Source organism: Paenibacillus physcomitrellae (genome assembly GCF_002240225.1).
Lineage (GTDB): Bacteria > Bacillota > Bacilli > Paenibacillales > Paenibacillaceae > Fontibacillus > Fontibacillus physcomitrellae.
The window spans coordinates 4,565,850-4,622,927 of the sequence record NZ_CP022584.1 but is presented as its reverse complement, the minus strand read 5'-3'; the positions used below and the strand labels follow the sequence as shown (position 1 = coordinate 4,622,927).

The window sequence follows — 57,078 nt, the reverse complement described above, 5'->3', positions numbered from 1 at the left end:
GAAATTTGGGCGAGTCTCAAAAAGGCGTTTTTCGGTTACTTGCGCTCCCTCTTCATCATGGTATCCATAACCGCTTTTATTGTCCTCATCGGACTCCTGATCCTGCGGGTAGATTCAGCCTTCACCCTGGCCATCCTGATCGGCCTTGTGGACCTGCTCCCCTATCTCGGCGTCGGAACCATCATGGTGCCGTGGATCGTCTATCATTTTGCAGTCGGTGATCTGCGGCTTGGCATAGGCCTGCTGATTCTGTATGGGGTCATTACCATTGCCCGTCACCTGATCGAGCCTAAAGTCCTGGCCACCAGCGTTGGCTTGGATCCACTTCCAACTTTGGTAGGCATGTTTGTGGGCCTCAAGCTGTTCGGCGTGCTGGGGTTAATTATTGGTCCCGTTGTCTTTGTCGTCATTTCAGCGGTATACAAAACCGGAGTTTTGGGGGAACTGAGGAATTATATCATGAATGGGAGATTGCGATAAGCCGGACTCACTCTGGCCCAGCACTTTGTTAATAACAAGAGCCATGCTCCGATAAGGAACATGGCTCTTGTTATTTCCAGGTATCTTCTGATAAATCTAGGTCGTGTCTGAAAACTCATCATTGAGTCAATTTGAAAATGGCAGCAACGTGTACAAAAGCCAGGAATGACTTGGCTAACTTGTCGTAACGAGTAGCCACACGGCGAAAGTGTTTAATTTTATTGAAAAAGCACTCCACTAAGTGGCGTTCTTTGTAGCGATACCAATCGACTTTCCATGGGTTTTGACTATTCGTTTTAGGCGGAATGGTGTAGGATGCCTGCTTCGTTGTAATCCAATTCCGAAACGCTTCTGAGCCATAAGCTTTGTCGCCAAGAATATGACTTCCTGTAATATCAAGCTTCTGAAGTAAATCGATCGCTGGAACGGAATCGTAGACTTGACCACCCGTCAGAAGAAAAGCAAGGGGGTTTCCTAATCCATCGACGACAGTGTGAAGTTTGGTAGTCTTTCCGCCACGACTGACGCCGATGTGCTGATTCACTTCATGTCCTGTGGCGTTTTTTTAGCACCGGCACTATGTTGATGGGCTTTGACCGATGTAGAATCAATGCTCAAGTTTTCAAAGTCAGGTTCGACCTGAAGCGTTTGGAAGATCGCGACAAGCAGTCCGGTATCTCGCCACTTGCAGAAGCGACTGTAGACCGTTTTCCATGAACCATAGCGTTCCTCCGGTAGATCGCGCCAGGCAGCACCACTTCGAGCGATCCATAGAAACGCGTTAAACATGGTTCGTTCACCTAATTTTGACGGACGTCCTGTTTTGTAGGGGGGAAACATGTCTTTAATCTGTTCCCACTGTTCATCGCTTAATTCGTACCGTCTTTGAATCATGTATGACGCCCCATTCGTTTTCTCAAATCTTACCACATTATTTAGTTTTCAGACACATCCTAATCTTAGCGCCGGAAAAACGTAATGGTCCCGTTCTTCAACTTTCTCTCCACCCATTTCCGGATCGGGTAACGCAGCAGCGGCCGGGTTAATGGGAATACCAGCAGAAAGCCGATGATGTCCGTTACGAAACCAGGGATCAGCAGCAGGATACCGCCCCCAAAGACGCAGATTCCGTTCAGCACCAATTTCCCCGGCAGCTGTCCTCCATTTGCTTTCATTTTAGCATCTGCCATAATTTTGCGGCCTTCAAACTGCATCATCAGTCCGCCAATAATAGAAGTTGCAAGTGTAAGAAAAATGGTTTTGCCCAGTCCCAGCTGATCGCCGACATAGACGAAACCGTAAAATTCCACGATGGGTACAAGCAGTATCAGACCAAACAACCATTTTCGCATCACATTACTCCTAACCTCGAGCTGTTTAATTAAGGATAACCAATAAAAGCTATAATATCTGCCCTTTTAGAATATTGTACAGTTCAGGCAAGGTTTTATCCAGTCGAATAGGCTTTATTTCCTTGTTCACCCAGGCATGTGAGGAAGTGCCGGCGACCAGCAACTCTCCCGGACGTTCACGGTCAATCGGCCATTTCTTATCCAGATTGCTTAAACCGCTTCCTCCCTCCAGATCTCCCTGCCATCTGCGGACCTCATATTCAAAGTCCAGTCTGAGCGGACTAAAGCGGATGACACGGGTGAACACGGCAACAAGGTCATCGTACAAGGCGGGACGTTTGAACTGGATATTCAGATCAATAACCGGCAGCAGCACGCCATTCTCCTCCATAGACCTGTAAGTGAATCCGAACTGCCGGATAAATTCGGTTCTGCCCATTTCAAACCAATTCAAATAATTGGCATGGTACACAATCGCCATCTGATCGGTTTCCTGGTATCTGACACGCAGACTATGGGTGTACCAGCTGCTTAATGTAGTTTGTCCTGAGGATGCTTCCTTGTTCATTTCCCTCTCTCCCTTCAAAAATGGAAAAAGCAATGGTTCCGCGAGCGGATGGCCATTGCTTTCTCGTTCTTATCCCCTTATCGGGTATTCCTTATTTCTTGATTTGTCCAATTTTGATCAGGTTTGTGGAACCGGAACGGCCAAGTGGAATCCCTGCAGTAATCACTACCAGGTCGCCTTCTTTAACCAGACCGGAAGCCAGTCCGCCCTTCATAGCGTTATCAAACATAGCATCTGTAGAATCGGCAACCTCGCCTTTCACAGGCGTTACGCCCCAGGCCAAAGCCAAACGGCGCAAGGTTTGATCTTCGGTTGTTACCGCAACAATCGGCGCTTGTGGACGATATTTAGAGACCATACGTGCTGTATGACCTGTTTCAGTCGAAGTAATAATCGCTTTAGCGTTCAGATCCATAGCCGAGCTGGCAACCGCTTGGCTGATGGCTTCGGTTACAGTGCTTTGCTGAGCGTGGCTTTGCTTTTCGAAAATTTCACGATAAGCCAATGCGGATTCCGCTTTCTCAGCAATACGGGACATAGTCAATACGGATTCTACTGGATATTTACCAGCAGCCGTTTCACCGGACAACATGATCGCGTCTGTACCGTCGAAGATCGCGTTTGCCACGTCACTTGCTTCAGCGCGGGTTGGTCTTGGATTGCGCTGCATGGAATCAAGCATTTGAGTTGCCGTGATAACCGGTTTGCCTACACGGTTACATTTTTCAATCATCATTTTTTGAACCAGTGGCACATCTTCAGCCGGAATTTCCACGCCGAGGTCACCGCGGGCAACCATCAAACCGTCTGAAACTTCAAGAATTTCGTCGAGGTTCTCAACACCCTGCTGGTTTTCAATTTTGGAGATGATTTGAATATGGGATGCGTTATGCTTCTCAAGCAAAGCGCGGATTTCAAGTACGTCGCTTGCTTTACGCACAAAAGAAGCCGCGATGAAATCGATGTTCTGCTCAATACCAAACACGATATCATTCGCGTCTTTCTCAGTAATACCTGGCAAGGAAATCGCAACGCCTGGAACGTTAACGCCTTTTTTGCTCTTGATAGTACCGCCGTTTACGATACGGCATTTGATTTCGGTTCCTTGGATATCTACTACAGTCAAACCAATTAAACCATCGTCGATCAAGATCGTGGAACCCACTTCAACATCGTTAGGCAGATCTTTATAAGTAACGGAAATGCGGTTTTGGTCACCCAAAATTTCTTCCGTAGTTAATGTAACGAACTCGTCTTGAACCAGTTCGATCGGCTCAACAGCCAATTTTCCTGTACGGATTTCAGGACCTTTTGTATCCAGAAGGATAGCAACTGATTTGCCCAGCTCCTGGTTGGCTTGACGGATATTTTTGATCCGGTTGCCATGCTCTTCAAAATCTCCGTGGGAGAAATTGAGACGAGCTACGTTCATTCCAGCCATAATCAATTTCTTCGTGTTTTCCAATGATTCACTGGAAGGACCGATAGTACATACGATTTTCGTTTTACGCATTGGGTTTTCCTCCGTTTTTAGAAATCTCTCTTTATTCGTTATCCAACACACTTTTTCCAACTATTAAATCTACTACAAACTTGCCCGTTTGTATAGGAAATTTGTCATTGACTTCGCGATTTCCGCCTTATTCTCCGCCAGTTACGGCAGATTCGGACGGTTGATCGGAAATCTCTTCCAATTGCTGCTGAACAGCTTGTCTTTCGGCGAATTTACCAATTTTACGGAATTTGGCATAACGGTCATTCAATAGCTCGTCTTCGTCCAAAGCGGACAGCTCTTCAAGATGACGGACAAGCGCCTCTTTAATCACGGTTGCCGTCTCTTCGTATGAACGATGGGCGCCCCCGCGAGGTTCCGGCACGATCTCTTCAATCACTTCCATCTCCAGCAGGTCTTTGGCCGTTATTTTCATGGCTTCGGCCGCTTGATCCGCTTTAGAAGCATCCTTCCAAAGGATGGAGGCTGCGCCGTTAGGCGAAATAACGGAATAGATCGCATTTTCCAGCATCAGTACCCGGTTGCCGACCCCAAGTGCAAGCGCTCCACCGCTGCCGCCTTCGCCGATAACCACGCAAATAACCGGAACCCGAAGCAAAGCCATTTCTTTCAGGTTACGGGCGATGGCCTCCGACTGGCCGCGTTCTTCAGCTGTAATGCCGGGATAAGCGCCTTTGGTATCGATAAAAGTGATAATCGGCCGACCGAATTTATCGGCCTGCTGCATCAAACGAAGCGCTTTGCGGAAGCCCTCCGGATGCGGACTGCCAAAGAATCTGGCAATGTTATCCTTCGTGTCCTTGCCCCGCTGCTGTCCAAGCACGGTTACCGGAACGCCGCCAAGCTTGGCCAGCCCTCCGACAACGGCCAGATCATCGCCAAACAGCCTGTCCCCATGCAGCTCGATAAAGTCCGTAAAAATAAGCCCGATCAAATCGAGCGATGTAGGACGCTGATGATGCCGGGCCAGATGCATTTTCTGTGAAGGGGAGATATTGCTGTATACTTCCTCTTCAAGCTGGCGATAACGTTCCTCAAGCCTTGCAATCTCTTCGCTGAAGTCAATTCCTTTCTCAGCTCCGAACTGCTGCAGCTCTTCAATTTTCTTCCGCATTTCTACAAGCGGCGCTTCAAAAGGCATTTCACCCGCCAATTGCATTTCCTCCCTTCACACCATGCAAGTCAAGCAGCTTGGACAAGGTCGTTTTCAGCTCTTTGCGGTGGGTCACCAGGTCAAGCTGACCATGCTGCAGATTAAATTCAGCCGTTTGGAAGTCATCCGGCAGCTTCTGGCGAATCGTCTGTTCGATGACAATCCGGCCGGCAAATCCGAATACCGCTCCAGGCTCGGCGATAATAATATCCCCAAGCATAGCAAAGCTGGCGGATACGCCTCCCGTGGTTGGATCCGTAATCACCGAAATATAAAGACCTCCGCGTTCATGATAACGAGCCAGCGCCGCGCTGGTTTTGGCCATTTGCATCAGACTCAGAATACTTTCCTGCATCCGTGCTCCGCCCGATGTCGAGAAAATAATCAGCGGCAGATTGTTCTCGGTTGCCGCTTCGATCGCGCGGGTAATCTTCTCGCCGACTACAGAACCCATGCTGCCGGTAAAGAAATCGAAGCTCATCACGGCAAGCACAGCCGGATAACCGCCGATCAATCCCTGACCGGTAACAACCGCTTCGTTCAAACCGGATTTCAGCTTCTGCTGTTCCAGCTTGGAAGCATACCCCGGAAACTCCAAAGGATCCAGAGATTCCAGATTCTCATCAAACTCCATAAAGCTGTCTTCGTCCACCGTATAGCGGATGCGTTCCCATGCATTCAGGCGCATGTGATAACCGCAGGAAGAGCAGACCTTAAAGTTCTTCTCCAATTCCTTGCTGTATTGAATGCTGCCGCACTTCGGACATTTATTCATCAAACCTTCAGGAATTTCGCGTTTTGGACGTTCGCCGGCCTCTTCCGTACGGCCTTGTCCCAAACGTTCTGAAGGCACGGTCGCGTATTTTCTTTTCTTCTGAAACAAATCTTTGAACAAAAGCTACACCTCTTCAGCCGTTAATGTATTGGCCGCATCTTGCAGTTCATGCGATCCTCAAACGTTCATGTTACGGATGCAGAATCAAATTGAGCACTTCCTGCACTTCCTCAAGCTCGCCTGACGGAACCAATATTTCAAAATGCCCCTTAGACATATTCACTGGACGGACGTGAACCAGAAACCCTTCTTCCGAAAGCCTGTGTTTGATCATTTCTGCCAGCTTGGCAGTAGGAGCAATGTAAATAACCGTCCACATTATTGTTCGTGAAGCCCCCTTACAAACGTTCTGAACCCGAATAATAGAATTATGATAACATAATTTTCATTTTTCCCGCAACAAACTCACCCTTGGTCAAACGGGGCGGAGCAGGTCTGCTTCCAGTCCGGCGCCGCTATTCCAGCTCCGCTTTCCGCACATCGGAGAGCTCGCTCAGCAGCGCGATCAGTTGATCGGGAGGCATTTCTACCTTCCATTTGACCACAGCCTCGAGAGATAACCCGGTTTCCAATTTTTCCATCGAAAAAGTCGTCACCTGGATATGCTGCTCCTTAAGCTTATTCAACAAACGTTCCGCCGCACCTGCTTCATTTTGCAGAAGCACATGGATTTTTTCACTTCTCGGGGTAGCCAGACTCTTCCCTCCAAACCGGCTGTGCATCAGAACCTGGCCTACGAAAATAATTAGCGTCACTCCCAAGCCAATCCAATATAAACCGGCCCCGACCGCCATGCCGATGCCTGAGGTCGCCCAAATACCGGCCGCGGTGGTCAATCCTTTGATCGTCTGTTTCTGCATAAAAATCATCCCGGCTCCAAGGAAGCTTACGCCGCTTACCACGCCTGCCGCAATCCGTGAAGGATCGACCGACAAATTCTCCCATCCCACCTGATCCTGAAATCCGTATTTGGAAATGATCATCATTAAGGCAGCTCCGACCGCAACCACAAAATGGGTGCGCACCCCGGCTTCTTTCATTCGATTCTTGCGTTCATAACCGATGATCACTCCGCAAATTCCGGCCAGCAGCACTCTTAACAGCAGCTCATACTGCATCATATCTACACCATCCTCACCCTGAAACCGCCCTTTATTTCTCAAGCATAGGAACAACGAAAATGTCTATCGATGTGCCTTTTTTGTGAAGGCGAACTCGTTTCTGCTGCTATTTACCGGCAATATAAAATCGCCCGGGTCCTGAAAGTTATACTTGTTTCTATCTTAACAAAATCAGTGTCCTTTGTTGAGCTGCCGAGCCTGTCCATCAAAGCCGGCAGCAGCCGGGCGGGCTGAATCTGCATTCAGTCCCCGGCCTTGGATTAAATTCATCAGAGATACTGCTTGGCATTCTCGTTATTATGGGCAATACGTGCCGATGCCGCTGCGGCAATTCCTGCGACCAGATCGTCCAGAAAAACATGGATACTATCCGTTTGATCATTCAAAATCCCGATAATCCCCGGCTTTACCTTGTCCAAGTAACCAAGACTCGTCAAGCCGATCATACCAAACAGGCTGGTAATGCCAAGCGCCATCGTTTCGTCCACCCCGTACAGCGGTTCGTCGGCTTCAAGAATCGCCTGCAGCGGTTCGGGCAGCTGCCTCTTCTCCGCCAGCTCATCCAGTGCAATCCCCGTAAATAAGGTGTACTGGACCTCCCTTTTACCCAGGACCGATTTAACGCTGTCCAAACATTCTTCCTCTTTCAAGCCCGGATGATAGGGAAGCTGGAGCTGGTACACGATTGAAGCAATAGATTCCAGACTGACTCCCCTTCTGCGCAGCTGGGCTTCCGCCAATTCGTAGGTCATCTAATCCCTCCCGCAGCAAATGCGTAAAGTACGCTGTTCAAATCACCGGACATCGTCCCGGTCTTTGTCCTTGCGTGTTCCTAAGTGTATGCGCGGAGAGTGGAAAAAGTTCTTAAAACCTGATCTTTGAAATGTCCATTTTCATGTGAAAAATGACGCAGAGCTTTCGCCCTTATCGCCTACTGGCGCCTGCCCATTATAAGGAAACCGCAGCCGGGCGGCCTATATTGTATAGGCTCTGCTTGGCAGAAGAAACGGCCTTCCGGAGCTTAACGGAAGGCCGTCGATCATATCCGTTTGCGGCGGATACCCGTGTCCGACTACGAGTCGATCATACATAAGCCCGGCGGCTATTTGATTCGGATCGTTATTTGATTCGGACCGTGCCTGCGCCGAGCAGCTTCTCCATCGCCTGGATCAGCTCAGGCGATGGTTTGATGCGGTAGCGCTCGCTGAGCGCGAGCAGCCGGCCGCTGCTCTCGTAGAACAGCACCGTGGGCAGCGGCCCCGGGTGCTGCTCCAGCAGCTGCTTGAGCTGCTCCAGCAGCCGGGCGTCCTCCGCCGCCGCGGCAATCTTGATGAAGACGCGCTGCCCCTGCGTCTTCACGCCCTGGCCGCCTGCCCCGCGGGAGGCCGGCGAAGCCGCCGCCCCGCCTGCGCGGGCGGCGGAAGCAGCGCCAGCCGGCCGTGCCGCGGCCGGGCCGGCGCTGCCTCGGGCCGGTCCCGCCTGCGGACCGGCCGCTGCACTTGTCCGGGCGCCTGTGGCAGGCCCGGACCCCTGCCCCGCGGGCGGCGCCGGGCGGCTGCCCGGGCCGGCGCCGGCGCTGCGCGCCCGCGGGGCCTGGGCCGCGCGGCGGAGCCTCGCGAGGCCATCGGCTTCAAGCTGCGCCACTTCGTCGGCCAGCAGCTTGAAGCCCTCGTCCTGCTGCTGCACCGTCGCCCGGACGGCCAGCAGCGCCCCTTTCTCCACGAGGTTCCGGCTTCTCGCCCACACCTCGGGGAACAACACAACCTCCACGCGTTCAACCTGGTCTTCCAGCTCCATGAACGCCATCGGCTTGCCTTTCTTCGTCGTGATCGCCTTCAGCGAAACGACCATGCCGCCGACAACCGTCCGGGTCTCGTCCGGTGCTTCCGCCAAATCCATCAGCTTGTCCACGCCTTCTGCAGACAGCAGCTCTTCATAATCGTCGAGCGGATGGCCCGACAAATATAAGCCGAGCAGCTCCCGCTCCAGCGACAGCTGGTCTGCCGCAGGCAAACGCGGCACCTCGGGATATGGGATCTCCCAGTTGACCGTCTCCACGAAATCAAAGAACTGGATCTGCAGATCCTCCCGTTCCTTGCGCCATTTGAGCGCGGCTTCCACCGCTTCGTCCAGCATCGCCAGCAGCTGGGCGCGGTGGCCCGGCAAACTGTCAAACGCGCCGCCCTGAATCAGCGACTCAATGACGCGCTTGTTGCACACCCGCAGATCAACGCGGCGGCAGAAATCAATCAGGCTTTCGAACGGCTTCTCGGCCCGCTCGCGGATGATGCTCTCCATCGCCTGGGTGCCGACATTTTTGATCGCGGCCAAGCCGAATCGGATCACGCCCCCGCCTTCGTTAGGCCCCGTTTCGGATGAAGGCCCGCCTGGAGCCGAAGCTTCGGACTCGGCGCCCGTATGCCCGGCGGCGCTGCGACGCGGCGTAAACAGCACGCCGCTGTCATTGACGTCCGGCGGAAGCACTTTAATGCCCATACGGCGGCATTCGAGAATATATTCCGCTACCTTGCGGTGACTGCCCATCACGGCCGTTAGCATGGCGGCCATAAATTCGACCGGATAATGCGCCTTCAGGTAGGCGGTCTGGAAGGCAAGCACGCCGTAAGCGGCGGCGTGGGCGCGGGGAAAACCATAATCCGCAAACCGGACGATCATATCATAAACGGCGTTCGCATCCTGCTCGCTGTAGCCCTGCTTAAGGCTGCCGGCCACAAAATGCCCGCGTTCCTCGTCCAGCACCTCGCGTTTCTTCTTGGACACCGCTCGCCGCAGCAAATCCGCTTCGCCCAGCGAGAACCCCGCCATATTGGAAGCGATCTGCATGATCTGTTCCTGATAGACGATAATGCCGTACGTATCCTCCAGAATCGGCTTCAGATCCGAATGCGGATACTCCACCTCCAGCTGGCCGTGTTTACCGCCGATATATTTGGGGATAAACTCCATCGGGCCCGGACGGTACAGGGCAACAACAGAAATAATGTCTTCAAATTTCGACGGCCGCAAATCCTTCAGCACCCGCCGGATTCCTGAGGATTCCAGCTGGAAGATGCCCGTTGTTTCCCCTTTGGACAGCATCGAATAAGTCAGAGGATCATCGTCGGGAATAACCCGGAAATCCGGCGACTTACCTTCCAGACTGACAATCCAGTTCATACATCTTTCGATGATCGACAAAGTACGCAGACCCAGAAAGTCCATTTTGAGCAGGCCGATCGACTCCAGATTCTCCATCGAATACTGTGTCAAAGCGGCCACTTCGCTCCCTTCCTGCAGCGGAACTGCATCAGTGAGCGGATCGCGGGAAATGACCACGCCGGCGGCATGAGTGGAAGCATGCCGCGGCATGCCTTCGACCTTCATGGCCATGTCCAGCAGCTCCCGGATTCGTAGCGAGGAGTCATAGAGCGCTTTAAGATCGGGGCTTTCCTTAAGCGCGCGCTCAAGGGTAATACCCAGATGGGAAGGAATCAGCTTCGCCACCTTGTCCACTTCTCCAAACGGGACGTTCAGCGCCCGTCCGACATCCCTCACAGCCGCCTTTGCCGCCATTGTTCCAAATGTAATAATTTGCGCCACGTGTTCAGGGCCGTATTTCCCAGCGACGTAAGCAATGACTTCATCCCGGCGCTCATCACTGAAGTCAATATCAATATCGGGCATCGTCACCCGCTCCGGATTCAGGAAACGTTCAAAGAGCAGATTGTATTTCATCGGATCTACATCCGTAATATGCAGCGTGTAAGCTACCAGACTGCCTGCCGAAGATCCCCGCCCCGGTCCGGTAGCGATGCCCTGTCTGTGGGCAAAAGCAATGAAATCCCAGACGATCAGGAAATAATCAGAGAAACCCATCCGGTCGATGACGCCAAGCTCAAATGCGAGCCTTTGCTCCAGCTCGCCGCGCTGTTTCTCATCCTGCCAGCGATCCAGCTTCGCATAACGCTCCTCAAGCCCTTTGCGGCACAGCTCTTCCAGATAGCCGGCTGCATCCGTGCCCTGCGGCAGCGGACGGTATTCCGGCAGAATCGAGCGTCCAAATTCCAGTTCAAGGCTGCACTTATCTGCAATGACGGCTGTATTGGCAACCGCTTCGGCCCACTGCGGGAACAGCCTGGCCATTTCGTCCTGGCTTTTCAAGTAGAGCTGGTTAGTCGGAATTTTGAACCGTTCCTCGTCCTCGACATTTTTGCCGGTGCCGATACAAATCAGTACATCCTGAACATCCGCATCCTCCCGCTGGAGGTAATGCACATCGTTTGTAGCCACCAGCTGCACGCCAATTTCGCGGGCCAGCTCCACTAGCAGCGGATTGACCTTTTTCTGCTCCGGCAGGCCGTGATCCTGAATTTCGATATAGAAATCCTCGCCAAACACTTCCTTGTACCGCAAGGCAGCCCGTTTGGCCTCCTCATGATGTCCATGCAGCAAATGCTGGGGCACCTCTCCCCCCAGGCAGGCGCTGAGCACGACAAGCCCCTCGCTGTGCTGCTTCAGCACGTCCCAGTCAATCCGGGGTTTATAGTGAAAACCCTCCAGGTGTCCAATGGAGCACAGCTTCATCAGATTCCTGTACCCCTGTTCATTCTTGGCCAGCAGAATAAGATGATAAATCGGCTGATCCTTCCGGCTGCCGCGCTCCTTCCGTGAGTCTGCGGTAAAATAAGCCTCCATACCAATGATCGGCTTGATCCCTTTCGATTTGCACAGCTTGTAGAAAGGAACCGTCCCGTACATCACGCCATGATCCGTCAGGGCCAGGGCATTCATGCCGTATTCGGCCGCCTTGTCCACCAGATCCTCCAGCCTGGCCGCGCCGTCCAGCAGACTGTATTCGCTGTGCACATGCAGATGCACAAAACTTTCGCTTGTCATCCCTTTCCCTCCCCGCCGCGGCAGCCGCCGCGGTAATTCGTAGTTCTTCCATACCAGATGGTTATATAAAACGAACGGACATTAGCCCGTTATTTATAGACATATCCTTCGCCCAAATAAGCGGCATTCGGACTCCACCTTCGGCTTCTTCCTTTTCCCCGATAGGCACATCCGTTCCTATTAAAGATTTTATCATATAAGAGCACGGTTCGCCCATACAATGGTATAAAAGCGCTCCGGACAAGCGGGGCTGGAGAGGAGAATCCGCCACTATGAGCTCATTTATGACCAAAGCCATCCTTGATTTCTTTATTGCCTTCGGCATCGTTCTGGGAGGCGCGATGATCGGAGGCATCGGGGCTGTCATCTCTCTTCAGCCTCCTACCCAGACCATGCTCGACGTTTCCGACCGGATTAAAATCTGGGCGCTCGCTGCCGCCGTCGGCGGAACCATAGACCCTATGCGGGTCATTGAAAGCAATTTTTTTGATGGAAATCTGTCGCCCGCTATCAAGCAGATTTTATATATATTGTTTGCTTTTCTGGGCGCCCATATGGGCTCGGAGCTTGTGAAATGGGTGTGCGGAGGGAGCCGGGGATAACGTATGAGAGTGCCGCAGTTTGACCGTTTTCGTCCCTTTATGCAGCTTGCAGGCGTCTTTGTGCTGGGCATGCTGGCCGGAAGCCTTGTCTACAACTCCCTGTACCATGCTGCCTACAACCGGATCTGGACGGAGAAAAAAGACCTGCAGATCGAATTGGAGCAAGCCAAAATTGATCTGCAGGCTATGAAGAAATACAGTCGGCGCCAAACCGCAATCAAAGAGATCAAAATCACAATTGAAGAACATGATCCGCCTTTTGATTCCCTTGTGGTTAAGGAAGTGACGCAGAAGCTGCAAACCGAGCTGAACGTTCTCCGGGGGCGGAATATGTATGATATCGACAGCGACGCCAAAATGACGCGCATCCTGTTAAACCAGAAGAGATATGTGGTCCGGGACAAGGAGTACAGCATTCAGATCAAAACGATGCTGGTCAGTGAAGGCGTGCTGCAGGTCTGGGTGGATTTAAAAGCAGCCACTCCGTAAATCCATCTCATCCCTCTGAAAAATCGAACAGCAGTCTGCCGCTGCCGGCTCCCTTGTCAGCCATGATCGATCGACTGCAGCGTCATTACCGCTTTGGCTGCAATGCCGTCATGGTGGCTCATCTCGATTTCAAGTTTGCATGTTCTGCGGCTGACCTCAAGCACAACCGGTGTAATCACGATCTGATTCTCAATCTGCAGCGGCCGGATGAAATAAGTGGTCATGTTATCTACCACATAACCGCTTCCGCTGAGATCCTTGGCTGCCGCCAGCCCGGCCTGGGTCATTAAGGAGGACAACACGCCCTCCGATATCGTTCCCAGGTTGGTCGCCATCTGCGGCGTAATGATCCCGTGGAAAAATAAATGCCCGTCCGCCCCGCGCTCCTCGGCGAAACCGTTCCACATCAGCTGCTCAAATGTCTCGCCAAGCTGCGGCTGATTCTGCGCGTCCCGCATCGCTTGGAGAACTTCCTTGCGGGTGACGGAAGACACCAGCTTCCGGTTACGGTCCACGATCGGCAGAAAGTCAATGCCTTCCCAAACCATAATTTGCGCAGCCGAAGCAAGTGAGGTCTGCAGAGCGGCCGTGATCGGACTGCGTGTGAGATATTTTTCAATCAAATGCTCCAGATCCGCTTCTTCAAGGTCCTTCTGGCTGACAATGCCGATAACCCGGTTCCAGTCGTCCGTGACCGGAAACCGCGACTGTCCGGACTCAGCGGCCAGCCGTTTAAAGTCGGCCACAGAGCTGGTCGTCTTCAGGAAGCTGACCTTTCTCTTGGAAGCCGTGACAATATCTTCGATCAGCATAATCTTCTTCTTGATAATCCGGTCGAAGATCGCCCGGTTGATCATGGAAGCTACTGTAAACGTATCGTGACGCGAAGAAATAATAGGCAGTGCCAGCTTGTCCGCCAGCTGCTTGACCTCCCGGCTTGTGCCAAAGCCGCCTGTAATCAGCACCCCCGAGCCTTGTTCCAGCGCCAGAATATGCGCATCCTCACGGTTGCCGACAATCAGGAGACTGCCCGCGTCTATGTAACGAACCATCGCATCGATCTTCATCGCGCCGATCACATATTTGTGCAGCGCTTTGCCAAGCCCTTCATTCCCCCCTAGCACATGACCTTCCACAATTTCGGCCACATCGCCGAAAGAAAGCTGGTCGCTCAAGTTGCGCGGCTTCTTCTCCACGCGCACCGTTCCGATCCGTTCCTTCGTAATGACGATGCCTACATTTTCCGCTTCTTTTACAGCCCGATAGGCGGTGCCTTCGCTGACGCCAAGATTTTTGGCCAGCTTGCGTACCGAAATCTTAGTACCTACCTTCAAACCCTCTATATATTGGAGCAGCTGCTCGTGTTTGGTTATGGTTTCTTCGTGTCCCTCCATCTGTTATCCCTCCGGACGCAAATCTGTACTAATCTGTATCTATTATAGCATCATTAGCCGCATCCCGAAACCAAAGACACCAACCGGGCAAAATACATAAAACGCACAAAAAGCCCTGCTGTCCACAAAGGACAACAGGGCTTGGTCTTAATAAGCGTTCAGCGAGTTTAGCGAGTTCTTCAGCAGGTTCTTCGGTGAGTTCAGCTCGCTCGGCGAGTTCAGCAAGTTCAGAAGTTTCGAAAGTCTAGCAAATTTAGCGGATTTAGCAAGTTTACAAAGTCCGGCTTTGCTTGCGGTCTTTGGACCACTTGAGCTGCCACTCCCGCAGCTTGGCCTGACGAATCCATTCAAGCTGCTTCTTGTTCTCCGTATCGACTCCCAGAATGAAATGAAGATGAGCGCCGATCACCAGAAAAGCAAACAAAGCCCAAACCGCGCCGAACCACGACACCCAGCCACTGCCCGGTGCAAAAGAAATCATCGGCAGCGCATACAGCAGCATAGCCAGCGCAACCAGCATGTACAAAATATGCTTTACTTTCCCCCAAATTGTCATCCCTAAACACTCCTTCGCTAGAAATCTATATTTCTAGTCTATGAAGCTTACGGACAAATATGAGAGTTTACTTGAAAGATTTAGATTTTACAGATTATTGGTACCGTACAAGTCCTGCAGGCTGTCCGAAATAATCTGGTTCACATCCTGAATGATCACGCTAAGACGGCGCTCCGCATCAAACAGGCGGCGGATGTTCAGGTTCAGGCTGAGCGTATCAAACAGCTTCTCCATCTGCTCCATTTCCTCTTGGGCAGGCATATCACCGGACATCATCCGCTGCTGAACCTCCATTTGACGGCTGCGGAAATCCTCCAGCATCCGTTTGCTCTCAGGATCGGCATCCACCAGCTTCATAGCTGCGTTAATTTCCTCTACTTCTTTGCTTTCTTTCAGCGCTTTGGCAAGCCCGTGGGCCTGATCGTAAATGTTCATGAATGACATCTCCTCTATTACCTTAGTCTTTGGCATTATACCGTACCCGCTGACCTGAAGCAAAAACCCCGGGCAAATTCATCCCCGAGGCTAATCACCAAGGTAAAAATGTCCTCATATGATGAAATACATGCAATCATGCAGGTCGTGCCATCAGTATAAAGTGACCAGCCTCAGGTTGGAAGGAGAACGTCAAATGCCCTCCATAAAACTACCCATTAGAATCATGAATCCGGGCTTACTCGGAGACAGCGACATTGTGCTTGGGGCAGCAGCGGTAAAAAGGATGAAAATCCCCTCCCAGACACCCATCCGGATGTTATTCGGCTCTTTTGAGTACTACGTCAGAGTTATCCCGCAAAGCAAAGCAACCAGCTTGCGCATCAGTTCTTATCTGGCCGAAAAAATGGGCATTCCCCCGCAGACCGTGCTTCGCCTGGTGTATACGCCGAACTCGAGAACCCTGCATTTAGGACCGGTTGTCGGCGTGCTGATCAGTCGGGATTATCCGGGTAACCCGGAAAGGCCCTTCGGCCAAATTACCGCTTTCTGCAGGGAGATGACCGCCGCAGGCCAGAAGCAGGGAGCCTTTGTTTACTTCATCACTCCCGAGGGCATCGAGCAAGGTGTCTCCAGCATTAAAGGTTGGGTGTTCGACAAGGCCTGGCGGGCGAGAGAGTTCCCGGTAGCCGACGTTTATTACAACCGTCTGACTTCGCGGAAGCTGGAGAACAAACCAAGTGTCCAGCACTTTATGCATGAGGTTAAGAACCGTTACCGAAGCCACTTTTTCAATGAAAAATATCTCGACAAAACCGAAGTTTTTGATGCTCTGCAGAAAGACGGGCAGCTTGTCCGCTACCTCCCGGAATCTCATCTGCACCGAGGTTTGACCAGCCTAAAGAGCATGCTTGCCAAATATCCAATTGTTTTCCTGAAGCCGGTCAAAGGCAGTCTCGGTAAAGGCATTATCCGGATCCAGCGCATGCCGGGAGGCTCTTTTATGTCTCAAACCACCCAGGAATATGGAGTCCGTAAACAAAATCATGACAGTCTGACCAAGCTGCACAACGCTTTAGCCGGCAAAATGAAGACGACCCGCTATCAGATCCAGCAGGGGCTCCACCTGATTGAAATGGCTAAACGCCCCGTTGATTTCCGCGCACTGGTACAGAAGAACAATCGCGGCCAGTGGGCTGTCACCTCGGTCGTTGCGCGGATTGCCGGGTCCCAGCATTTTGTCTCCAATCTGGCCAGAGGTGGGACGCTCTCGACCGTTAAAGACGCGGTAGAACGCAGTTCTCTGCCAACAGCCATTAAACAGAAAGCCGGAGTTAGACTGCATAAAGCCGCCCTTGAAATCGCCCAGGGCATGGATGATCATTCCTCGGCCCATTTCGGCGAGCTGGGCATTGATTTGGCCATGGATCAATCGGGCCGGATCTGGCTGCTGGAGGTCAACTCCAAACCCTCTAAGAATGACAATACGCCTCTTGGCGACAACAAGATTCGTCCATCCGTCCGGCGGCTGCTCGATTATGCCAGTTACTTGTCGGGATATTGACAGGATGCCTCCGGGAAGACATCCGCAGCGAAAGGAGCCTCCAATATGGAATCTGGAAAGCAGGCTAAATCACAAGCACAACCAAAGAGAACTGGAACGCTCGGCATCTTGGTTGCGGCAACTCCGGACGGTCCGGCTCCTTTCGCCGAGTCGGGGTTTGCCCGGAAGCTTTGTCTTGCCGCATCCGGACACGGTTTAACCGCCTATGCCTTCACGCCCCGCGCAGAAACGGATGAAGATCAAATCACGGGTTATACGTTCCGGGATGGAAGCTGGGTGAACCGAAAGTTCCCGCTCCCGGACGTGGTTTATGACCGTTTCTTCAGCTCAGGAACGCAAAAATGGGAGAAACGAAGGCAGCTTGCGGCACTCGCCGAGAAACACAGGTTCCGCCTTCTCGGAAGAGGAACCGCCGGCAAATGGATCGTCTATGAGGCGCTTAAACAAAATCAGGAAATCGCCCCCTATTTGCCCGAAACCTTTAAATACGAAAATTTCAGACAATTAAAAGAACTGCTTAACCGCTGGCAAGGAGAGATATTTCTAAAACCCCAGTTCGGTACCCATGGCAAACTGGCGCTTCATCTTAAGGAACGTCAATTCGGAGAGCGGCGTGTGTACCTGCTGTCGGGCCGTGACATCAGCAACGAGGTCTTTCAGCACAGGTTCCATTCAGGCCGGGATACCGCCCGTTATATCGAATCGCTGCGACGGGGCAAACCTTTTCTAGCACAGCCCAAGCTGAGGCTTTCAACTCGTTCCGGGGAACCATTTGATATCCGGGTGCTTATGCAAAAAGGCAAAGAAGGCCAATGGTCGATGACCGGAATGGCCGCCCGGGTCGGCAAAGCCGGTTCTTTGACCTCCAATCTGCACGGGGGCGGCAAAGCCTGCCGGGCAGACCAGCTGCTGAGCCGTGAATTTGGACCAACGGCTGCCCGGTCGATTATCGCCAACCTTCGCCAATTGTCCGCCGTTATTCCTCCTTATCTGGAAGAACGGTTTGGCAGACTCGCAGAGCTCGGCCTTGATTTCGGTATTGATTCGGAAGCACGGATCTGGCTGCTCGAAGTGAATTCAAAGCCCGGCCGCAGCGCTTTCTTCGGAATCGGAGACAGCAGCGGAGCCAGAAAAGCCGTGGAGAATCCCGTGTTATACGCTTGTTATTTGCTGAAGCAACCTGAAACCAGTTGAAGCGGCTGAGATTTCGTAATGAAAGCTAACGCTTCAATTGAAGATTATTTGCCGCGTGTGTTCATGGAATATGGGCTTCGCGCAGCAAAACTCTTAGGAGGATAACCCATGAGTTTGACTTTCTGCAATGTGCACTTTACCCAGCAGCCCCAAAGCGTCGTCTATGTATCGGGCTCCCTGCTCAAAAAGCTCAAACTGAGCGGTAAAAAGAAGGTGAATCTGCGGCTGGGCGCTGACCGAATGTATGCATCCGTAAAGCCGATCCGCAAATCCGGTAATCATCTCTATCTGGCTTCAGGCGTACGGCGTGGGATTCGCGTTCCAAAAACCGGCTCCATCTTCCTGCGTAGCCTGAACCAAAACGACGAGGTGCAGATTGGACCCCTCATCGGCGTTCTCTCTGATGGCCCTACCTCCTCTGCCCAACAGCCGTTTGGCTCCCGGACCGGGTTCATCAAGTCGCTGCTTCGGGAAGGCAGCAGAATGTGCTATATTTTCGCCTTCACCCCGCGGGACATCAATTGGCAGGAAGAAACGGTCAACGGCTTTTTCCTAAATGAATCAGGCACCTTCTACCGCCAGCGGGTCCCGCTGCCTGACGTTGTTTATAATCGCCTGCCAAGCAGGAGAGCGGAAACCACCACATCGATTCAGCAGCTGCGGGAACGATTTATTCGCAGAAGAATCCCCTTCTTTAACTGGAGCTTCTTCAATAAATCCGATATCTACCGGCTGCTCGAACACGATGCTGCAGTAAATAAATATGTGCCGGAGTCCATCATTAATCCTACAAGCGATCAAATCAAGGATATGCTGGATCGGCATTCCATCGTGTATTACAAACCCAGCGGCGGGAGCCTTGGCAACGGTATTTACCGGATCTCCTATGTGCCGCAAACCGGTTATTTTGTCCGGTACCGCAGGAAATCAGGCAACGCGCTGCAGAAGTTCAGCAGCTTCGGTTCGCTAATGAGAACGCTGCAGCACCGCCATGGCCGCGGACTTCGCAGCTATGTGGTCCAGCAGGGAATCCGGCTGATCGAAGTGGACGGATGTCCGATCGACTTCCGCTTCCATATGCATAAGAACGGCCGCAATCAATGGGTAGTTGTCGGAATCGGGGCCAAAAAGGCCGGCAAAGGCAGCGTCACCACCCATATCAAAAACGGCGGCTCGCTGCTGACCCCGCAGCAGGCTTTGACACGCGCTTTTGGCGCGAAGAGCGAAGAAATGCTGCGGAGAGCCAAACAGGTCGCCGTGACTCTGGCTGAAAGCATCGAACAGCATCATAAGCATTTGATCGGCGAGCTTGGCTTTGACCTGGGCATCGATAAAGATGAGAATATCTGGATGTTTGAAGCCAATGCCAAACCTGGGCGCTCCATCTTCAAGCACCCGCAGCTTAAAGTGGAGGGCCGCGCCTCTATCCAGCATATTCTTGAGCATTGTATGTACCTTAGTAAATTCCGGAGGAGGGAGGAAGCATGAGCTTCACCAGCCAGGATGACCACAAACCGGTGATAGCGGTCCTGACGGTTGCTGATCCGGCCCGTAAATTTGCCGGTAACCACGCCAACTTCCGGGACATTCTCAAAACCGGCAAAGAGCTCGGTTATCAGGTGTATGTGCTGACTACCCGTGACCTCAAGCTGTCTGCAGATCAGGTACAGGGCTACACCTATCAAGCCGACGGCAAGCAATGGATCCAGCAGTCGTTCCCGCTGCCGGATATCATTTATAGCCGCATTCCCAACCGCGAGGAGGAGAAGAAAGGCGTCATCCAGCGGAAGATCAGTGCCTGCTTAAGCCACCCGCATATTCAGCTGTTTAACCCCTTTTTCTTCAACAAATGGAAGCTGTTCGGCTGGCTGAGAAAATCCAAACAGACGGCCGGGTTTGTACCTGCCACGAAACGGCTCGGCTCCCGGTCTTCACTTGCGGCTATGCTTGCTGAATATCCGCAGCTGTATCTGAAGCCTGAGAGCGGCAAAGCCGGCAAAGGCATCATGAAGCTCACCCACGACCCTCAGGATAAGAAACCTTACAAGCTGATTATCCAGGCTCCAAACCGGAACGTAATTTATAAAACAAGCAAATTCCCGCTGCTCTGGCGGCGAATTCGGCTTGAAACCGGCAAAACGCCTTACATCATGCAGCAGGAGATCAAGCTGGCCAGCTATCAGGGACGCCGCTTTGATCTGCGTGTGCTGGTGCAGAAGACGAGTCGCGGCTTCTGGTCCGTTACCGGTACCGGGGCAAGGCTGGCCGGCCGGAAGAGAATCACCACTCATGTCCCGCAGGGCGGCAGCGTGGAGAATCCAAAGGAAATGCTGCTGCCGGTCTTTGGCAGCGAGACAACCGAGGAGCTCCTGGAATTGACGCGAACCTCCTCGCTCGTCATTGCCCGCCAGATTGAACGGGCCTGCGGACACAAGCTTGGGGAAATGTCGATGGATTTGGGCGTGGATGAAGACGGGAAGCTCTGGTTCTTCGAAGCCAATTCTAGACCCATGAAATTCGACGAACCGCAGATCCGTCAAAAATCACTGCAGCGGCTGTTTCAATACAGCAATTATCTTTCCAAAACGAAAAAAGGGTGACACGCCCTCCCGGAAATGTCCAAACAAGGAGGCGATCTGATGCAAATATCCTCCGTTAGGCCGGAAGAGCTTGCTTCCTGGGAAAGGTATCACAGCACCCTGCTGGCTTTCATACGAAAATATGGATCTAAACGAATTACAGAGGATGCTTATCGCTCTGTTCTCCGCTTGACTCCACAGTCCTTTGCCGAGCCGGGGACCGGGATTATGCAAGCTGTAGTATGGACAGAGGACGGCCGGCGCCTGGCCGGTGTTCTTTGCACGGCTGGGTACGGCAAAGACTTGAGCGCAGTTGTTGTACACCCGCTTTATCGCAGCAGAGGCATAGGCACTCTCCTGATGAAAGCACAGCTGGAGCAAATGGGACAGCTCAATTGTAAAGTAGCCCTGGATAACCTGGCCAGCCTTAAAATGTGCTTCAAGGCCGGGTTGTCGGCCGGCGGGATTACTACAGGACCAACCGGTAAACCAACGCTTCTTTTATCAGGGAAGCCCGGGGACTTTGAAGAGCGCTCCGGCAGCCGGTAAGCCAACTTCCCAAAAAAGAAGGTGAATATTTTGCCGCAGCCCGTACTCGGCATTCTGACGCTGTATCTGAATGACAGAAAACAGCTTGAAGAACGGAAAATTTACGAACGCATGACACTGGAAGGGCATAAAATCGGCTTAAAAGTGATTGTTTTTACCCCCTCCGACGTCAGTGCGGATAAAAATAAGATCCAGGCGATGATGTTCGATCCTATCCAGGGGAAATGGTCGCGTTCCTGGCGGCCTTTTCCCGATATGATTTTTGACCGCTGCCGCATCCAGAAGAGCAAACGATTCGAACAGCTCCGCATTTTCCGCAGACGTTACGGACATCTTCATTTCCTCAACAAACCTCTGCGGGACAAGTGGACGATTTATCAGGTGTTGTCACGCAGGCCCGAATTCAAGAACTATTTGCCGGACACTGACTATTTCAATTCTCTTTCGGATATATATGCCATGCTGAAGAAAAATAACTGCATTTACATTAAACCGATTCAAGGCACCGGCGGCCGGGGGATCCTCTGCATTGAGAAACTCGGCTCGCAAATGTACAGAATCCAGGGACGGAACCGGCAGCGGAAGATTGTTCCCCCTCAGAAGCTGCACCTTTCCCGGATGGGACCCTATTTGCTGAACTGGAAAAAAGGCACCCGGTTTCTGGTACAGGAAGGCATCGACATCAGGCTGCCAAACGGCCGAGTACACGACTACCGAATGCTGGTGCAGAAAAACGGCAGCGGTGTCTGGTCCGTGACCGGCTGTGCGGGAAGGATTGGTCCCGCACGCAGCGTGACCTCCAACCTGCATGGCGGAGGTTCGGCCGCGGAGATGAATACACTGCTCAAGACATGGATACATTCGGAGCAAAAGGTAGCTGAGGTGCGGCACGAGGCCGAGAGAGTAAGCCTTGGCATAGCGTCGTATCTGGATGGGCTTTATGGGCCTCTGTGCGAGCTCGCGCTCGATTTGGCCATTGACCGCAGTGGCCACATCTACGTGCTGGAGGTTAACCCGAAGCCGGCCCGGGAAGTATTTGCCCGAAGCGGAGACAAGGAAGCCTACCGCAACGCCATCCTGAAGCCGCTGGAATATGCTTTATGGTCCTATAAACAAAAAGCTAAAAAAACAGACCCTCTTGATTAAGGGTCTGTTTTGCCGTTCATGGCTTATTCTGCTGCCTGATCATATAACGCCAAGAGCTGGCTGAAATCGTCGATCAGCACATCCGAGCCTTTCAGCTCATCTTCTTTGCCAAAACCGGCATAAGCGCAGCCGATTACCGTCTGCCCGTTCTTGATGCCCGCTTCTACATCGGAGGAGCGGTCGCCGACCATCCAGATTCTCTCCATTCCATGGTCGTCCATCAGGCGCCGAAGCAAATCCACCTTGGAGGTGGTTGCATATTCTCCGGCGCTGTATAAGCCGTCAAACAAAGGCGCGATCTGATGGGCTGCAGCCACACCTTTCACATAATGCTCCAGGCCGTTGCTGGCAACAAACAGCTTCACGCCGCGATCATGCAGCTCCCAAAGCGTATTTGGAACAGACGGATAAAGCTTGGAAGTAGCCTCCTGCAGCCCTTGAAGTTCAAACTGCAGCAGCAACTCATCGGCTCTGCGGTGAACATGAACCTGTTCTTTAGGCATGACCACCTTCCAGATGTCTTCCAGCAGCATGCCCAGGCTGCCCAGCATCAGCTGCTCCGGAGGCGTCTCTCCGGTATAAAGTCCTTCTTCGCGCAATTTATTAAACACATTGTGATAAGCCGGGATCAGCAGTGTTTCCGTTTGAAACAAAGTCCCGTCCATATCAAATACAATCGCCTGCGGTTTAATCAACGGCTTGCTGGTTTCCATGATCTACTGTCTCCTCCTGATCATCCGCTGTTAGCGGATATATCTTTTGTTCGTTTTCTGTTCAGTTTCTATTTGTTTTTCGTTAACGTTTCATCGAACGTAATAAACGATGCCGTTTGTTACATCCAGCGCATTAAGCTGACCGCCGAAAACGGCGCCGCCATCGATGCCGATAATGTTATTTTCCCCATAATATACATGATTGTTAGCCGCATCGCCATGAAGACCGCTGGTCGGTGTATGGCCGAACACCACTTTCTTCTTGCCGGCATATCCGTTGTGAAACGGAGTCCGTATCCACATCAGCGTATAAGGCGGCGTTTGGGCCAGCTCCTGCTCGGGATCCACCCCGCCATGGACAAAAATAAAGTCATCGGTTTCAATATAATGATCCAGGCTTTGCACAAATTCAAGATGCTTCCAAAGCTCCGGAGCATACATGACCGGCATGCGAAAGGACTCTCCTGTCCCCTTCGATTGGAAATCGCGTTCAAACAATCCATAGCTGAGCAGCGTTTTGTCCCCGCCATTACGGACCACCCAGCGGTTCCACGGCTGTTCTTCCTTGGTGGTCAGCGCCTGAATCATCAAATCCTCATGATTGCCTTTCAGCAGAAAAGCTCCTTGTCTTTGGAGACCGATGACCATATCTAGAACCTGCCTGGACTGCGGCCCCCGATCTATATAATCCCCGAGCAAAATAAGCTGATCTTTGTCCGGCTTATAATCGGCTGCCTTCAGCAGCCTTGTCAGCTTGTCCAGCTCCCCGTGAATATCACTGATGGCAATCACCCTGTCCATAACCATTCCTCCTGCTGCTCCCAGATGTTCTTTCATTTCTATTATTTTATTCATTTTTTTGCATTCCTGATCTGATAATTCATCCGATAATTCTTATCATAAAGGCAAAGCCTGATATCCGGCAAACAGGAATCCTCTATTGTTTTCACCCCGAAAATGTAGTTGAATCCGAAATTGCCGTAAAACTTGTTGGCAGACAGAAGGGATTAATTTACAATAAGTCTGTTGGGCAGAAGATCGGATTCTACATTTGTCAGGCTAATGGACAAACATTCAGTCACTTTTTCTATTTCCTAATTCGTGTGGTGAAACCTTTGAAAATGACAGATTTCTTTACTCCGTCCGCCCTCTCCCTGCATAGGCAGAGCAGCTGGATTCGCTGGTTTCTGCGGGTTTACTGGATTATCATTGTCCTTCACGGCGCAGCTCAGCTGTTTGCTTACTGGCTTATACCCTATGATATTACAACTCGTGACTTCTACATGGATATTCTGCTGTATCCTGCCCTGATGATGGGAACGGCGGTTGTCATTGCTGAACTGATTCACAAATGGGCACCCAAATACACCTTTTTCAGTTTATTTGGAGCGGGTGCGGTCCTTTCTCTGGAGATCATCCATTTAAATATGGATATCCGGATCATCACAGCCATGCTGCTTCTGCCCATAATGGCTTCGACGATCTTTTTCCGAATGGATTTGACCCTGTTTACGTCCGTCCTTCAAACGATTGCCTTTCTGGCCATGTATTTCGGGGATTCCTGGTTTCGTACTTTCCTGACCCCGTTTGATCTGCTTTCGGTGCCGATTTTCCTGCTTGTCAGCACCCTTGTATCTGCCATTATTATCATCAGCGGAAGAGAGCTTGTACAAGATCTGGAGCGGGCGCAGAAAGAGAAACGGCAGATCATGAAGCAATCAAGGAAAGATGCCCAAACCGGGCTATACAATCACAGCACGTTTCAGCTTTTCTTTGATACAGCCTTGGAACGCGGCCAACAAGGTGAAGGTTTTCACCTGGCACTGCTGGATATCGACAATTTCAAAATGGTCAACGACCAATACGGACACAGGGCCGGGGATCTTATTCTCCTCCATGTCTCAAGAATCATCCGTGAGAATCTGGAACCCCATGACATGGCCTTCCGTTATGGCGGCGAGGAATTTGCCCTTCTGCTCTATGGTAAAGAGCTGCATGAATCTTACACTGTACTTGAAACGATCAGAAACCGAATTTCTGAGACAGATTTCGATGAGCTGGGCGGAAAAGCCGTAACCGTCAGCATAGGGCTGAAAAGCTATATCAGCGGGATTTCCCGGGAAAACCTGTTTGAAGAAACGGACTCCCTGCTGTATCTGGCTAAACGCTCTGGCAAAAATCAAATTGCTATTTGAAGCTAGAACTGCTTAGATCAAAAAAAACGTATAAACAGACCCTCAGTCAGCTTAAATAAATGTGGCGACCTCTTAACCGTATTTACGGGGAAGGTCGCCACATCTTTTAATACCTTTATAGAGCCCTCAAAAAATCTTCTTCGTCTCCCGGTCGTCTTTCAAGATCTCCACGGCTTCCCGGAATCTGAGCGAATGCACAATTTCCCGCTCGCGCAGGAATTTCAGGCCGTCCTGGATGTCGACATCATCGGTCATGTCGATCAGCCACTGATATGTAGCCCGCGCCTTTTCCTCAGCCGCAATATCTTCGTAGAGATCGGCAATCGGATCGCCTTTTGCCTGAATGTAAGTAGCTGTCCATGGCACGCCAGCGGCATTTTGATAATACAAAGCACTGTCGTGATTGACGTAATGCGGATCAAGTCCGGCCGCTTTAAGCTGCTCAACGGTTGCGTCCTTAGTCAACTTGTAGACCATCGTAGCAATCATTTCAAGGTGAGCAAATTCCTCAGTGCCTATATCATTAAGCAGTCCTATAACTTTATCAGGAATCGTATAACGTTGGTTCAGGTAACGTAGGGCCGCAGCCAATTCGCCGTCTGCTCCCCCATATTGCTCAAGCAGCAGTTTCGCCATGCGGGGATCACATTTGCCTACCCGGACTGGATATTGCAATTTCTTCTCATAAACCCACATTCAAACGATCCCTCCTAAAAAAATAAAATAGCCGGCCGCCGTGGAAGGCCTTACACCTGCCATGGCCAAGGCGGTTGCGACCACTCAAACGGATAACGACTGTAAGCGCGTCCGAAGCCCTGAAGCGGTCCATACTTTTCCTGAAAAATATTCGCCAGTTGGGTACGTTCCTGGGTCAGCACATTAAATTGCTGAATTGCCTGTAAATCATCCGGGTGGGTATCGAGATACAAATTCAGCTCTACAAGCACAAAATCAATCGCCTGAAGCTGCTCCAGCAGTTCATAAAACTCGGGTTCACAAGGTCTTTGCGGTTCCATCACTTATTGCCCCTTTCCCCATTTGGATTCGTAAGGGCTGAAGAGAGCCGGCCATAATGTGCCTTTGAACAGGGCCTCTTTGGGACTAAATTGCGGCAAATTCGGCGGCTGGAAAGGAATGAACAACTGCGGCGGTGTCTGATAGGTTTTGGTAACGATGGGAGGGCAAGGATCAAACGGCCCAATGAAGGGATGATACACACGTACCTGAGAGAATTCCACTGTTTAAACCTCCTTTGGCTGTTTTGCATATTCAGACCAGACGTAATAAGCCTAAATCGCAGATCACCTATTCCTAACATATGACAAACGCCTAGAAAATGAACTTCCTTTCGCTGGATTATGACCAAAAAAATTAGTCCGGAATCAAACAACCCGTCCCGGTCCCAACAAAACAGAAAACCCGGAAAGCCGCAGAGATAGCGGTCTTTCCGGGTCATGCTTCATAATATGTAGGTACAGATAGATTGAAGAAACCGTGAGCGAGGAGAGCTTACTCTCCCGGGGAGCTGAGCTCCTGTTTCTCCGCAGGTTTTTCAATTCTGTAGATTTTGACACGGGTAATCCGCAGTCTTGCAGCTTCCGCTACTTCAAATACCACGTTGTCGTGCTGGACCTTTTTCCCTTTGAGCGGGGCTCCTTCCAGCTCTTTGAAGAGCCAGCCGCCAATCGAATCGACCTCTTCATCTTCGATGTCGGTCCCTGTCAGATCATTAACTTCTTCAATCAGCAGACGGCCGTCGACAGAGTACACACCGTTTGCCAGCGTTTCCACCTCAGGACGCTCGTCCTCAAATTCATCGTGCAGATCGCCCACAATTTCTTCTAAAATTTCTTCTGCCGTCAGCAGTCCCGCTGTTCCGCCGTATTCATCGACGACAAGTGTCATTTGGGAATGACGGGTCTGCATCAGGCGCAGGACGTGACTGATCTCCATGGATTCCGGAACGTTCAGGATCGGACGAAGGATGTCCTCCAGGTTTTTGTTCTCTCCGGCGCCGGGCAGGAGCATGTCAGTAATATGTACAAAACCGATAATCTGGTCTTTATCCTCGTGGGCAACCGGGTAACGGGAATGTCTGGTTTCCGCAACGATTTTCAAATTTTCTTCCCACGATAAGTTCGTATATAAGCAGTCCATGTCCGTACGGGGAAGCATAATTTCACGAGCCAGCAAGTCTGAGAAATCAAAGATGTTGTCCATCAGCTTCATCTCGTCTTTGTCGATGACTCCGCTCTTTGCGCTTTGATTCATCAATATGCGGATTTCCTCTTCAGAGTGGGCCGCGTCCATCTCACTGGCTGGTTCTACCCCCATCAGTTTGAGGATGCCGTTAGCTGCTGTATTCAGCAGCCATATGACCGGCATAAACAGCTTGTAGAAATATAACAGCGGCGCCGATAACCACAAGGTGGTGCCTTCCGTCTTCTGAATTGCCAGTGACTTCGGCGCCAGCTCGCCAAGCACGATATGCAGGAAGGTGATTACGAAGAACCCGACCGCCACCGAAATGGTTGTGATCAATGTTTCGTCCGTCACTCCCAAACGATACATCAACGGCTCGATGAGCAGCTCTGACACCGCCGGCTCGCCCACCCAGCCAAGTCCAAGGGAAGCTAAGGTGATGCCAAGCTGAGTGGCAGATAAATAGGCGTCCAGCCTTTGGTTTACTTTTAAAGCATAACCGGCCCGGCGGTTCCCCTCGCTCACGAGCTGAGTCAGTCTGGATTGTCTCATCTTAACCAGGGAAAATTCAGCGGCTACAAATACGCCGTTCAGAAAAACCAGAACAAAAACGAGCAGTAAATTCAAAAAAAGTCTGCCTATTTCGAATTCCGTGTGACTGGGCAAAACCAACGCCTCATTTCTATAAGTTAATCGCTTTGCGCGATTTGAAATCGGTATCTTTATAATACATATCCGCTACCAGCAGATTGGGTCCGCAGCAATTGGCGGTATCGCAGAAGCAGTTGACGCTTCCGGACAAAGGATGCTCGGAAATCCAGCGTTCAAAGATGTCATCCAGCTTCTGGCCGGCAATGTTGCCGAAAGACGGAATCGCGGCAAAATCGGTCACAAAGACATCGCCCGTAAACATATTTACGTTCACGCGGTTACGTCCATCCGGATCATTGCGAACCGTTACATTTTTCTCCTTCCGCAGCCGGGATACCAGCTCCTGATCTTCAGCATTAAAGCTGCAGGCGAAAAACGGCAGGGTGCCAAACAGCATCCAAACCTCAGGGTCGCGCGCATCCAGCAGCTGATGAATCGCCGCACGCATGTCTTCCAAAGACAACACAGGCAGACCTTCCGCAAAATCCGCAGCATACATCGGATGCACTTCATGACGCTTACAGCCCATCTCCAGAATCAGCCGGTGAATTTCCGGCAATTTCCGGTGTGTACGATAGTTTATCATGGATTCCGCTGAAATAAACATGCCGTCCTGACTTAATCTGTAGGCATTGTTAATCATGGCGTCATACATTCTGGAGGCTGCCTCCAGGCTGACCGGATGACCGCTTCTTGCAAAACCTACCTCATGAAAGTCCTTAACATCCGTGTAATTGAAAGAAATATGCATAACGTCCAAATAAGGCAGCAATTTCTCATACCGCCCGTAGTCCAAAGTCAAATTGGAGTTGATTTGAGAACGTACGCCCCGTTCTTTGGCATATTTCAGAAGAGGAATGATCTTCTCTTCCACCGTCTTCAAACGGAAGGAAGGTTCACCGCCAGTAATACTGATGGTCTCTAAATGCTCGACCTCTTCCAGCCTTCTCAGCATCAGATCCAGCGGAATTTGCTCGGGCTCCTTTAGCACCAGACTGTCGCCGACCGCACAGTGTTCACAGCGCATATTACAAAGGTTCGTTACAGTCATCTCCACACTGGTTAGCCGGTGCCGGCCGAATTGGCGTAGGGACCGGATTGGATCCCACGGATCATTGACCGGAGAAATAGACTGCGGTTCACCTTGCGAAATGCTACTCATACTCATGATTTATTCACCTTTATCCTATTATTAACCTGATCACAACTTGGCAAAAGCTTTGACCGATGTTTTTTGTATACTCCCTATCATACCATGAAATGACTTTTCTCCGCACATGATGAATAAAACAGACCCGTCCGCAGCGGACGAGCCTGTTGTTGATTAAACCTGTTCAAGTTGGGGCGAAGCCGATTCGTTGATACTTGTAATCACAATATTCAGCTGCTTCAGAAGATCAATCTCGTATGGCTCCTGCAGTTCTCCGCGATTCGGGCAATGCAGCACCCGGACCACCGGTCTCTGCGGCGCAAACGGATGGATCTTGGAAACGACGCCTATCTCTCCGGTATTCAGAACAACGGTCATCCCTAGCGGATAAATCGCAACATGATCCCGGAAAATCTCAAGCTTCTGTTTCTCATATAACGTTCCGCAGCCCGCGTACAAGATCTCTACCGCCTGATGGGGCAATAAGGCCTGGTTATAAACCCGCTGCGAAGTCATCGCGTCATAAGAATCTGCTATGCTGATCCACTGCGCATAATCGTGAATGTCATTTCCTTTTAACCCGCGGGGATAACCGCTGCCGTCGATCCGCTCATGATGCTGATAGGCACAATGAGCCGCCTGAAGCGGAATTCCAGGCTCATCCTTCAGCAGCTTATATCCTATTTCCGCATGCTGTTTCATCACTTCGAATTCAACGCTGCTGAGTCTTTCCGGCTTGTGGAGAATCGACGGATCGATTTTAGTTTTTCCGATATCGTGCAAGATCGCTCCCAATCCCAAAACCGTCAGTTCCTGATGGCTGTAACCAAAAGCTTTGCCTAACATAAGCGTGTAAATACAAACATTTAGCGAGTGCCGGAATAACGTTTGATCGGTGGAATGAATATTCCCAAGCATAATCATTACGTCTTCTCTGCTGCCCAAGTCTTTCATTATGGTTTCTACTACATTCAGAAAAGTTTTGCCCAAATAAGGATAAACCAAGCCTTTCAGCGAATGGCTTGAAATCTTGAGGAAGCTCGACTGGAGCTCCTGCATAGCCATTCGCTCAGTCTCCTCCGATATAAGGGCGGGAATCTGGATATCTGCAGTTCTAGGATCCGAAATATAAACAAAATCAATGCCAAGCGAAGAGAGCCTTTTAATCAAGGAAGCCGTTAGCTCCACCTCATCCGATAAAAGGATCAGCCCTTCCTCATTGTAGATCTTTTTAGCTAGTCTCATCCCTGGCTGCAGAGACTTAACTGGAAGTAAACGCAAGGTGCCCCACTCCGTATCTTTACATTATGTTAGAGAAGATCAGTCTCTTTATGCAAGCCTCGGATGACAAGTTGTTTAGTTCATGATGAAGATCCAGAATACAGCGGCCAGCACAAAACGGTAATAAGCAAAATGTCTAAGTTGAACCTTCTGTATCAGTTTCAAGAAAGCAAGCACAACCAGATAAGCTACGATAAACGAAACCACAAACCCGATAGCGAAAGCAAGAAGAGTGTCTGAATTCATATCCTTATAAGAATCCAGCAGCTCGTAGCCCGAAACGGCAATCATGATCGGAACGGCAATCAGGAAAGAGAAATCTGCCGAAGCCCGGTAGCTTACACCTGAGATCATACCTCCGGAAATCGTGGAACCTGAACGGGAGAATCCCGGCCAGAGCACGGAAATACATTGGAATATTCCGATCAGGAAAGCTTGCGTATAACTGATTTGATCAATGTCTTCAGCCGATACGCGGGCATATCTTTTGTTGTACCATTCCGCAAAAATCATGAAAATACCGCCGACCACAAGCGCCCAAAGCACGGTAGATGCGCTAAACAAGCTCTTGATATGGTCTTTAAAGATGTAACCGACTGCCAAGGCCGGCACAATGCCGAGCAAAATGTGAATCAAATTTAATTTTCCAGCCGGTTTGCCGATAGCTCTGGAGGTTTGGCTGTCCTTCTGCAAACCCAGCAAATTTAAAATACGGAATCGGTATACCCAGGCTATCGCCAGGATCGCACCAAGCTGAATTACAATTTCGAATGAATTCATAACGGAGGATTGGTCGTCATACCCCATTAATCTTGATGTCAGGATCATATGTCCTGTGGAAGAGACCGGAATAAATTCCGTAATCCCTTCAACTATGCCTAAAATAATGGCAACAATAATATCCATGTTTTCCTCCTGGTTCGTCTTTTTTAATCATGCCTTCCCCTTAATCTTGAATTAAGAGGAGATATGCCATCTGGATGAGAAACTCTGCTCGACGGCGCCTGGCGTTTGCAGCTCTAAACGGAGCAAATCTCTTATAAATTCGGGTAAAATAAACACCTTATCTGTACCGAGCGAAAGAGCTTTGTAGCCTATGCCGAAGGTGAACATATCCAACGTTCCTACATCATACTCGATTTCTGGGACAATCGGAACCCCCTCGATAGTAGCCTTACTTATTCGACTAAAGGGGGCGCCTGAAGGATCATATTCGACTTCCAACCCGTCTACGCAGAGAGAGCCCAGCACCTTCCCGCGGAACCCGAATCCATGGATCTGCCTGGCGGCCGTCTCCGGAACGAGCGATTCCTCAAGACTCTGCAGAATATGTTCTCCCCGGAGCTTCATCCGGCATGGGTTAATAGGCGAAGGACATAAAGCGTGCAGCATTCCTTCAGTAATTTCTCCCGCAGGCAAAGCGTCCAATAGCTGACCGGAATTAACGATCGATATTTGGCTTCCCGTGAAACGCCGGACCGATTGAGCCAGCAAATTGGCAAAAGGGGACTCCCTGTCATATTGCACCGGCACAACGCGCTCCGTGATAGCAACGGTACGTTTCAACTGCTCGGCCGCATGTCCCGCGTGAATGGCGATCGCTTCCGCTACCTTGTTAAGAGGCTCTGCTCTATCTCCCCGGCTCTCTGCAAGTGGATCTACTTTAAGGACGCCGCCCTCTTGAACAGCCGCCCGGCCTTCCGGACTCCGCTTGACCAGAATCCTTCCTAAATAATGACCGTATTTCTCGGCTGCAGCCAGGCAGGTGTTCTTAATATAGAGAGGTTGTTCCAATAAATGATGAGAATGTCCTCCCAAGATGAGGTCGATCCCTTGTATCTCCTCTGCCAGCTGTTCGTCCATTCTTAATCCCAAATGAGACATAAGGATAATGAAATCTACCTGATCACGAAGCTGCTCTACTTGCTCACGAATGGCCTCCACAGGTTCTAACGCGTCCCAGCCCAGAATCCGGTAAAACTCTGAGAAAGCAGCGGTTGCACCGATTAAACCGATGTTAAAGCCGCCTTTCTGCACAATATGATGTTCTTTCATCCAGTGAGGCGCTGTCCCGGTTGAGGTTTCCCTGATATTGCAGCAAACCACGGGACACTGAAGTCCTGCATAAGCCTGCTCCAGCATGTCCGGTGTAAAAGTAAGCCCTTCGTTGTTGCCGATTGTTACGGCATCATACCCCGTCAGATTCAGCACATCAACATTAGCTTGGCCAAGCGTGCCCTCTGTTTCCACCGCAGCCCGGTCCATGTGGTCGCCGATGTCCAGCAGCAGGAGATCATCCCGCCAAATCTGCCTTTCCGACTCAATCATCTCGGAGAGTTGAACCATTGCACCGAAATGGCTGTGGATATCGTTAGTATGAAGGATCATCAGCTGTTCTGGTTCTGTATGTTGCCGCATCCCGCTATTCGCTCTCCTTTCGGTACCGCTTGCCGGTCATCCGCTACTTCTCTTATGATTATGATATATTATATTTATATAATAAGAGAAATTTGAGGAGAATAGAATATGAACCTTCGGATCCAACTTTTCGCCGGTCTTGCAGAGACCTTAGGCTCAACCTATATTAACGTGGAACTGGGAGAAAAAGTTTCCGTCACTGCTGCAGAGCTGAAAACGCTCCTGACGAATCTGTATCCTCAGGCCTCCAGCCAAATCGCCCAAGCCTTTCTGGCTGTAAACCATGAATATGCAGCGGAAGAGGCGGTCATTACCCCGGAAGACGAAATCGCCTTGATTCCGCCGGTTTCGGGCGGCGAACCTTCCGCGGATTCCCATCAAAGTGCAGATGGTCTGTACCATTTGACTTCGCTTCCTTTAAATGTAGAGGAAATTACAAACCGCGTTATTCACCCGAACCATGGCGCGTCTTTGGTTTTTGTCGGAACAACCCGTGAAATGACCGCAGGCAAACGTACCGTTCATCTGGAGTATGAAGCTTATGCCCCCATGGCGCTGAAGAAGTTCCAGTTGATTGGCGCCGAAATCGGCCTCAAATGGCCGGGAGCCTTATGTGCGATCAGCCACCGGACAGGCAAAGTCGATATCGCGGAGGCCAGTGTCGTGATCGCCGTATCCGCCCCGCACCGCGAAAGCTGCTATGAAGCGAGCCGTTATGCGATCGAGCAGCTCAAGCAAATCGTCCCGATCTGGAAAAAAGAAATTTGGGACGATGGTTCCGAATGGAAAGGCGCGCAGCAGGGACCTTGGAACCCTATAGCCAAAAATCGCTGATTCTGTCGAACCTTCAATAGGATTGTCAATCCATATATTGCCTGATATATTAAGTATATAATACTTTAGTAGAAGGTGGATGGTCCTTTGCGAATGCATGTTATGGAACTTCGTCCCGGTGATCGGGTGACGGAGGATATATTTAACAGCTTTGGGGTGTTTGTTCTTCAACGGGGAGCAGAATTAACCGATGAAGCCATCGTTAAGCTGGTTCAGCACGGTATCGATTATGTAGACATTGAGCTGCGCATTAAAGATATCTCCTCCTCCCCGGATCAACCTGATCAACCTCTGTCAGTCTCCCTTCTGAATTTAAAACCTAAATTCGAAGGTGCCATCGATGTTTTTGAAACGCTTTTTTTGGAATCTTTGGCAAATGGCAAATTCAGCGATGAAGGTATTGACGAAACGCTTAAACCTCTCATGAATGATCTGATGGCTCAAAAAGATGTTGTTTCCCTGCTAATGATGTTTAACCACCAGGACGAATACACCTACAACCATTCCCTGCAGGTCGGACTTCTCTCATTCTATATCGCGAATTGGATGGGCTACGAGAAGGATGAAGCCTATAGAATAGGCAAAGCAGGTTATCTCCATGATATGGGCAAATGTATGATCCCTCCCCACATCCTTAATAAACCAGGCAGACTTACCGACGAAGAATTCGAATTCATCAAGAAACACACCCATTATGGTTACGAACTGATTCTCAACTCAACAGGCGACGAGACAGCAGCATTAGTAGCAAGACAACATCATGAACGGGATGACGGTACAGGCTATCCTTATGGTTTATTTAAAGAAGAAATTCACCCTTATGCCCGGATTACGGCAGTAGCGGATACATATAGCGCCATGACCTCCAAAAGAGTTTATCAATCCAAGAAAGAACAGCTGACTACCCTCCAGGAACTGTACAAGCTCAGCTTTGGCCAATTAAGCGGCGAAGCTGTGCAAGCCTTAATACGTCATTTGATTCCCAACTTTATCGGGAAAAAAGTCCTCCTGACCACCGGCGAAACCGGCCACATCGTTATGACCAACCATTCGGACTTCTTCCGGCCTTTGGTGAAGACCGAGACCCGGTTTGCGGATCTGTCGAAAGAGCCGGAGACGGCGATTCAGGAAGTTTTTATGTAAGAGCTCTGAGGCGACGTTACTCAAAACTTAAACAAATAAAGCCCAGCTGTCCCGATTTGAACTGCATCCCAATTATTAGACACTATCTAGCAATTGGGATGCCGTTTTTTTGTCCTTCGGGTCCGCCCTTTCCAGCAGTGTCTTCTGCGAGAAACTTGGTCAGTTACTTCTGGCGGCAACCCTGCTTGCGAGCATGGCTTTTAATCCTACCGAGTAGTCCCGTCACTCTTTCCTTTTCGCGTATTGATAAGCTCCCGTTGCCGACAGTCCAATAATAGAGATTAGAATCAGTTTTTGCTGAATATAATCAGGGACAAACACAAATATGGCCGCGATTAGTACCGCTATGACATGAACCCATTTATCTTTCAAACCAAAGCCTTGGGAAATTTGAACATAAGCGGCTACAAGGGCGGCTAAAGTGAGTATATCGTTGGATACTTCCATGGTTTTGTCTCCTTTATTTTAAAGTAATCCATACTTGGTAAAGCTGATGCAAGTTCTCCTCCCCACATTCGGCAGTTTAAAATAAGTTAGGTAACTTCCCTCCCCTCAATTACATTGAGGTATTTAAAATACCCTAGACAATATAAAAACGACTTGTACATGCTACTTGTAATTCTGATTATATGTGGTATTATTAATACCGTCAAGTATTTTAAATACCGTTTTTATTTTTCTAATATGGAGGCCTTGTCTATGTCCCTTGGTGAAAGAATACGCGAACGCCGCAAGCAACTCGGACTCACCCAGCTAGAAATCGCCCAGCAGCTCGATATGGGAAGATCCAACTTCGGTCATATCGAAAATGGCCGCGTCATCCCTTCCAGCACCGATCTGGATAAACTTGCGGATATTTTAAAAACCAAACCCGATTACCTGCTCGGGAAAACCGATGATCCTTCCGTAGGAGGGAACGATGATCCTTACGCCCTAACTTTCAAAGAGGAAAAGGATATTGCCATACGGCTGCAGAAAATGTTGGATGAATTGGAAAGCGATGTGCCGCTCGCTTATTTCGGCGAACCGCTTGATGATGACGAGGACCGCGAAGCGTTGAAAGCCTCCCTTGAAAACACGCTGCGGTTATCCAAATACATGGCGAAGAAGAAGTTTACGCCAAACCAATATAGAAAATAACACCGGGGGTACCCTATGGACGAAGAACGTCTCATAACCAAGCTGATCAAAACCTACGGAACCAATGACCCCTTGGCGATTGCAGAACAGAAAAACATCCTGGTTCTGTTCGAGCCGCTGGGTAAGAACATCTGGGGATATTTCAGCAGCGCCCATCGTATCCCTATCATTCATATCAATGAGAAGCTGAACGAATTTGAGCGCACGTTTACCGCCGCCCATGAGCTCGGCCACAGTCTGCTGCACGCGAAACTGAATACGCCCTTTCTGCGCAAAAATACGCTGATCTCCGTCGACCGGATCGAACAGGAAGCTAACCGTTTTGCCATTAAGCTGCTGATTGGCAACGCCAAACCCGAGCAAGGAGAAACGGTTAAATTCTTCCTGCTGCGGTGCGGGATTCCGGAATGGCTGCATGTTTATTTTAACGTGGACGAGCAGCCGGAAGGAAAAAAGAACTGGTCAGCTTTCTGGAAAGACGAGCAGTCGTTTTGGGGATGTTAATCGCCCCCACTAACATGAGGTTTCTGGTAAAAATTTAATTGCATCTTTCTCTGCTAATAAATACACCGTGCTCTCCAAGAGCACGGTGATGGTTAAAACCTTAAGTCAAATTATTTAAATCGCTCACGAACCCATGTCAAACCCCAGCCTCGCATATCCGCTGAAGCTCCATACTCTTTCTTCCTTTGAGATCAAATTATAGCTCGCCACGTAAATCGTGACCCGCATATACCCGCTCCAATTCAAGCTCCTTTAAAGGCAAGCTGCTGAATAAGCGCTCTCGCTCCCCTTTATCCAATCCGACTCATATAAAAATAAACGTGCCCACGCTATCTGAGCCATCTGCTCTTGATTACCGTGGACACGTTATAAGTTAAAGAAATAAGTCTTAACCGATCGAGCCTTCCATCTCAAATTTGATGAGACGGTTCATCTCAACCGCATATTCCATCGGAAGTTCTTTCGTAAACGGCTCGATAAAGCCCATAACGATCATCTGCGTAGCTTCCGCTTCGCTCAGACCACGGCTCATCAGATAGAAGAGCTGGTCTTCGGATACTTTGGATACGGTCGCTTCGTGTTCCAGCACAACGTTATCGTTCATGATCTCGTTGTATGGAATGGTATCGGAAGTAGACTCGTTATCCAGAATCAGCGTATCGCATTTGATGTTGGATTTCGCGCCTTCCGCTTGACGACCGAAGGAAGCAAGACCACGGTAGGATACTTTACCGCCGTGTTTGGAGATCGATTTGGACACGATCGTCGACGTTGTATCCGGAGCCAGGTGAATCATTTTTGCGCCGGCATCCTGGTGCTGGTTTTTGCCTGCAACTGCGATGGACAGCACGCTGCCTTTCGCGCCGCGGCCTTTGAGGATAACAGCCGGATACTTCATGGTCAGTTTGGAACCGATGTTGCCATCGACCCATTCCATGTTCGCATTTTCTTCGGCAACCGCACGTTTTGTAACCAGGTTATAAATGTTTGGTGCCCAGTTCTGAATCGTCGTGTAACGAACGCGGGCGTTCTTCTTCACGATGATCTCAACCACCGCACTGTGCAGAGAGTTCGTGCTGTAGATCGGAGCTGTACAGCCCTCTACGTAATGCACAAAGCTGTCCTCATCGGCGATGATCAGAGTACGTTCGAACTGACCCATGTTTTCGGAGTTGATCCGGAAGTAAGCCTGCAACGGAATTTCACATTTCACGCCTTTAGGCACGTAGATGAAGCTGCCGCCGGACCATACTGCACTGTTCAGGGCCGCAAACTTGTTGTCAGCCGGAGGTACGATTGTACCGAAATATTCACGGAAAATTTCCGGATGTTCTTTCAAAGCAGTGTCGGTATCCATAAAGATAACGCCCTGCTTCTCCAGATCCTCCTGCATGTTGTGATATACAACCTCGGATTCGTACTGAGCGGATACACCGGCAAGGAATTTCTGCTCGGCTTCCGGGATGCCCAGTTTATCGAAGGTTTCCTTGATTTCGGCAGGAACCTCTTCCCACGTCTTGCCTTGTTTCTCGGATGGTCTTACATAATACTGGATATCGTTGAAGTCCAGCTCGCTGAGGTCGCCGCCCCAGTTTGGCATTGGCATTTTCTCAAACTGCTTCAATGCTTTGAGACGGTATTCGAGCATCCATTCCGGTTCGTTTTTGATCCGGGAAATTTCTGTAACGATTTCAGGCGTCAAACCTTTACCAGTTTGGAATACCGCTTTGTGTTCATCACGGAAACCATATTTATATTCTTCCATTTCAGGCGCTTTCTTGGCCATGGTTATACCCTCCTTATTCGATACCCTTCTTCAGGGCGTTCCAAGCCAGCGTCGCACATTTAATGCGGGCTGGAAATTTATTCACACCGGACAGGGCTTCAATATCTTCATATTCGTTAAATTCAGCGTCTCCGCCCTTCATCATTGTAGAGAAGCGGTCAGCCAAATCCAACGCCTCACTGACAGTCTTTCCTTTGACGGCATCTGTCATCATGGACGCTGAAGACATGCTGATCGAGCAGCCTTCACCCGTATAGCGGGCATCCTTGACGATATTATCCTCCACAATCAGTTGGAGGGAAATGCGGTCTCCGCAGGTCGGATTGTTCAGGTTCACCGTTAAGGCATCATCACTGAACGTGCCGCGGTTACGCGGATTTTTATAATGATCCATAATGACACGGCGATAAAGGTCGTCTAGTTGCATCACGCGAAATACTCCTTTGTTTGGATTAAGCCATCCACAAGACGGTCAACATCTGCTTCCGTGTTATATAGATAGAAGCTTGCTCTGGCTGTCGCAGAAGCTTTCAGCCAACGCATCAAAGGCTGGCAGCAGTGATGGCCCGCACGAACAGCGACACCGAAGGAGTCAAGCACGGTTGCCACGTCATGCGGATGAATATCGTCCAGATTAAAGGTCACCAGCCCAACCTTGCGGTCTTTAGGGCCATACAGCGTAATTCCTTCTATGCCGGACAAACGGTCCATGGCGTAAGCTGCCAATTGACGTTCATGTTCCGCGATGGCATCCATGCCGACACTCTCCAGAAAATCAACGGCAGCGCCTAAACCTACAGCGCCAGCAATAATCGGGGTACCGCCTTCGAACTTCCAAGGCAGCTCCTTCCACGTCGATTCGTACAAACCAACATCGTTGATCATTTCACCGCCGAATTCAATCGGCTCCATCGCATCAAGAAGTTCCTTCTTGCCATATAATACGCCAATTCCGGTTGGCGCGCACATTTTATGACCGGATAAAGCATAGAAATCACAATCAAGGTCCTTCACGTCAATCTTCATGTGTGGTGTGCTCTGCGCGCCGTCCACAACAATCACAGCGCCGTGCCGGTGAGCGATCGCGGCGATTTCTTTAACCGGATTTACCACGCCAAGCACGTTTGAAACATAATTGATCGCTACGATTTTCGTTTGGGACGTAATGGTTTCTTCTGCATCCTGAAGTTCGATATGGCCATCAGGCTGCATTGGAATGTATTTGAGTGTAGCCCCGGTGCGGATGGCGAGCTGCTGCCACGGAATCAGGTTGCTGTGATGCTCCATTTCCGTGATGACAATTTCGTCGCCTACACCGACATTAGCCGGGCCGTACGAGGAAGCTACGATATTCAGGGCCGTTGTTGTTCCCCTGGTAAAAATAATCTGCGACGAATCGGGAGCCCCGATAAACCGCGCCACTTTCTCGCGCGCGCCTTCGTAAGCTTCCGTCGCGCGGCTTCCGAGCGTGTGAACTCCGCGGTGCACGTTGGAGTTCTCCCACTCGTAATACTGCTTCACCGCGTCGATAACCGCACGGGGTTTCTGCGAAGTAGCCGCATTATCGAGATAAACGAGCGGATGCCCGTTTATCTCCTGGTTCAAGATGGGAAACTGCTCTTTTAATAGTTCAGGATTCATTGTCCCAGCTTCCTTTCCACAAGAGCCTGTAATTGCTGCTGGAGCTGCTCAAGCGGAATATCGGAAACCACAGGTGCAAGGAAGCCGTAGATGATGAGGCGTTCCGCTTGCTCGCGGGAGATGCCACGAGACATCAGATAGTAGATCTGCTCCGGATTCACCTGGCCGACGGAAGCGGCATGGCCTGCTGTTACGTCGTCCTCGTCAATCAGGAGGATCGGGTTGGCGTCACCGCGCGCTTTCGGGCTGAGCATCAGCACTTTCTCTGTCTGCTCGCCGTTTGCTTTGGTTGCGCCGTGTTCGATTTTGGTAATGCCGTTGATGATCGCCGTAGCTTCCTCGCGCATTACGGCGCGGGTAATCATCTGGCTGTCGGAGCTTTTACCAATATGGGTTGCTCTCGTGCTGAGGTTCAAACGCTGGGAACCGGAGCCTACCGCAATAATCTTGGCATCGGACAGGGAACCGTTCCCTTTAAGAATGCTGTTGGTATCGCTCATGGTATCGCCGTTGTTCATTTCCCCAACGATCCATTCAATGCTGCCATCGTTCTCAACAGCAGCACGGCGGTAAGTCAAATCCGTCACTTTGCCGCTCAGATGGTGAACGGTAGCGTATTGTACTTTGGCGCCGGCTTTCACGACAACCTCAACGATGCCGTTATGCACAAGCTCTTCGTCAAGCTCGCCGGATACATAGTTGTCTACGTATGTCACGCGGCTGTTCGTGTCAGCCACCACAAGCACGTGAGGGGCAAACACGGATTTTGCGTCGTCAACGAGGAACAACGCCTGAAGCGGCACTTCAATTTCCACGTTGCGCGGCACATACAGGAATACTCCGCCGTTCCACACGGCGTTATGCAGAGCAGTCAGCTGATTCTCATCTGCAGCTACTACCGTAGACAGATGCTGCTGTACAAGGTCAGCATGTTCTCTAGCAGCTGTCTGCAAGTCGGTAAAGATAACGCCTTTATCCGCAAGCTCTTTGGACAAACGGCTGATAATCGTATTGTCATTGCGCTGTACAACCAGCGAGTCGCTTTGCGAAGGATCAACGAGCTCGGAAACATAGGAAGGCAGCTCTGTGCCGGTTTGTCCCGCAGCCTCTGGAGAACCGAAGTTCTTCAGGTTCCAGCGCTCAAGTTTCATCTTTTCAAGCTTCGGAAGTTCGAGTTGTCCAGCCAGTTCAAGCGCTTTAAGTCTGCGCTCCTTCAGCCAGGCCGGTTCGCTGTTCCGCTCAGAAAATGCGTTCAGGGCCGAAGCCTCAACGGGAAGAACGGTTAATGTAGTCATACTGTCTCCTCCTCCGTTTCTTAGACTTCCTGCTCTTGGCCGACAGTTTCATCGACAATGCCGAGTTCTTCTTTGATCCAGTCGTATCCGTCCTGCTCCAGACGCTCTGCCAATTCAGGGCCGCCGGATTTCACGATGCGTCCTTGCATCATTACGTGTACGAAGTCTGGTTTGATATAGTTAAGCAAACGCTGATAGTGAGTAATAACCAGGAATCCGCGCTCTTCGCTGCGCATAGCGTTAACGCCTTCGGCTACAATGCGCAAAGCATCGATGTCCAGACCGGAGTCGATTTCGTCAAGCACGACAATTTTCGGATCCAGCATCATCATTTGCAGAATTTCGTTCCGCTTCTTCTCGCCGCCGGAGAAACCTTCGTTCAGGTAACGATGAGCAAACTCAGGGTTCATTTCGAGCTCTTTCATTTTACCTTCCATTTGGCGGATAAACTTGATCAGGGAAATTTCATTGCCTTCACCGCGGCGGGCATTGATTGCACTGCGCAGGAAGTCCGAGTTTGTTACGCCGGCAATTTCGCTCGGATACTGCATAGCCAGGAACAAACCGGCGCGGGCGCGCTCGTCAACCGCCATATCCAGCAAATCTTCGCCGTCAAGCGTTACTGTTCCGTCTGTTACTTCATATTTAGGATGTCCCATAAGTGCGGATGCCAGCGTACTTTTACCCGTACCGTTAGGACCCATGATAGCATGGATTTCTCCGCCTTTAATTTCAATGTCAATCCCCTTCAGGATTTCCTTACCTTCAATGGTTGCTTTCAAACCTTCAATGACAAACTTCGTGGACATAATTTGAGACTCCCTTCATCTATTTACAATATTAAATTGGGTATACGTTATTTTGACAGGGACGCCTCCCTGTAGTGATTTTTATCATACCATAATAAGTATCAAATTAGAATCATTCTAAGAAATCTTATTGATTCTCAATTGATTCTCATTACATTCTATCGCAATAAATAAGCAGAAGCAATGCGGCCATCAAACGTTCATAGAGATAGCAAATTTCCCTGAAAATAAGATTCACCCATCGGCATTAGTCCATTTCGGGTCCGTTTGCCGGGATAATAGGAAATGGACATCGGCCAAGTTTGGATCAAGCTTTACCATGAAACAAGGCTTGGCCATAGGATGGCCAAGCCTTAACCCTTATAAGCGCAGCGCTCTGCGCAGCACACGAGCTTTTTCAGCAAATTCCGTCAGTGGAATCACCGGTGTTAAATTGTCCTTATCCGGACGGGGAAGCTCCTGAATGTCTATCCAGGATTTACAGCCTCCATACTCCGGTAAGGCAGGCACATGAAGCGGCCGGTTCAGCCGGTACACCCTTAGCAACAAAACATGCAGCGGGTCCTCACTTTTCCAGCGCAGTCGCTCCTCCACAAAGTTTGCCGTCCACATATGAAACTCATACAGCCGGGACAATTCCTGCTCCGAAGTAATCGGAATGTCATCCACTACTTCAGCCCAAGCATACAAATAAGTCTGCCCTTTCAATAGGCCCGGCGATTCCAGTTCACGCAGAGAATCATCCACATAATGTCTGACTTCCGGCTTCAGCAGCTCACGGCGTTGATGTTCATACGCGGGGTAGAGGTAGAAGGAATCACTTCTCGTCTCGAAATGACGGGTTTCTTCGTGAATTCCGCCTTTCCGGAGAAGAATAAACTGATCTCCCTCCAGCAGGGCTCTGATCGTGGATGCCCATTCCTTTAAAGCGATCGAATGCTCTCCCACCTGATCCAACCCCTTTTTCTATAACGAGGAAGCTTATTCTTGTTCTGCTTAACCCAGATAAGAACGAAGCATCCACATATGTTTTTCGAACTCGCCTTTGAAGCCTGTCAGCAGGTCTGCTGTTGCAACATCTTCAGCTTCTTCAGCCAAATCGATGCCTTCCTGGAAGGATTCCGTCAACGTGGCGAAGTCCTCGATCAGGATCTGTACCATAGCGCGCTGATCTTCTTTGCCTGTCGCTTCCTGAATCGTTGCGATTTCGAGGTACTCCTTCATAGTGGCGGAAGGGGCGCCTTTCAGTGTAAGCAGGCGTTCTGCGATTTCGTCCATTTTCAGAGTGACTTCATTGTACAGCTCTTCAAATTTCACGTGCAGGGTGAAGAAGTTCTCTCCCTTAACGTACCAATGGAAATTATGAATCTTAACGTAAAGAACATTAAGATTTGCAACCTGTTCGTTCAGAACCTGCTGAAGCGCTTTGCTTTTCGTTTTACTTTGCGATTTGGATTCAGTTTTAGCCATTTGAAATCCCCGCCTTCCTTATATTTTAAAATAAAAAAATGACAAACGTCGGCTCTTCGCCCGAGTTGGGACCCTGTTAGCTTCCGCCAAAAAGGAACCTGCCATCCTGCCCATATTTTACCCTCTGCCCTCTTGGGCGAAACAAATCAGAAAGCCGGGTCATTATCTTCAATTTAATATGTCTCCGATACTAGGTTTCCGGCAGGTTTGATGGTATTATAGGATTGCCGTCAGTGCCTTTGACGGATAGATTTGCAATATGAAGCAGTACGGGGGAAAACAGTACGATGAAAGACAATGAAGAAAGCAGCTTTTTATTTAATGTAGAAATTCTTGTGAAGAGCCCCACAAACGGTGAAGCCCTTCAACTTCTCCTCCAATTGCTAAACAGTCACCAAGGTCAGGTAGCCGATTATCGTGTGAAATCAGGCATTGAGCTGGGCAGCATCATCGATGCAACCCGTGCCGCCAAGAGCAAGACGAACAAAACAACGGTTTCCGCTTCTGAAGCTTCTTCCCAAGCAGCAGCTCCAACCCAAGCAGCCGATTCGGTCAAGAAGACAGAGGGAGGCTCGCACATTACAGGTTCTAACGGAAATCCGGTCGGTGAGTGGATACAGTCGCACATTTCCAGCAACCGTTTGGTCAGAGTGCTTATTCAAACGTCAAAAGGACGTCAGAGTATTCCCTGCCGAATCTTGAACTATGTGCCCAAAGAAGAGCTGATCAATGTTTATCATGTCGATGAGAAGCAAGTCTATACTTACAAGCTTAACGAGATTATAGATATTCTAGATTCTTAAGGCTGAAACAAGCATAAAGAGGGCATCCTGTCCCAGCAGGATGCCCTCTTTATTGTTAAGGTTCTTCCTTATCTTTCTTATCTTCTTTACTTCCTTATGCCTGTCTGGTTCTCAGAACCGATACCACAATCAAAATCCAAGCGGCAATAAAAGCCACGCCGCCAAGCGGTGTAACGGCTCCTAACACCTTAACTCCCGAAATGCTGAGAACATACAAACTTCCCGAGAACAAAATAATACCGATCAAAAACAAACGGGCGGCCCAGCGCAAGCTGGCGGATTCTCCCCAAATATGAGCCAGTATAGCAACCAGTATGAGAGCAAGTGCATGATACATTTGATACTGGACACCTGTCTCATAAACCTGCCGTGCCTCTTCATCCAAGACTTCCTTTAAGGCATGGGCGCCGAAGGCTCCGATAGCAACCGCCAAAAGCCCCAGAACAGCACCGATCGCTGCATATTTTCGCGACATTGCTTTTCATCCCTTCAAAATTATTCATCTTCAACTTGTATATTTTACCCGATGGAGGATGGGTTTTACTATGGTGTTCAATGGATTGCCTTAAATCCGGCTTGCTTTTTCTTCCGTAATATTGAAAAATGAACAAGAATAAGACTTATGACCAAAGGAGATTCGCTAATGGATTATGAACAGTCACAGGAGAAAGAATATGATTCTTTCCCCCCACATCCAGAAGCACAGCAGGAACTGAGGCCGAAAGTCAAACATTCCGGACCCGGCATCGTCTCATTTGTGTTAGCATTGCTTGCGATTGTCGGATACGTAGGCTGCCTGACCTTAATCTTCGCCGCATTTGGACAGATCGGACCGGATGAACTCGATCAAGAACATTTAATGCAGCAGCAGTTGTTTATTTCCGGCGTTTATGGGCTTTTGGCTTGCGGGATTCTTAATCTGGCCGGGATTGTTACGGCCATCATCGGGCTTGCGCTCAAGAACCGCAAGAAATTATTTGCCGTCCTGGGACTCGTCTTTGGACTTCTGCCTTTCCTTCTGCTCGTTATTCTGCTGATCATCGGTGTTGCAGCATCAGGCGGCCAAGTTTAGGTCTAACAACTGATTCTGATTGGAAAGGTGACTTAATGAAATGAGTTCAATTAAAATTTTTGCAGACAGCACCTGCGATTTGTCTGCTGATCTGATCAAACAATATGATATCGGCATTGTTCCTTTATATGTAACGTTTGAATCCAGATCCTACAGGGATGGGATTGATTTGACTCCTCCCGAGCTTTACACCAAGGTATCTGAAACCGGTAAACTTCCTCTGACCGCCGCTCCTTCGCCAAGCGATTTCGTGCAGGCGTTTGCTCCATTTGTAGAACAGGGGCGTCAGATTGTCTATATCAGCTTATCTTCCGAGCTCTCTTCCACCTATCAAAATGCCCTGATCGCATCGGAAGAGTTTGAACAAGGAATAGTCAACGTATTCGACTCTCTGAACTTGTCTACCGGTATCGGAATCCAGGTGCTGAAAGCAGCGCGTGCCGCCGAAGCAGGACAAAACGTTCATCAGATCCTGAGTCTGCTTGCCGACATTCGCCCTAAGGTCGATACGGAATTTGTGATTGATTCTCTCGACTATTTACATAAAGGCGGACGCTGCTCCGGTATGCAAAATGTCGTGGCCAGCCTGCTCAAAATCCGGCCGGTCATCAAAGTCATCGATGGCAAAATGACTCCGGCCTACAAAGTTCGCGGAAGCCGCGAGAAAGCCTTTGATCAAATGGTTTCCAACGCTTTAGGCAACAAAGAGACGATGGACCGGGGAACGTTGTTTGTCACCCAAACGATGGCCCAGGAAGATGCGAAGAATCTCCGCGGAACCCTTCAGGATACCCTTCAGCCGCAGGAAGTTTTCATTACGGAAGCCGGCTGCGTGATCTGCAGTCATTGCGGTCCAAAAACGATCGGCATTATTTATCTCAAAGAATAGTGTCCATGTGCAGGACATACTCAAATCCATTTTCAACCATTCAGGGAGGAACTAAACATGACCTTACAAACTACAAATCTGCAAAAGAAAACTGCCATTATTACTGGAGCCAGCAAAGGCATTGGCCGTGCTATCGCTTTCGCCTTGGCCGCAGAAGGCGTCAATCTTGGACTGATTTCCCGAAATGCTGATGAATTAAAGCAGCTTCAGGAAGAGCTGGCCGGTACATACGATATTCAAATCGTAAGCAGTGCAGCCGATATTTCGGAACGTCATCAAGCCGAAGCCGCCATTGCTGCTCTTGAACTCGAATTGGGTACCCCTGATATTTTAATCAACAATGCCGGGACTGCCACCTTCGGCAGCCTGCTCGACATGGACCCTGAAGAATGGGAACGGATCATTCGGGTCAATCTGATGGGTACCTACTATGTAACACGTGCCGCTCTCCCCGCCATGCTTGAGAAGAAAAGCGGCGACATCATCAACATTGCCTCCACTGCCGGCGAACGAGGTTTTGCCACAGGCTCCGCTTACTGCGCTTCCAAGTTCGGGGTGATCGGATTGACCGAAGCTTTGATGCATGAGGTCCGCAAGTCCAATATTCGGGTGATAGGCCTCAATCCTAGTACCGTCAATACCGATCTGGCTGCCAGAAACAATTTGCCGATCGGTGATGAAGACCGGATGATGCAGCCGGAAGACGTTGCCCAGGTCATCGTGAGCACGTTGAAGCTGCCGGCAAGAGTGCTGCTGAAGACAGCAAGCCTGTTTACAACCAACCCACAGTAACAACTAAATAAAAAAATCAGCCGGGTCTCTTAAGAGGATCCGGCTGATTTTATGTTTCGGCTTATTTGAGGTTTATTAATAGCTTAGTAATAGCTTAGTAATGCTCATTAATAGGCTTATAGAGCTAATCTCCGTGAACGGATTTCCGCTAACACTACATAGTGTCAATAATAAGGAGCCATCATCAGATACACGATAACCCCCGTCAGGCTGACATACAGCCAAATCGGCATCGTCCAGCGGACGATTTTTTTATGCTTGGTCACCTGCATCGTCCAGCCCCAAACGAGAGCGAACAAAGCCAGCGGCACTACAACGGCGGCCAGGAAGCTGTGGGTGATCAGGATAAAGAAATAAATCGGACGGATAATCCCTTCCCCGCCATATTTCGCTGTATCCGGAGAAATGTAATGAAACGTCAGGTATGACACGAGAAACAGCAGGGTTGTCGTAAAAGCGAGCAGAATAAAGACTTTATGCACGCGGATGTTCTTTTTCATAATCGCCACTAAAGCCGCTATCAGAAAAATGAACGTAAAGCTGTTAAAAATCGCGTTCAGTCTCGGGAAAATCGTAATGTCAAAATCGACGGCCCCTTGATACCCCAGCGGGGAGAAGAACAAAAGCAAAATAATGATATTCGCTACAATCGATACGGTGATAATCAGCCCGGTGAAGTTCCTGGAGCTTGTGGGCTTGTAATTGTATTGATCCGGTTTACTGTTCATGTTCGAAGCTCTCCTATTCAGGTTCTTGTCTCTGTCAATTATATATCTCTTCCAATTGGATTGTTAAGTGACAAAACAGCGACTTTTCCATTAAAAGCGCGTTATCCCCAGTATGGGGCTTCATGCAGCGTGTTAAACCAGACAAAACTATAATCATTCTTTAGTAGCCATCGGCTCGCGCGATTATATATAATAGGAGTTACATCGTAACGAAAGGGTGCTGAACCATGTTAAAATTCCAGGATTACCGCTATGAACGTCCCGACGTCGAGCAGCTCAAGCAGCAATTTACAAATTTGCTGGCCCAACTTAGCGCAGCCACTTCGCTTGATGAAGAACGCAAGGCTATCTCCGCCATCAACAAACTACGTAGCGAATTCGAGACTATGCAGCAGCTTGTCGGCGTGCGCCATTCCATTGATACTACGGATGCCTTCTACAAAGCCGAACAGGATTACATGGATGAAATCGGCCCCGTGATCCAGGAATACATAACCGAATATTACAGAGCGATCGTGAATTCAGCCAATCGCGTGGCCCTTGAGAAGGAATGGGGAACCCAGCTGTTCCAGCTGGCCGAAATTTCGCTGCGCATTTTCAGTCCTGAAATCATTGAGGACTTGCAGCTCGAGAACAAACTGTCCACCGAATACTCGCAGCTTATTGCTTCTGCCAAAATTCCGTTTGAAGGCGAAGAAAGAACGCTGCCGCAGCTGGTTCCGTTCGAGCAATCAACAGACCGTGATCTCCGTAAGCGCGCTTCCGAAGCCCGCTATGCATTTATGGCAGAGCACAGCCAGGAACTGGACCGCATTTATGACGATCTGGTTAAAGTCCGGACACGTATCGCCAAGAAGCTGGGTTACGAGAACTTCGTAGGACTTGGTTACGACCGCATGATGCGTACGGATTACACACCGGAAATGGTCGCCAACTTCCGCAAGCAGGTGCTTGAATTTATCGTACCGGCTTCGCAGAAGCTGAAAGACCGTCAAGCCGAACGATTGGGTCTGGACAGCCTGAAGCTTTATGACGAGCACCTGAAATTCAAAACCGGCAATGCTGATCCTAAAGGCGATCCGGACTGGATTATCGCTGGCGGCGCCAAAATGTACAAAGAGCTGTCCCCAGAGGTCGACGAGTTCTTTACGTTTATGCTCGAAAGCAACCTGATGGATCTGGTCAGCAAAAAAGGCAAACAAGGCGGCGGCTACTGCACCTATTTTAGCGAATATAAAGCTCCGTTCATTTTCTCAAACTTCAACGGCACTTCCGGTGACATCGACGTACTCACTCACGAAGTCGGCCACGCGTTCCAGGCTTATGAAAGCCGCAACCTGACCGTGCCTGAATATGCTTTCCCTACTTATGAAGCTGCGGAAATTCATTCGATGAGCATGGAATTCTTCACTTGGCCTTGGATGAATCTGTTCTTTGAAGAAGATGCGGACAAATACCGCTTCAATCACCTGGCTGAAAGCCTTCAGTTCATTCCTTACGGCGTATCCGTCGATGAATTCCAGCATTTCGTCTACAGTAACCCGGATGCTACACCGGCTGAACGCAACCATGCATGGCGGGAAATTGAGAAAAAGTACTTGCCGCACCGCGATTACGACGGTAACGCTTATCTGGAGCAAGGCGGCTTCTGGCAGAAGCAAGGCCACATTTACAGCTCGCCGTTCTACTACATCGATTACACGCTTGCCCAACTGTGTGCGTTCCAGTTCTGGAAGCGTTCCAGAGAGGATTTTGCAGCCGCTTGGAAAGATTATTTGACGCTTTGCCAAGCCGGCGGCAGCCAGTCCTTCCTCAAGCTGGTCGAGCTGGCCGGACTCAAATCGCCGTTTGAAGACGGCTCCATCGCTTCCGTGATCGGCGAAATCGAAGGCTGGCTGAACAGCATCGACGATAAATCGCTGTAAGTTGAGTGAGCTAAGCCGATTGAGCACGGAGTACGCTGAGTAGCTTCTTTCAGCCTTCTATAGCCATCTTTCGGCCTGCAATACCTGCTTTAAACCAACAAGAGGTCTCTGCCTGTGCAGAGACCTCTTTGGTGTTTGACGAGTCCCTCACCTCATTCAGGGTTTCTCGTTTCTCGTCATCTAACCTATAGGTTCAGAAATATATTGTTTGACCTGTGCCAATGCGTCATCCACGTTATCCGCTTTAATCATAACGAGGTTATCAGGCCCGATCTCTCTGGCCGTATGCTCGTAACGCGGATCATAGTAATGGATCAACAGCTGCTCGGCTGCATCCCCAAACCGCCCGGCCTGCAAATCCTCTTCGATTTGTTTGGCGATCGGCGTATGCATACGTTCCTTGATTCTACGGAAGGCAGCCAGGCAAGCATCCTGATGGAGTTCGGGTTGGTAATCCTCCAGGATTTGCTTCACCCGCTCTTCAATAGGAAGATCGATCCAAAGCTGCATCCCTTCCTCCTTGCTTTTCACAAGGAATTCCGGCATAGCGACTTTTCCAATCCGTTTGCTTTCCGCCTCCAATAACATATAAGGGCGGTCTTGGACTTTGAGAAGAGCTTGCAGCAGCAGAGAATCAAAGGTCTTCTGGTTATGAGGGCGCAAGCCTACCTGACCGAAGACGGAACCTCGGTGCCCTGCCATTTGCTCCAGATCCAGAACCGGATATTGTTCGGCTTGAAGCTTGCGGAGTATATAGGTTTTTCCCGTGCCTGTATACCCGTTAAGAACAAGGGCCTTCGGCTTGACTTCAAATTGACTTAGTTCGTCTACTACCCATTTCCGGTAAGAACGAATGCCCCCGCTCAGGCGCTGGACATGGACATCCATCAGGGACAGCAGAGTTGCTGTCGTTCGGCTTCGCATTCCGCCCCGCCAGCAGAAGACCACTTTATTTCCCTGGATCTCCTGGAACTGTTCAATCAAAGCAGGCAGCTTGGCCGAAATGATCGCAAGTCCACGCTTTTTAGCCGCCTCCACGCTGACCTGCTTGTACAAGGTTCCGATTTCCGCACGTTCTTCATCATTAAAAAAAGGGATATTCAGACTCCCCGGAATCGTTGATTCCTCAAACTCGGACTGAGACCGTACATCGATCAGCGTCATTTCCTGTTGCTGTTGCTTCGCAAGAAGCTCTTCTACTTCTATATCTGTGAACACATCTACTCGCTCCTTGCTTCTGTCTATAATCCCTGTTCTTAGAATCCTTTAATTATCCGTCATGCAGGCTTATTTAACCTGGATATGCCCTGGATGATCCGAAGTTACCTCACCAATCAATGCCGCTTCGACTCCAGCATCCACCAATTGCTTCAACAGCTCGCCGGCTTGGTCTCCGTTTACGGCAATCAGCAGTCCGCCTGACGTTACCGCATCGCACAGCATCCACTGGCCGATTTGATCCAAATCTTCCGGGAATGTAACAGAGCCTTGCAAATGGTCATAGTTGTTTTTCGTTCCTCCCGGTACGCTGCCTGCTTCAGCAAGCTCGCGAACGCGTGGCAGAAACGGTACTTGGTCCTTGTAGATGACAATCCCCGTACCGCTGCCTTTTGCCATTTCAGAAGCATGTCCAAGCAGGCCAAAGCCGGTAACGTCCGTGCAGGCATGCACATCATAATTTTCCATCGTTTCCGCTGCTGTTTTGTTCAGGGTTGTCATGACCGAAGTAACCCGTGCCACTTCCTCCGCGCTGAGCAGATCCTTTTTAATGGAAGTGGTCAGAATACCTACCCCGATAGGTTTAGTCAAAATCAATTGATCCCCTGGCTTAGCCCCGGCATTCGTACGTACCCGGTCAGGATGCACAAGGCCTGTAACGGCCAGACCAAATTTAGGCTCTTTGTCGTCGATGGAGTGTCCGCCTACCAGCGTTACACCGGCTTCCTTCAGCTTATCGCCAGCACCGCGCAAAATTTCGGTCAAAACCGATTTCTCCAGCGTATGGATCGGAAACGCGACAATATTGAGCGCCGTTAACGGTTTGCCGCCCATGGCGTAAATATCGCTGATCGCATTGGTTGCTGCCACTTGTCCGAAATCATAAGGATCGTCTACGATCGGCGTAAAGAAATCAACAGTCTGGACGAGCGCCAGCTCATCCGTCAGCTTATAGACACCAGCATCATCGCTTGTATCCAAGCCAACCAGCAGAGCTGGGTTAGGAACCGCTGGAGGCAGGCTGCGGAGCACTTGAGCCAAGTCTGCCGGTCCTATTTTACAACCGCATCCCCCTTTTGAAGATAAAGACGTAAGTTTGATTGGCTGCTGTGTTGACACAACTATCATCTACCTTTCTGTTTCTTATATGGAAAATGAGGCTCCACTGAGCGTGCAATTGAAAATACTCCTCAATCAGTATACCACTAATAAAATCAAGGTAAAAACAGCGAAATTTGTGTTATACTATCATATTGACGTTATTTCATTCAGAAATCGGGGGTAACAAAGGATATGTCTCAGTTAACAGGCTCTTCACCTGCAGCTCACAGAAATGTTAAAACGGCGATCTTCGTGGTTTTATTCCTTCTGATTGCGGCGGCAGGTTTATCGTACGTCAAATGGTGGCCTTATTATGAAAAAGCTTTTAAAGCCGCCACTGACCACTCTATCGGCTCTTCGATTCTTACCGGCAGCTCCGAGACCGCGCCTTCCCCATCCTGGTCGGCAGCAGTTGATTATGCGACAGCCTACTACAAGTCGGTATGGAAAGCCGCCGTGCTGGGTGTCCTGCTCGGTTCTCTGGTTCAGGTGCTGATTCCGGCACAGTGGCTGCTGAAAGTGCTCGGCAAAACCACCTTCAAAAGCACAGCACTGGGCGGCATAGCCTCCCTCCCCGGCATGATGTGCACTTGCTGTGCAGCGCCGATTGCAGTTGGCCTTCGGAAAAAGAACGTCTCCGTCGGCTCCAGCCTTGCGTTCTGGCTTGGCAACCCGACGCTCAACCCGGCGACGCTGATCTTTATGACGTTTGTGCTGTCTTGGAAATTCACCGTACTTCGTCTGGTGTTCGGTATACTGCTGACGTTTGGAGTCAGTTATTTTGCAAACCGGTTTGCAGGCAAAAGTGAAATCCCGGAAGAAGTGCTCGAAACCACCGAGGAAGCCGTTAAGCAAGAAGAAGGGCCTTTCCTGGTTCGTTGGTTAAAAAGCGTTGGCAGCATGCTCTTAAGCATCGTTCCTGCTTATCTGTTATTCGTCTTCATTCTCGGCGCTGCCCGTGCTTGGCTGTTTCCTCACGTAGGACTTAGCGAAGGCAACCATCTGCTGGCTATCATAGGGTTTGCTATTGCGGGAATGCTGTTCGTTATTCCAACTGCAGCTGAAATTCCAATCATCCAGTCCTTTATGTCCTTTGGCCTTGGCACCGGCCCGGCGGGTGCGTTACTGCTCACCCTGCCAGCGGTAAGCCTTCCATCGCTTCTTATGATTTCAAGATCCTATCCGAAAAAGGTACTTGCTTTTGTAGCTGCCGCCGTTGTTGTATTAGGCATCCTCTCCGGACTTGCCGCAATGGTCATTCTATAAGCGAACAACAAGGAATCCCCTGCTCAGTTTACAGGCAGGGGATTTTTATGCTTTATTTTTATGCTGCATTTTTATACGGAAGTCCTTGCCGAACTAATTGTACTGTACGAAAACGAGGAAAACGAGGAAAACGAGGAAAACCGGGCTATCCTAGCCTATTAAATGAACTTCTTTTCTTAATCCTAAAAAACGATCCATTGACCGATAATATAACAAAAAAACGCCGCGAAATTCGCAAGCGCTTATGCTTTAGATTGGAGCGGACGACGGGAATCGAACCCGCGACCCTCGCCTTGGCAAGGCGATGCTCTACCGCTGAGCCACGTCCGCATTATGTATTAAGATGAGCCATGAAGGACTCGAACCTTCGACACCCTGATTAAAAGTCAGGTGCTCTACCAACTGAGCTAATGGCTCACAACAACAATCATTTTATCCCTGCAATAACCGAAGTTATTATCAAAGCTCAACTTCACTTTTTAAAAGTAAAATGGCTGGGGATATAGGATTCGAACCTATGCATGACGGAGTCAAAGTCCGTTGCCTTACCGCTTGGCTAATCCCCAACAATAAGGATAAATATGGGGCGATCGATGGGACTTGAACCCACGAATGCCGGAGCCACAATCCGGTGCGTTAACCCCTTCGCCACGACCGCCATAAACCAATTGCGGGGACAGGATTTGAACCTGTGACCTTCGGGTTATGAGCCCGACGAGCTACCGAGCTGCTCCACCCCGCGACATTAAACAATTATTGAGTTTTACAGAAATGGTGGAGCCAAGGAGGATCGAACTCCTGACCTCCTGCTTGCAAGGCAGGCGCTCTCCCAGCTGAGCTATGGCCCCATATCTACAAATTCAACTTTTATAAGTTAGGGAATGGTGGGCCCTAGTGGACTCGAACCACCGACCTCACCCTTATCAGGGGTGCGCTCTAACCAACTGAGCTAAGGGCCCTAACAAAGGGATAAAAAAATCCCCTAAGGGAATCGCTTGGCGACGTCCTACTCTCCCAGGACCCTGCGGTCCAAGTACCATCGGCGCTGGAGGGCTTAACGGTCGTGTTCGGGATGGGTACGTGTGGAACCCCTCCGCCATCGCCACCAAACATGATTTTTGCGCTGCTTTACTTCCGCGTCTTTCGCTTCAGCAAAATATCAGACCTTAGAAAGGACTTGCAGCTTAAAATCGGTTCAGATGTTTGATCACCTGAAAACTGGATACGAAACAATCAAGTGTGAATTAGCCCTTACTCGGTTTCCCGGGGTCCCCGAAAAGTACCTAGGTAGTACTCTCCGAAGCCTCCGCTTCACTTTTTGGGGTATCTTTCGGGTCCCCGCCAAAGTATTCGGAGTTCGCTTCGTCAGCTTTTCTTCACTTTGTGGGGTCCATTTTGGATAAGCCCTCGACCGATTAGTACTGGTCAGCTCCATGCATTGCTGCACTTCCACCCCCAGCCTATCTACCTCGTCGTCTTCAAGGGGTCTTACTAGTTGGGAAATCTCATCTTGAGGGGGGCTTCACGCTTAGATGCTTTCAGCGCTTATCCCTTCCGCACTTAGCTACCCAGCTATGCTCCTGGCGGAACAACTGGTGCACCAGCGGTGCGTCCATCCCGGTCCTCTCGTACTAAGGACAGCTCCTCTCAAATTTCCTCCGCCCACGACAGATAGGGACCGAACTGTCTCACGACGTTCTGAACCCAGCTCGCGTACCGCTTTAATGGGCGAACAGCCCAACCCTTGGGACCTACTTCAGCCCCAGGATGCGATGAGCCGACATCGAGGTGCCAACCCTCCCCGTCGATGTGGACTCTTGGGGGAGATAAGCCTGTTATCCCCAGGGTAGCTTTTATCCGTTGAGCGATGGCCCTTCCATGCGGTACCACCGGATCACTAAGCCCGACTTTCGTCCCTGCTCGACTTGTCAGTCTCGCAGTCAAGCTCCCTTTTGCCTTTGCACTCTTCGAATGAGTTCCAACCATTCTGAGGGAACCTTGGGGCGCCTCCGTTACTCTTTAGGAGGCGACCGCCCCAGTCAAACTGCCCACCTGACACTGTCCCCATACCCGATTAGGGCACCAGGTTAGAACTCCGATACGATCAGGGTGGTATCCCAACGGCGCCTCCAAGGAAGTTTGCGCTCCCTCTTCCTAGGCTCCCACCTATCCTGTACAAATCGTATCAAAGTCCAATATCAAGCTGCAGTAAAGCTCCATGGGGTCTTTCCGTCTGGTCGCGGGTAACCTGCATCTTCACAGGTAGTAAAATTTCACCGGATCTCTCGTTGAGACAGCGCCCAAGTCGTTACGCCATTCGTGCGGGTCAGAATTTACCTGACAAGGAATTTCGCTACCTTAGGACCGTTATAGTTACGGCCGCCGTTTACTGGGGCTTCAGTTCATAGCTTCGGGTTACCCCTAACCACTCCCCTTACCCTTCCAGCACCGGGCAGGCGTCAGCCCGTATACTTCGCCTTACGGCTTCGCACAGACCTGTGTTTTTGCTAAACAGTCGCTTGGGCCTTTTCACTGCGGCCCCCTCGGGCTATTCACCCTACCGAGGCACCCCTTCTCCCGCAGTTACGGGGTCATTTTGCCGAGTTCCTTCACGAGAGTTCTTCCGCGCGCCTTAGAATTCTCTTCTCGCCTACCTGTGTCGGTTTACGGTACGGGCACCTTCACCTGGCTAGAGGCTTTTCTTGGCAGTGTGAGATCATGACCTTCGCTACTGCAATTTTCGCTCCCCATCACAGCCCAAGGTTATGTAGCACGGATTTGCCTATGCTACCCTCTCACTGCTTGGACGGACATCCATCAGTCCGCGTCACTACCCTGCTGCATCACCCCATCGCTCATAGCGGTTTACGGTGGTACAGGAATTTCCACCTGTTTTCCTTCGACTACGCCTGTCGGCCTCGCCTTAGGTCCCGACTTACCCTGGGCGGACGAACCTTCCTCAGGAACCCTTAGGCTGTCGGCGGATCAGATTCTCACTGATCTTTGCGTTACTCATACCGGCGTTGGCACTTGTATGCTGTCCAGCGCTCCTTACGGTACACCTTCAACCTACATACAACGCTCCCCTACCCCTGAATCGACTTCACTCCAGCTTCGAAGTGTGTTGATCCCCGAGAAGCATTTGGCCGAAACCCTGATTTCATTTTAAAGGTTGCTTTCGGCAAAAATGTCTCGTGATTCACCGCCTCAAAGAAGCAGTGAAGTCGATTCAAGCCATAGCTTCGGTGGTGTGTTTAGCCCCGTTACATTTTCGGCGCAGAGTCACTCGACCAGTGAGCTATTACGCACTCTTTAAATGGTGGCTGCTTCTAAGCCAACATCCTGGTTGTCTGTGCAACTCCACATCCTTTCCCACTTAACACACACTTGGGGACCTTAGCTGATGGTCTGGGCTGTTTCCCTTTTGACAATGGATCTTAGCACTCACTGTCTGACTCCCGGTTAATCAGTCTATGGCATTCGGAGTTTGACTGAGCTTGGTAACCCTTGCGGGCCCCGCACCCAATCAGTGCTCTACCTCCACGACTGTACCACCGAGGCTAGCCCTAAAGCTATTTCGGGGAGAACCAGCTATCTCCGAGTTCGATTGGAATTTCTCCGCTACC

Annotated in this window: 55 protein-coding genes, 7 tRNA genes and 2 rRNA genes (2 of these 64 running past the window's edge); 20 read left to right on the top strand and 44 right to left on the bottom strand. The window is 50.2% G+C overall.

Annotated elements, in window-relative coordinates:
• On the top strand, nt 1-480 hold the 3' portion of the coding sequence (gene ytvI, locus CBE73_RS20860; protein ID WP_094095881.1) for a sporulation integral membrane protein YtvI. It extends 639 nt beyond the left edge of the window; only the last 480 of its 1,119 coding nucleotides appear in the window; its start codon lies off the left edge, out of view; its stop codon occupies nt 478-480.
• 118 nt (nt 481-598) lie between these two features.
• On the opposite strand, the gene CBE73_RS20855 is transcribed toward ytvI, so the two are convergent.
• The 10 genes from CBE73_RS20855 to CBE73_RS20810 form a co-directional block, all read right to left on the bottom strand.
• Nucleotides 599-1,374, bottom strand: a protein-coding gene (locus CBE73_RS20855; RefSeq protein WP_174704732.1) for an IS5 family transposase whose coding sequence is annotated in 2 segments (ribosomal slippage) — nt 599-1,026 and nt 1,026-1,374 — 777 coding nt in all. Because the reading frame shifts where the segments join, the coding sequence is not laid out codon by codon here.
• A gap of 65 nt (nt 1,375-1,439) precedes the next feature.
• The gene (locus CBE73_RS20850; RefSeq protein ID WP_094095880.1) at nt 1,440-1,832 is read right to left on the bottom strand and encodes an FxsA family protein; all 393 of its coding nucleotides are present in this window, start codon (nt 1,830-1,832) and stop codon (nt 1,440-1,442) included.
• A 49-nt stretch (nt 1,833-1,881) separates the two neighbouring features.
• Nucleotides 1,882-2,400, bottom strand: coding sequence for an acyl-CoA thioesterase (locus CBE73_RS20845; RefSeq protein WP_094095879.1), 519 nt, complete (start codon nt 2,398-2,400; stop codon nt 1,882-1,884).
• A 91-nt stretch (nt 2,401-2,491) separates the two neighbouring features.
• Nucleotides 2,492-3,913: a pyruvate kinase gene (pyk, locus tag CBE73_RS20840; protein ID WP_094095878.1), complete on the bottom strand. Its 1,422-nt coding sequence runs from the start codon at nt 3,911-3,913 to the stop codon at nt 2,492-2,494.
• 127 nt (nt 3,914-4,040) lie between these two features.
• Nucleotides 4,041-5,066 carry an acetyl-CoA carboxylase carboxyltransferase subunit alpha gene (locus CBE73_RS20835; protein ID WP_094095877.1) on the bottom strand — a complete coding sequence of 342 codons (1,026 nt, stop codon included), beginning with the start codon at nt 5,064-5,066 and terminating at the stop codon, nt 4,041-4,043.
• Nucleotides 5,056-5,961: an acetyl-CoA carboxylase, carboxyltransferase subunit beta gene (gene accD, locus CBE73_RS20830; RefSeq protein ID WP_094095876.1), complete on the bottom strand. Its 906-nt coding sequence runs from the start codon at nt 5,959-5,961 to the stop codon at nt 5,056-5,058. The genes CBE73_RS20835 and accD overlap by 11 nt, the downstream gene beginning before the upstream one ends.
• Nucleotides 5,962-6,031: 70 nt before the next feature.
• A complete protein-coding gene (locus CBE73_RS20825) occupies nt 6,032-6,220 on the bottom strand; it encodes a glutamate decarboxylase (protein WP_094095875.1) in 189 nt (62 codons plus the stop codon).
• Between the two features lie 136 nt (nt 6,221-6,356).
• On the bottom strand, nt 6,357-7,019 hold the full coding sequence (locus CBE73_RS20820; RefSeq protein WP_373286407.1) for an MgtC/SapB family protein: 663 nt from the start codon (nt 7,017-7,019) through the stop codon (nt 6,357-6,359).
• 272 nt (nt 7,020-7,291) lie between these two features.
• Nucleotides 7,292-7,774: a phosphatidylglycerophosphatase A family protein gene (locus CBE73_RS20815; RefSeq protein WP_094095873.1), complete on the bottom strand. Its 483-nt coding sequence runs from the start codon at nt 7,772-7,774 to the stop codon at nt 7,292-7,294.
• A 367-nt stretch (nt 7,775-8,141) separates the two neighbouring features.
• A complete protein-coding gene (locus CBE73_RS20810; RefSeq protein WP_094095872.1) occupies nt 8,142-11,918 on the bottom strand; it encodes a DNA polymerase III subunit alpha in 3,777 nt (1,258 codons plus the stop codon).
• Between the two features lie 272 nt (nt 11,919-12,190).
• On the opposite strand from CBE73_RS20810, the gene CBE73_RS20805 reads away from it, so the two are divergent.
• Together CBE73_RS20805 and CBE73_RS20800 are read left to right on the top strand one after the other, a co-directional pair.
• A complete protein-coding gene (locus tag CBE73_RS20805) occupies nt 12,191-12,520 on the top strand; it encodes a YtrH family sporulation protein (RefSeq protein ID WP_094095871.1) in 330 nt (109 codons plus the stop codon).
• Between the two features lie 3 nt (nt 12,521-12,523).
• On the top strand, nt 12,524-13,009 hold the full coding sequence (locus CBE73_RS20800) for a sporulation membrane protein YtrI (protein WP_094095870.1): 486 nt from the start codon (nt 12,524-12,526) through the stop codon (nt 13,007-13,009).
• A 56-nt stretch (nt 13,010-13,065) separates the two neighbouring features.
• Here the strand turns inward: CBE73_RS20800 and CBE73_RS20795 are convergent, their stop codons facing one another.
• From CBE73_RS20795 to CBE73_RS20785, 3 genes are all read right to left on the bottom strand, one after another.
• Nucleotides 13,066-14,403, bottom strand: a complete 1,338-nt coding sequence (locus CBE73_RS20795) for a DRTGG domain-containing protein (protein WP_094095869.1) — start codon at nt 14,401-14,403, stop codon at nt 13,066-13,068.
• Nucleotides 14,404-14,674: 271 nt separating this feature from the next.
• Nucleotides 14,675-14,959: a hypothetical protein gene (locus tag CBE73_RS20790; RefSeq protein WP_094095868.1), complete on the bottom strand. Its 285-nt coding sequence runs from the start codon at nt 14,957-14,959 to the stop codon at nt 14,675-14,677.
• Nucleotides 14,960-15,046: 87 nt separating this feature from the next.
• Nucleotides 15,047-15,394, bottom strand: coding sequence for a YlbF/YmcA family competence regulator (locus CBE73_RS20785; protein WP_094095867.1), 348 nt, complete (start codon nt 15,392-15,394; stop codon nt 15,047-15,049).
• A 196-nt stretch (nt 15,395-15,590) separates the two neighbouring features.
• Between CBE73_RS20785 and CBE73_RS20780 the strand changes: the two genes are divergently transcribed.
• The 6 genes from CBE73_RS20780 (at nt 15,591) to CBE73_RS20755 (ending at nt 22,426) form a co-directional block, all read left to right on the top strand.
• Nucleotides 15,591-16,958, top strand: coding sequence for a YheC/YheD family endospore coat-associated protein (locus tag CBE73_RS20780; RefSeq protein WP_094095866.1), 1,368 nt, complete (start codon nt 15,591-15,593; stop codon nt 16,956-16,958).
• A gap of 45 nt (nt 16,959-17,003) precedes the next feature.
• Nucleotides 17,004-18,152: a YheC/YheD family endospore coat-associated protein gene (locus tag CBE73_RS20775; RefSeq protein ID WP_094095865.1), complete on the top strand. Its 1,149-nt coding sequence runs from the start codon at nt 17,004-17,006 to the stop codon at nt 18,150-18,152.
• A 108-nt stretch (nt 18,153-18,260) separates the two neighbouring features.
• Nucleotides 18,261-19,640, top strand: coding sequence for a YheC/YheD family endospore coat-associated protein (locus tag CBE73_RS20770; RefSeq protein WP_094095864.1), 1,380 nt, complete (start codon nt 18,261-18,263; stop codon nt 19,638-19,640).
• Complete coding sequence (locus tag CBE73_RS20765) at nt 19,637-20,752, top strand: YheC/YheD family endospore coat-associated protein (protein WP_094095863.1); 1,116 nt, start codon at nt 19,637-19,639, stop codon at nt 20,750-20,752. Before CBE73_RS20770 ends, CBE73_RS20765 begins: the two co-directional genes overlap by 4 nt.
• A 15-nt stretch (nt 20,753-20,767) precedes the next feature.
• Nucleotides 20,768-21,280, top strand: a complete 513-nt coding sequence (locus tag CBE73_RS20760) for a GNAT family N-acetyltransferase (protein ID WP_094095862.1) — start codon at nt 20,768-20,770, stop codon at nt 21,278-21,280.
• A gap of 21 nt (nt 21,281-21,301) precedes the next feature.
• Nucleotides 21,302-22,426 (top strand): YheC/YheD family endospore coat-associated protein, encoded by a 1,125-nt coding sequence (locus CBE73_RS20755; RefSeq protein WP_229752883.1) that lies wholly within the window; start codon nt 21,302-21,304, stop codon nt 22,424-22,426.
• A 23-nt stretch (nt 22,427-22,449) separates the two neighbouring features.
• Here CBE73_RS20755 and CBE73_RS20750 read toward each other — a convergent pair whose 3' ends face one another.
• Together CBE73_RS20750 and CBE73_RS20745 are read right to left on the bottom strand one after the other, a co-directional pair.
• Nucleotides 22,450-23,139, bottom strand: coding sequence for an HAD family hydrolase (locus CBE73_RS20750; RefSeq protein ID WP_094095860.1), 690 nt, complete (start codon nt 23,137-23,139; stop codon nt 22,450-22,452).
• Nucleotides 23,140-23,229: 90 nt separating this feature from the next.
• Nucleotides 23,230-23,940 (bottom strand): metallophosphoesterase family protein, encoded by a 711-nt coding sequence (locus CBE73_RS20745; protein ID WP_094095859.1) that lies wholly within the window; start codon nt 23,938-23,940, stop codon nt 23,230-23,232.
• A gap of 305 nt (nt 23,941-24,245) precedes the next feature.
• On the opposite strand from CBE73_RS20745, the gene CBE73_RS20740 reads away from it, so the two are divergent.
• The gene (locus CBE73_RS20740; protein ID WP_244905505.1) at nt 24,246-25,334 is read left to right on the top strand and encodes a GGDEF domain-containing protein; all 1,089 of its coding nucleotides are present in this window, start codon (nt 24,246-24,248) and stop codon (nt 25,332-25,334) included.
• 126 nt (nt 25,335-25,460) lie between these two features.
• Here CBE73_RS20740 and CBE73_RS20735 read toward each other — a convergent pair whose 3' ends face one another.
• The 8 genes from CBE73_RS20735 to CBE73_RS20700 all read right to left on the bottom strand — a co-directional run bounded on the left by CBE73_RS20735 (nt 25,461) and on the right by CBE73_RS20700 (nt 33,036).
• Nucleotides 25,461-26,030, bottom strand: a complete 570-nt coding sequence (locus CBE73_RS20735) for a manganese catalase family protein (RefSeq protein ID WP_094095858.1) — start codon at nt 26,028-26,030, stop codon at nt 25,461-25,463.
• A 50-nt stretch (nt 26,031-26,080) separates the two neighbouring features.
• On the bottom strand, nt 26,081-26,350 hold the full coding sequence (locus CBE73_RS20730) for a spore coat protein CotJB (RefSeq protein ID WP_094095857.1): 270 nt from the start codon (nt 26,348-26,350) through the stop codon (nt 26,081-26,083).
• Nucleotides 26,351-26,353: 3 nt separating this feature from the next.
• Nucleotides 26,354-26,572, bottom strand: a complete 219-nt coding sequence (locus CBE73_RS20725; RefSeq protein WP_094095856.1) for a spore coat associated protein CotJA — start codon at nt 26,570-26,572, stop codon at nt 26,354-26,356.
• 271 nt (nt 26,573-26,843) lie between these two features.
• Nucleotides 26,844-28,202 carry a hemolysin family protein gene (locus CBE73_RS20720; protein ID WP_094095855.1) on the bottom strand — a complete coding sequence of 453 codons (1,359 nt, stop codon included), beginning with the start codon at nt 28,200-28,202 and terminating at the stop codon, nt 26,844-26,846.
• A gap of 16 nt (nt 28,203-28,218) precedes the next feature.
• Entirely contained in the window at nt 28,219-29,349 is a 1,131-nt protein-coding gene (yfkAB, locus tag CBE73_RS20715) for a radical SAM/CxCxxxxC motif protein YfkAB (protein WP_094096451.1), read from the bottom strand.
• Between the two features lie 162 nt (nt 29,350-29,511).
• Nucleotides 29,512-30,582: an HD-GYP domain-containing protein gene (locus CBE73_RS20710; RefSeq protein ID WP_094096450.1), complete on the bottom strand. Its 1,071-nt coding sequence runs from the start codon at nt 30,580-30,582 to the stop codon at nt 29,512-29,514.
• A gap of 111 nt (nt 30,583-30,693) precedes the next feature.
• Entirely contained in the window at nt 30,694-31,524 is an 831-nt protein-coding gene (locus CBE73_RS20705; protein ID WP_094095854.1) for an undecaprenyl-diphosphate phosphatase, read from the bottom strand.
• A 51-nt stretch (nt 31,525-31,575) separates the two neighbouring features.
• Nucleotides 31,576-33,036, bottom strand: coding sequence for a bifunctional metallophosphatase/5'-nucleotidase (locus CBE73_RS20700; RefSeq protein WP_094095853.1), 1,461 nt, complete (start codon nt 33,034-33,036; stop codon nt 31,576-31,578).
• Between the two features lie 108 nt (nt 33,037-33,144).
• Here CBE73_RS20700 and CBE73_RS20695 point away from each other — a divergent pair, with 108 nt between their 5' ends.
• Nucleotides 33,145-33,870 (top strand): molybdenum cofactor biosynthesis protein, encoded by a 726-nt coding sequence (locus CBE73_RS20695; RefSeq protein ID WP_094095852.1) that lies wholly within the window; start codon nt 33,145-33,147, stop codon nt 33,868-33,870.
• Nucleotides 33,871-33,957: 87 nt separating this feature from the next.
• Nucleotides 33,958-35,013 (top strand): HD-GYP domain-containing protein, encoded by a 1,056-nt coding sequence (locus tag CBE73_RS20690; protein ID WP_094095851.1) that lies wholly within the window; start codon nt 33,958-33,960, stop codon nt 35,011-35,013.
• Nucleotides 35,014-35,235: 222 nt separating this feature from the next.
• Here the strand turns inward: CBE73_RS20690 and CBE73_RS20685 are convergent, their stop codons facing one another.
• Nucleotides 35,236-35,460 (bottom strand): hypothetical protein, encoded by a 225-nt coding sequence (locus tag CBE73_RS20685; RefSeq protein WP_094095850.1) that lies wholly within the window; start codon nt 35,458-35,460, stop codon nt 35,236-35,238.
• Nucleotides 35,461-35,712: 252 nt separating this feature from the next.
• Between CBE73_RS20685 and CBE73_RS20680 the strand changes: the two genes are divergently transcribed.
• Both CBE73_RS20680 and CBE73_RS20675 read left to right on the top strand, forming a co-directional pair.
• Nucleotides 35,713-36,153, top strand: coding sequence for a helix-turn-helix domain-containing protein (locus CBE73_RS20680; protein ID WP_094095849.1), 441 nt, complete (start codon nt 35,713-35,715; stop codon nt 36,151-36,153).
• A gap of 15 nt (nt 36,154-36,168) precedes the next feature.
• Nucleotides 36,169-36,657, top strand: coding sequence for an ImmA/IrrE family metallo-endopeptidase (locus CBE73_RS20675; protein WP_094095848.1), 489 nt, complete (start codon nt 36,169-36,171; stop codon nt 36,655-36,657).
• A gap of 388 nt (nt 36,658-37,045) precedes the next feature.
• Here the strand turns inward: CBE73_RS20675 and sufB are convergent, their stop codons facing one another.
• From sufB to CBE73_RS20640, 7 genes are all read right to left on the bottom strand, one after another.
• Complete coding sequence (sufB, locus tag CBE73_RS20670) at nt 37,046-38,443, bottom strand: Fe-S cluster assembly protein SufB (RefSeq protein WP_068694290.1); 1,398 nt, start codon at nt 38,441-38,443, stop codon at nt 37,046-37,048.
• A 13-nt stretch (nt 38,444-38,456) separates the two neighbouring features.
• Entirely contained in the window at nt 38,457-38,870 is a 414-nt protein-coding gene (gene sufU, locus CBE73_RS20665) for a Fe-S cluster assembly sulfur transfer protein SufU (protein ID WP_094095847.1), read from the bottom strand.
• Nucleotides 38,870-40,084, bottom strand: coding sequence for a cysteine desulfurase (locus CBE73_RS20660; protein ID WP_094095846.1), 1,215 nt, complete (start codon nt 40,082-40,084; stop codon nt 38,870-38,872). Before CBE73_RS20660 ends, sufU begins: the two co-directional genes overlap by 1 nt.
• The gene (gene sufD, locus CBE73_RS20655) at nt 40,081-41,379 is read right to left on the bottom strand and encodes a Fe-S cluster assembly protein SufD (protein ID WP_094095845.1); all 1,299 of its coding nucleotides are present in this window, start codon (nt 41,377-41,379) and stop codon (nt 40,081-40,083) included. The genes CBE73_RS20660 and sufD overlap by 4 nt, the downstream gene beginning before the upstream one ends.
• A gap of 20 nt (nt 41,380-41,399) precedes the next feature.
• Nucleotides 41,400-42,188, bottom strand: a complete 789-nt coding sequence (sufC, locus tag CBE73_RS20650) for a Fe-S cluster assembly ATPase SufC (RefSeq protein WP_094095844.1) — start codon at nt 42,186-42,188, stop codon at nt 41,400-41,402.
• Nucleotides 42,189-42,548: 360 nt separating this feature from the next.
• Nucleotides 42,549-43,136, bottom strand: coding sequence for a DUF1802 family protein (locus CBE73_RS20645; protein WP_094095843.1), 588 nt, complete (start codon nt 43,134-43,136; stop codon nt 42,549-42,551).
• A 48-nt stretch (nt 43,137-43,184) separates the two neighbouring features.
• Complete coding sequence (locus CBE73_RS20640) at nt 43,185-43,658, bottom strand: Dps family protein (RefSeq protein ID WP_094095842.1); 474 nt, start codon at nt 43,656-43,658, stop codon at nt 43,185-43,187.
• 287 nt (nt 43,659-43,945) lie between these two features.
• Between CBE73_RS20640 and CBE73_RS20635 the strand changes: the two genes are divergently transcribed.
• On the top strand, nt 43,946-44,461 hold the full coding sequence (locus CBE73_RS20635) for a hypothetical protein (protein ID WP_094095841.1): 516 nt from the start codon (nt 43,946-43,948) through the stop codon (nt 44,459-44,461).
• A gap of 94 nt (nt 44,462-44,555) precedes the next feature.
• Here CBE73_RS20635 and CBE73_RS20630 read toward each other — a convergent pair whose 3' ends face one another.
• Nucleotides 44,556-44,936: a DUF423 domain-containing protein gene (locus CBE73_RS20630; RefSeq protein WP_094095840.1), complete on the bottom strand. Its 381-nt coding sequence runs from the start codon at nt 44,934-44,936 to the stop codon at nt 44,556-44,558.
• Nucleotides 44,937-45,104: 168 nt separating this feature from the next.
• On the opposite strand from CBE73_RS20630, the gene CBE73_RS20625 reads away from it, so the two are divergent.
• From CBE73_RS20625 to CBE73_RS20615, 3 genes are read left to right on the top strand one after another with little or no spacing between them, the layout of a single operon-like run.
• A complete protein-coding gene (locus tag CBE73_RS20625; RefSeq protein ID WP_094095839.1) occupies nt 45,105-45,533 on the top strand; it encodes a hypothetical protein in 429 nt (142 codons plus the stop codon).
• Between the two features lie 40 nt (nt 45,534-45,573).
• The gene (locus CBE73_RS20620) at nt 45,574-46,422 is read left to right on the top strand and encodes a DegV family protein (RefSeq protein ID WP_094095838.1); all 849 of its coding nucleotides are present in this window, start codon (nt 45,574-45,576) and stop codon (nt 46,420-46,422) included.
• A gap of 57 nt (nt 46,423-46,479) precedes the next feature.
• Complete coding sequence (locus CBE73_RS20615) at nt 46,480-47,214, top strand: 3-ketoacyl-ACP reductase (protein ID WP_094095837.1); 735 nt, start codon at nt 46,480-46,482, stop codon at nt 47,212-47,214.
• A 164-nt stretch (nt 47,215-47,378) separates the two neighbouring features.
• Here the strand turns inward: CBE73_RS20615 and CBE73_RS20610 are convergent, their stop codons facing one another.
• Nucleotides 47,379-47,942 (bottom strand): DUF420 domain-containing protein, encoded by a 564-nt coding sequence (locus CBE73_RS20610; protein ID WP_094095836.1) that lies wholly within the window; start codon nt 47,940-47,942, stop codon nt 47,379-47,381.
• 227 nt (nt 47,943-48,169) lie between these two features.
• Here CBE73_RS20610 and CBE73_RS20605 point away from each other — a divergent pair, with 227 nt between their 5' ends.
• A complete protein-coding gene (locus CBE73_RS20605) occupies nt 48,170-49,867 on the top strand; it encodes a M3 family oligoendopeptidase (protein ID WP_094095835.1) in 1,698 nt (565 codons plus the stop codon).
• A 180-nt stretch (nt 49,868-50,047) separates the two neighbouring features.
• On the opposite strand, the gene mnmH is transcribed toward CBE73_RS20605, so the two are convergent.
• Together mnmH and selD are read right to left on the bottom strand one after the other, a co-directional pair.
• On the bottom strand, nt 50,048-51,085 hold the full coding sequence (gene mnmH / locus CBE73_RS20600; protein ID WP_094095834.1) for a tRNA 2-selenouridine(34) synthase MnmH: 1,038 nt from the start codon (nt 51,083-51,085) through the stop codon (nt 50,048-50,050).
• Nucleotides 51,086-51,154: 69 nt separating this feature from the next.
• The gene (gene selD, locus CBE73_RS20595) at nt 51,155-52,213 is read right to left on the bottom strand and encodes a selenide, water dikinase SelD (protein WP_373286406.1); all 1,059 of its coding nucleotides are present in this window, start codon (nt 52,211-52,213) and stop codon (nt 51,155-51,157) included.
• 165 nt (nt 52,214-52,378) lie between these two features.
• Between selD and CBE73_RS20590 the strand changes: the two genes are divergently transcribed.
• Nucleotides 52,379-53,452 (top strand): permease, encoded by a 1,074-nt coding sequence (locus CBE73_RS20590; RefSeq protein WP_094095832.1) that lies wholly within the window; start codon nt 52,379-52,381, stop codon nt 53,450-53,452.
• 255 nt (nt 53,453-53,707) lie between these two features.
• Here the strand turns inward: CBE73_RS20590 and CBE73_RS20585 are convergent.
• The 9 genes from CBE73_RS20585 to CBE73_RS20545 all read right to left on the bottom strand — a co-directional run.
• Nucleotides 53,708-53,782: transfer RNA gene (locus CBE73_RS20585), tRNA-Gly, on the bottom strand.
• A 14-nt stretch (nt 53,783-53,796) separates the two neighbouring features.
• Nucleotides 53,797-53,869 (bottom strand) — tRNA-Lys (locus CBE73_RS20580).
• Between the two features lie 74 nt (nt 53,870-53,943).
• Nucleotides 53,944-54,018 (bottom strand) — tRNA-Gln (locus CBE73_RS20575).
• Nucleotides 54,019-54,034: 16 nt separating this feature from the next.
• Nucleotides 54,035-54,110: transfer RNA gene (locus CBE73_RS20570), tRNA-His, on the bottom strand.
• 10 nt (nt 54,111-54,120) lie between these two features.
• Nucleotides 54,121-54,194: transfer RNA gene (locus CBE73_RS20565), tRNA-Met, on the bottom strand.
• Between the two features lie 30 nt (nt 54,195-54,224).
• Nucleotides 54,225-54,300 (bottom strand) — tRNA-Ala (locus CBE73_RS20560).
• Nucleotides 54,301-54,334: 34 nt separating this feature from the next.
• A tRNA-Ile gene (locus CBE73_RS20555) sits at nt 54,335-54,411 on the bottom strand.
• 34 nt (nt 54,412-54,445) lie between these two features.
• Nucleotides 54,446-54,562 (bottom strand): 5S ribosomal RNA (gene rrf, locus CBE73_RS20550).
• 285 nt (nt 54,563-54,847) lie between these two features.
• Nucleotides 54,848-57,078: ribosomal RNA gene (locus CBE73_RS20545) — 23S ribosomal RNA — on the bottom strand; it runs 1,580 nt beyond the window's last position.

Coding starts and splice junctions, on each gene's coding strand:
- CBE73_RS20770 (WP_094095864.1), top strand. CDS start 18,261: ATGAGTTTGACTTTCTGCAATGTGCACTTTACCCAGCAGCCCCAAAGC.
- CBE73_RS20845 (WP_094095879.1), bottom strand. CDS start 2,400: ATGAACAAGGAAGCATCCTCAGGACAAACTACATTAAGCAGCTGGTAC.
- sufU (WP_094095847.1), bottom strand. CDS start 38,870: ATGCAACTAGACGACCTTTATCGCCGTGTCATTATGGATCATTATAAA.
- CBE73_RS20820 (WP_373286407.1), bottom strand. CDS start 7,019: ATGCAGTATGAGCTGCTGTTAAGAGTGCTGCTGGCCGGAATTTGCGGA.
- yfkAB (WP_094096451.1), bottom strand. CDS start 29,349: ATGAGTAGCATTTCGCAAGGTGAACCGCAGTCTATTTCTCCGGTCAAT.
- pyk (WP_094095878.1), bottom strand. CDS start 3,913: ATGCGTAAAACGAAAATCGTATGTACTATCGGTCCTTCCAGTGAATCA.
- CBE73_RS20810 (WP_094095872.1), bottom strand. CDS start 11,918: ATGACAAGCGAAAGTTTTGTGCATCTGCATGTGCACAGCGAATACAGT.
- CBE73_RS20745 (WP_094095859.1), bottom strand. CDS start 23,940: ATGGACAGGGTGATTGCCATCAGTGATATTCACGGGGAGCTGGACAAG.
- CBE73_RS20775 (WP_094095865.1), top strand. CDS start 17,004: ATGGAATCTGGAAAGCAGGCTAAATCACAAGCACAACCAAAGAGAACT.
- CBE73_RS20640 (WP_094095842.1), bottom strand. CDS start 43,658: ATGGCTAAAACTGAATCCAAATCGCAAAGTAAAACGAAAAGCAAAGCG.
- CBE73_RS20800 (WP_094095870.1), top strand. CDS start 12,524: ATGAGAGTGCCGCAGTTTGACCGTTTTCGTCCCTTTATGCAGCTTGCA.
- CBE73_RS20705 (WP_094095854.1), bottom strand. CDS start 31,524: ATGGATATTATTGTTGCCATTATTTTAGGCATAGTTGAAGGGATTACG.
- CBE73_RS20850 (WP_094095880.1), bottom strand. CDS start 1,832: ATGCGAAAATGGTTGTTTGGTCTGATACTGCTTGTACCCATCGTGGAA.
- sufD (WP_094095845.1), bottom strand. CDS start 41,379: ATGACTACATTAACCGTTCTTCCCGTTGAGGCTTCGGCCCTGAACGCA.
- selD (WP_373286406.1), bottom strand. CDS start 52,213: ATGATAGTTGTGTCAACACAGCAGCCAATCAAACTTACGTCTTTATCT.
- CBE73_RS20735 (WP_094095858.1), bottom strand. CDS start 26,030: ATGTGGGTTTATGAGAAGAAATTGCAATATCCAGTCCGGGTAGGCAAA.
- CBE73_RS20695 (WP_094095852.1), top strand. CDS start 33,145: ATGAACCTTCGGATCCAACTTTTCGCCGGTCTTGCAGAGACCTTAGGC.
- CBE73_RS20590 (WP_094095832.1), top strand. CDS start 52,379: ATGTCTCAGTTAACAGGCTCTTCACCTGCAGCTCACAGAAATGTTAAA.
- CBE73_RS20700 (WP_094095853.1), bottom strand. CDS start 33,036: ATGCGGCAACATACAGAACCAGAACAGCTGATGATCCTTCATACTAAC.
- CBE73_RS20785 (WP_094095867.1), bottom strand. CDS start 15,394: ATGAACATTTACGATCAGGCCCACGGGCTTGCCAAAGCGCTGAAAGAA.
- CBE73_RS20795 (WP_094095869.1), bottom strand. CDS start 14,403: ATGGAGGGACACGAAGAAACCATAACCAAACACGAGCAGCTGCTCCAA.
- CBE73_RS20760 (WP_094095862.1), top strand. CDS start 20,768: ATGTCCAAACAAGGAGGCGATCTGATGCAAATATCCTCCGTTAGGCCG.
- sufC (WP_094095844.1), bottom strand. CDS start 42,188: ATGTCCACGAAGTTTGTCATTGAAGGTTTGAAAGCAACCATTGAAGGT.
- CBE73_RS20620 (WP_094095838.1), top strand. CDS start 45,574: ATGAGTTCAATTAAAATTTTTGCAGACAGCACCTGCGATTTGTCTGCT.
- CBE73_RS20675 (WP_094095848.1), top strand. CDS start 36,169: ATGGACGAAGAACGTCTCATAACCAAGCTGATCAAAACCTACGGAACC.
- sufB (WP_068694290.1), bottom strand. CDS start 38,443: ATGGCCAAGAAAGCGCCTGAAATGGAAGAATATAAATATGGTTTCCGT.
- CBE73_RS20815 (WP_094095873.1), bottom strand. CDS start 7,774: ATGACCTACGAATTGGCGGAAGCCCAGCTGCGCAGAAGGGGAGTCAGT.
- CBE73_RS20805 (WP_094095871.1), top strand. CDS start 12,191: ATGAGCTCATTTATGACCAAAGCCATCCTTGATTTCTTTATTGCCTTC.
- CBE73_RS20635 (WP_094095841.1), top strand. CDS start 43,946: ATGAAAGACAATGAAGAAAGCAGCTTTTTATTTAATGTAGAAATTCTT.
- CBE73_RS20630 (WP_094095840.1), bottom strand. CDS start 44,936: ATGTCGCGAAAATATGCAGCGATCGGTGCTGTTCTGGGGCTTTTGGCG.
- CBE73_RS20615 (WP_094095837.1), top strand. CDS start 46,480: ATGACCTTACAAACTACAAATCTGCAAAAGAAAACTGCCATTATTACT.
- CBE73_RS20680 (WP_094095849.1), top strand. CDS start 35,713: ATGTCCCTTGGTGAAAGAATACGCGAACGCCGCAAGCAACTCGGACTC.
- CBE73_RS20685 (WP_094095850.1), bottom strand. CDS start 35,460: ATGGAAGTATCCAACGATATACTCACTTTAGCCGCCCTTGTAGCCGCT.
- CBE73_RS20730 (WP_094095857.1), bottom strand. CDS start 26,350: ATGGAACCGCAAAGACCTTGTGAACCCGAGTTTTATGAACTGCTGGAG.
- CBE73_RS20765 (WP_094095863.1), top strand. CDS start 19,637: ATGAGCTTCACCAGCCAGGATGACCACAAACCGGTGATAGCGGTCCTG.
- CBE73_RS20825 (WP_094095875.1), bottom strand. CDS start 6,220: ATGTGGACGGTTATTTACATTGCTCCTACTGCCAAGCTGGCAGAAATG.
- CBE73_RS20610 (WP_094095836.1), bottom strand. CDS start 47,942: ATGAACAGTAAACCGGATCAATACAATTACAAGCCCACAAGCTCCAGG.
- CBE73_RS20790 (WP_094095868.1), bottom strand. CDS start 14,959: ATGACAATTTGGGGGAAAGTAAAGCATATTTTGTACATGCTGGTTGCG.
- CBE73_RS20625 (WP_094095839.1), top strand. CDS start 45,105: ATGGATTATGAACAGTCACAGGAGAAAGAATATGATTCTTTCCCCCCA.
- CBE73_RS20710 (WP_094096450.1), bottom strand. CDS start 30,582: ATGAGACTAGCTAAAAAGATCTACAATGAGGAAGGGCTGATCCTTTTA.
- CBE73_RS20780 (WP_094095866.1), top strand. CDS start 15,591: ATGCCCTCCATAAAACTACCCATTAGAATCATGAATCCGGGCTTACTC.
- CBE73_RS20750 (WP_094095860.1), bottom strand. CDS start 23,139: ATGGAAACCAGCAAGCCGTTGATTAAACCGCAGGCGATTGTATTTGAT.
- CBE73_RS20605 (WP_094095835.1), top strand. CDS start 48,170: ATGTTAAAATTCCAGGATTACCGCTATGAACGTCCCGACGTCGAGCAG.
- CBE73_RS20660 (WP_094095846.1), bottom strand. CDS start 40,084: ATGAATCCTGAACTATTAAAAGAGCAGTTTCCCATCTTGAACCAGGAG.